Annotated in this window: 41 protein-coding genes and 2 rRNA genes (1 of these 43 only partly in view); 19 read left to right on the top strand and 24 right to left on the bottom strand. The window is 37.4% G+C overall.

From position 1 onward, the window contains the following. Positions 1-302: 302 nt before the first annotated feature. The 4 genes from rrf (Q4493_RS03890) (at position 303) to Q4493_RS03875 (ending at position 2134) form a co-directional block, all read left to right on the top strand. Positions 303-417 (top strand): 5S ribosomal RNA (rrf, locus tag Q4493_RS03890). Positions 418-515: 98 nt separating this feature from the next. Continuing rightward, positions 516-630, top strand: a 5S ribosomal RNA gene (gene rrf / locus Q4493_RS03885). A gap of 78 nt (positions 631-708) precedes the next feature. After that, on the top strand, positions 709-1683 hold the full coding sequence (gene epmA / locus Q4493_RS03880; RefSeq protein WP_303449555.1) for an elongation factor P--(R)-beta-lysine ligase: 975 nt from the start codon (positions 709-711) through the stop codon (positions 1681-1683). A gap of 70 nt (positions 1684-1753) precedes the next feature. Further along, the gene (locus Q4493_RS03875; RefSeq protein WP_303449553.1) at positions 1754-2134 is read left to right on the top strand and encodes a MerC domain-containing protein; all 381 of its coding nucleotides are present in this window, start codon (positions 1754-1756) and stop codon (positions 2132-2134) included. A gap of 10 nt (positions 2135-2144) precedes the next feature. Here the strand turns inward: Q4493_RS03875 and glnG are convergent, their stop codons facing one another. The 4 genes from glnG to glnA all read right to left on the bottom strand — a co-directional run bounded on the left by glnG (position 2145) and on the right by glnA (position 6753). Further along, positions 2145-3545, bottom strand: coding sequence for a nitrogen regulation protein NR(I) (gene glnG / locus Q4493_RS03870; protein ID WP_303449551.1), 1401 nt, complete (start codon positions 3543-3545; stop codon positions 2145-2147). After that, entirely contained in the window at positions 3542-4630 is a 1089-nt protein-coding gene (gene glnL / locus Q4493_RS03865; protein ID WP_303449550.1) for a nitrogen regulation protein NR(II), read from the bottom strand. Before glnL ends, glnG begins: the two co-directional genes overlap by 4 nt. A 77-nt stretch (positions 4631-4707) precedes the next feature. Continuing rightward, entirely contained in the window at positions 4708-5235 is a 528-nt protein-coding gene (locus Q4493_RS03860; RefSeq protein ID WP_303449549.1) for a DUF4124 domain-containing protein, read from the bottom strand. Between the two features lie 111 nt (positions 5236-5346). Next, positions 5347-6753, bottom strand: a complete 1407-nt coding sequence (glnA, locus tag Q4493_RS03855; protein ID WP_303449548.1) for a glutamate--ammonia ligase — start codon at positions 6751-6753, stop codon at positions 5347-5349. A 304-nt stretch (positions 6754-7057) separates the two neighbouring features. On the opposite strand from glnA, the gene typA reads away from it, so the two are divergent. Then, positions 7058-8875, top strand: coding sequence for a translational GTPase TypA (gene typA, locus Q4493_RS03850; RefSeq protein WP_303449547.1), 1818 nt, complete (start codon positions 7058-7060; stop codon positions 8873-8875). A gap of 596 nt (positions 8876-9471) precedes the next feature. After that, a complete protein-coding gene (locus Q4493_RS03845; RefSeq protein ID WP_303449546.1) occupies positions 9472-9648 on the top strand; it encodes a hypothetical protein in 177 nt (58 codons plus the stop codon). A gap of 6 nt (positions 9649-9654) precedes the next feature. Here the strand turns inward: Q4493_RS03845 and Q4493_RS03840 are convergent, their stop codons facing one another. Together Q4493_RS03840 and Q4493_RS03835 are read right to left on the bottom strand one after the other, a co-directional pair. Further along, a complete protein-coding gene (locus Q4493_RS03840) occupies positions 9655-10296 on the bottom strand; it encodes a DUF2959 domain-containing protein (protein WP_303449545.1) in 642 nt (213 codons plus the stop codon). A gap of 5 nt (positions 10297-10301) precedes the next feature. Continuing rightward, positions 10302-10526, bottom strand: coding sequence for a hypothetical protein (locus tag Q4493_RS03835; RefSeq protein ID WP_303449543.1), 225 nt, complete (start codon positions 10524-10526; stop codon positions 10302-10304). A 108-nt stretch (positions 10527-10634) separates the two neighbouring features. Between Q4493_RS03835 and Q4493_RS03830 the strand changes: the two genes are divergently transcribed. From Q4493_RS03830 to dtd, 3 genes are read left to right on the top strand one after another with little or no spacing between them, the layout of a single operon-like run. After that, on the top strand, positions 10635-11465 hold the full coding sequence (locus tag Q4493_RS03830) for a virulence factor BrkB family protein (RefSeq protein WP_303449542.1): 831 nt from the start codon (positions 10635-10637) through the stop codon (positions 11463-11465). A 3-nt stretch (positions 11466-11468) separates the two neighbouring features. After that, the gene (pip, locus tag Q4493_RS03825) at positions 11469-12437 is read left to right on the top strand and encodes a prolyl aminopeptidase (RefSeq protein ID WP_303449540.1); all 969 of its coding nucleotides are present in this window, start codon (positions 11469-11471) and stop codon (positions 12435-12437) included. Continuing rightward, positions 12434-12871 (top strand): D-aminoacyl-tRNA deacylase, encoded by a 438-nt coding sequence (gene dtd, locus Q4493_RS03820; protein ID WP_303449538.1) that lies wholly within the window; start codon positions 12434-12436, stop codon positions 12869-12871. Before pip ends, dtd begins: the two co-directional genes overlap by 4 nt. A 4-nt stretch (positions 12872-12875) precedes the next feature. Here the strand turns inward: dtd and Q4493_RS03815 are convergent, their stop codons facing one another. Beyond that, positions 12876-13622: a spermidine synthase gene (locus tag Q4493_RS03815; RefSeq protein WP_303449537.1), complete on the bottom strand. Its 747-nt coding sequence runs from the start codon at positions 13620-13622 to the stop codon at positions 12876-12878. 52 nt (positions 13623-13674) lie between these two features. Between Q4493_RS03815 and Q4493_RS03810 the strand changes: the two genes are divergently transcribed. From Q4493_RS03810 to Q4493_RS03800, 3 genes are read left to right on the top strand one after another with little or no spacing between them, the layout of a single operon-like run. Beyond that, positions 13675-14580, top strand: coding sequence for a bifunctional GNAT family N-acetyltransferase/hotdog fold thioesterase (locus Q4493_RS03810; RefSeq protein WP_303449535.1), 906 nt, complete (start codon positions 13675-13677; stop codon positions 14578-14580). Then, complete coding sequence (locus Q4493_RS03805; RefSeq protein WP_303449534.1) at positions 14574-15047, top strand: nuclear transport factor 2 family protein; 474 nt, start codon at positions 14574-14576, stop codon at positions 15045-15047. Before Q4493_RS03810 ends, Q4493_RS03805 begins: the two co-directional genes overlap by 7 nt. Positions 15048-15069: 22 nt before the next feature. Next, complete coding sequence (locus Q4493_RS03800) at positions 15070-15930, top strand: NAD(P)H-binding protein (RefSeq protein WP_303449533.1); 861 nt, start codon at positions 15070-15072, stop codon at positions 15928-15930. Positions 15931-16382: 452 nt separating this feature from the next. On the opposite strand, the gene Q4493_RS03795 is transcribed toward Q4493_RS03800, so the two are convergent. The 3 genes from Q4493_RS03795 to hutC are packed head-to-tail and all read right to left on the bottom strand — an operon-like array spanning position 16383 to position 20655. Then, complete coding sequence (locus tag Q4493_RS03795; RefSeq protein ID WP_303449532.1) at positions 16383-18395, bottom strand: urocanate hydratase; 2013 nt, start codon at positions 18393-18395, stop codon at positions 16383-16385. A 16-nt stretch (positions 18396-18411) separates the two neighbouring features. After that, complete coding sequence (gene hutH / locus Q4493_RS03790) at positions 18412-19929, bottom strand: histidine ammonia-lyase (protein WP_303449531.1); 1518 nt, start codon at positions 19927-19929, stop codon at positions 18412-18414. 15 nt (positions 19930-19944) lie between these two features. After that, positions 19945-20655 carry a histidine utilization repressor gene (gene hutC / locus Q4493_RS03785; protein ID WP_303449530.1) on the bottom strand — a complete coding sequence of 237 codons (711 nt, stop codon included), beginning with the start codon at positions 20653-20655 and terminating at the stop codon, positions 19945-19947. Positions 20656-20868: 213 nt separating this feature from the next. Here hutC and hutI point away from each other — a divergent pair, with 213 nt between their 5' ends. Beyond that, positions 20869-22113: an imidazolonepropionase gene (hutI, locus tag Q4493_RS03780; protein ID WP_303449528.1), complete on the top strand. Its 1245-nt coding sequence runs from the start codon at positions 20869-20871 to the stop codon at positions 22111-22113. Positions 22114-22209: 96 nt separating this feature from the next. Further along, complete coding sequence (locus tag Q4493_RS03775) at positions 22210-24318, top strand: EAL domain-containing protein (RefSeq protein WP_303449527.1); 2109 nt, start codon at positions 22210-22212, stop codon at positions 24316-24318. A 5-nt stretch (positions 24319-24323) separates the two neighbouring features. Here the strand turns inward: Q4493_RS03775 and rraA are convergent, their stop codons facing one another. Further along, positions 24324-24809, bottom strand: a complete 486-nt coding sequence (rraA, locus tag Q4493_RS03770; RefSeq protein WP_303449526.1) for a ribonuclease E activity regulator RraA — start codon at positions 24807-24809, stop codon at positions 24324-24326. 165 nt (positions 24810-24974) lie between these two features. On the opposite strand from rraA, the gene Q4493_RS03765 reads away from it, so the two are divergent. Further along, a complete protein-coding gene (locus Q4493_RS03765) occupies positions 24975-26981 on the top strand; it encodes a bifunctional diguanylate cyclase/phosphodiesterase (protein WP_303449524.1) in 2007 nt (668 codons plus the stop codon). Between the two features lie 125 nt (positions 26982-27106). Further along, positions 27107-28966, top strand: a complete 1860-nt coding sequence (locus tag Q4493_RS03760) for a methyl-accepting chemotaxis protein (RefSeq protein WP_303449521.1) — start codon at positions 27107-27109, stop codon at positions 28964-28966. 160 nt (positions 28967-29126) lie between these two features. On the opposite strand, the gene hslU is transcribed toward Q4493_RS03760, so the two are convergent. From hslU to priA, 4 genes are all read right to left on the bottom strand, one after another. Next, positions 29127-30455, bottom strand: a complete 1329-nt coding sequence (hslU, locus tag Q4493_RS03755) for an ATP-dependent protease ATPase subunit HslU (protein ID WP_303449519.1) — start codon at positions 30453-30455, stop codon at positions 29127-29129. 76 nt (positions 30456-30531) lie between these two features. Beyond that, positions 30532-31050: an ATP-dependent protease subunit HslV gene (hslV, locus tag Q4493_RS03750; protein WP_303449517.1), complete on the bottom strand. Its 519-nt coding sequence runs from the start codon at positions 31048-31050 to the stop codon at positions 30532-30534. A 97-nt stretch (positions 31051-31147) separates the two neighbouring features. Then, the gene (locus tag Q4493_RS03745) at positions 31148-31708 is read right to left on the bottom strand and encodes an SPOR domain-containing protein (RefSeq protein WP_303449515.1); all 561 of its coding nucleotides are present in this window, start codon (positions 31706-31708) and stop codon (positions 31148-31150) included. Positions 31709-31849: 141 nt separating this feature from the next. Next, the gene (gene priA, locus Q4493_RS03740) at positions 31850-34060 is read right to left on the bottom strand and encodes a primosomal protein N' (RefSeq protein WP_303449513.1); all 2211 of its coding nucleotides are present in this window, start codon (positions 34058-34060) and stop codon (positions 31850-31852) included. Positions 34061-34309: 249 nt separating this feature from the next. Here priA and rpmE point away from each other — a divergent pair, with 249 nt between their 5' ends. Further along, positions 34310-34522, top strand: a complete 213-nt coding sequence (gene rpmE, locus Q4493_RS03735) for a 50S ribosomal protein L31 (protein WP_303449511.1) — start codon at positions 34310-34312, stop codon at positions 34520-34522. A 91-nt stretch (positions 34523-34613) separates the two neighbouring features. Here the strand turns inward: rpmE and panC are convergent, their stop codons facing one another. The 7 genes from panC to sfsA form a co-directional block, all read right to left on the bottom strand. After that, positions 34614-35465 (bottom strand): pantoate--beta-alanine ligase, encoded by an 852-nt coding sequence (gene panC, locus Q4493_RS03730; RefSeq protein ID WP_303449509.1) that lies wholly within the window; start codon positions 35463-35465, stop codon positions 34614-34616. A gap of 63 nt (positions 35466-35528) precedes the next feature. Further along, on the bottom strand, positions 35529-36323 hold the full coding sequence (gene panB / locus Q4493_RS03725; protein ID WP_303449508.1) for a 3-methyl-2-oxobutanoate hydroxymethyltransferase: 795 nt from the start codon (positions 36321-36323) through the stop codon (positions 35529-35531). A gap of 58 nt (positions 36324-36381) precedes the next feature. Beyond that, positions 36382-36873 (bottom strand): 2-amino-4-hydroxy-6-hydroxymethyldihydropteridine diphosphokinase, encoded by a 492-nt coding sequence (gene folK / locus Q4493_RS03720; RefSeq protein ID WP_303449506.1) that lies wholly within the window; start codon positions 36871-36873, stop codon positions 36382-36384. Beyond that, positions 36873-38276 carry a polynucleotide adenylyltransferase PcnB gene (gene pcnB / locus Q4493_RS03715; protein ID WP_303449505.1) on the bottom strand — a complete coding sequence of 468 codons (1404 nt, stop codon included), beginning with the start codon at positions 38274-38276 and terminating at the stop codon, positions 36873-36875. The genes folK and pcnB overlap by 1 nt, the downstream gene beginning before the upstream one ends. Positions 38277-38389: 113 nt before the next feature. Further along, on the bottom strand, positions 38390-39349 hold the full coding sequence (gene gluQRS, locus Q4493_RS03710) for a tRNA glutamyl-Q(34) synthetase GluQRS (RefSeq protein ID WP_303449503.1): 960 nt from the start codon (positions 39347-39349) through the stop codon (positions 38390-38392). 12 nt (positions 39350-39361) lie between these two features. Further along, positions 39362-39805 (bottom strand): RNA polymerase-binding protein DksA, encoded by a 444-nt coding sequence (dksA, locus tag Q4493_RS03705; protein ID WP_303449501.1) that lies wholly within the window; start codon positions 39803-39805, stop codon positions 39362-39364. A 260-nt stretch (positions 39806-40065) separates the two neighbouring features. Continuing rightward, a complete protein-coding gene (sfsA, locus tag Q4493_RS03700; protein ID WP_303449499.1) occupies positions 40066-40773 on the bottom strand; it encodes a DNA/RNA nuclease SfsA in 708 nt (235 codons plus the stop codon). Between the two features lie 223 nt (positions 40774-40996). Between sfsA and Q4493_RS03695 the strand changes: the two genes are divergently transcribed. Both Q4493_RS03695 and pepB read left to right on the top strand, forming a co-directional pair. After that, positions 40997-41722, top strand: a complete 726-nt coding sequence (locus Q4493_RS03695; protein WP_303449497.1) for an ABC transporter substrate-binding protein — start codon at positions 40997-40999, stop codon at positions 41720-41722. Between the two features lie 138 nt (positions 41723-41860). Beyond that, positions 41861-43165, top strand: coding sequence for an aminopeptidase PepB (gene pepB, locus Q4493_RS03690; protein ID WP_303449495.1), 1305 nt, complete (start codon positions 41861-41863; stop codon positions 43163-43165). A 74-nt stretch (positions 43166-43239) separates the two neighbouring features. On the opposite strand, the gene Q4493_RS03685 is transcribed toward pepB, so the two are convergent. Further along, positions 43240-43653, bottom strand: a complete 414-nt coding sequence (locus Q4493_RS03685; protein ID WP_303449494.1) for a hypothetical protein — start codon at positions 43651-43653, stop codon at positions 43240-43242. Between the two features lie 220 nt (positions 43654-43873). Next, on the bottom strand, positions 43874-45272 hold the 3' portion of the coding sequence (locus Q4493_RS03680; RefSeq protein WP_303449493.1) for a choice-of-anchor I family protein. The gene runs 413 nt beyond the window's last position; the window shows 1399 of its 1812 coding nt (coding positions 414-1812); its start codon lies beyond the right edge, outside the window; the stop codon is at positions 43874-43876.

Genomic DNA, 45272 nt, shown 5'->3' with positions numbered 1-45272 from the left:
AGGGTTGTGAGGCCTTGAGCTAACTGATACTAATTGCCCGTGAGGCTTAACCATACAACACCCAAGTGGTTTTGTATTGACTGGTTAATATCACTTACTAACTTAGTAATAAAAACCTCGTGTAGAAAAGACTACACGTCAGTTTGAATTACGTCGTTATTAAGCGATTTACCTCAGTCAACGTTTGACAATGTTTCTGAAAAGAAATATCGCGTACACAACGTGTTGAATAAGAAACTAAGTAGATATATCAGATTTCCAAGATTGGTTAATTTGCAAAAGCGAATTAACAACAAGTTTTGTCTAGCGACAATAGCGACGTAGAACCACCTGATCCCATTCCGAACTCAGTAGTGAAATGCGTTAGCGCCGATGGTAGTGTGGGAGTTCCCATGTGAGAGTAGGACATTGCTAGGCTTCTAATAAAGAAAGCCCGTTACGAAAGTGACGGGTTTTTTGCTAAAACGTTATTAGTTAGTTTATTTACTAAGTGAGTTATTTAATGATGTTTTTTGTCTGGCGACAATAGCGACGTAGAACCACCTGATCCCATTCCGAACTCAGTAGTGAAATGCGTTAGCGCCGATGGTAGTGTGGGAGTTCCCATGTGAGAGTAGGACATTGCCAGACATCTTTTCTAAGCCCTTGTCTTTCGACGAGGGCTTTTTTCGTTTACATTAAATAAATTTTTAAGTGCTTGAGAAAATTATGACTTGGCAAAGTAATTTAAACTGGGATACGGCAGTACAACGTGCAGATGTCTTACGAAAAATTAGAGAGTTTTTTTACTCACGAAACATCATAGAAGTCGAAACTCCTTTGCTAAGTACGGGAACGGTTACAGATGTTCATTTAGATAGTTTTTCTTGTCAGTACGACTATAGCTCAACAGAGTCATCTCAACCAAAAGAATTATACTTACAAACATCGCCTGAATTTGCTATGAAAAGGCTACTGTCATCTGGCTATCATTCTATTTATCAGATATGTAAGGCTTTCAGGCATGAAGTACATGGTAAGCATCATAATCCTGAATTTTCAATGTTAGAATGGTATAGAGTCGGTTTTGATCATTTTCAATTAATGGACGAGGTTGGTGATTTACTTTCTTGTATTTTGAAATGTGGCTCAGCGCAGAGAATGAGCTACCAACAAGCTTTTTTAAAATATTTGGATATTGATCCCCTAACTTGCACTAATGCCGAGTTAAAACAACTATTAAGTGTTCAAGGAGTTTTAGGTGATTGGATCAGTAAAGAACAAGATACTGACCTATTATTACAAGTGTTATTTTCAGAATGTATTGAAAGAAAATTAGGCAGTCACGTGCCTTGCTTTATCTATAATTATCCTCGCAATCAATCGGCTTTAGCAAAAATATCAGTGCAAGACCCAAGAGTCTCTGAAAGATTTGAATGTTATTATAAAGGGATAGAACTCGCTAATGGTTTTAATGAGCTAACTGATGCAAACGAACAAATTAGTCGTTTTGAAGTGGATAATATCAACCGGCAATCTCTCGGGAAAATACAAAAACCACTCGATAAGTTATTTCTGGCTGCTTTAGAAAATGGTTTGCCAGCTTGTGCGGGGGTAGCTGTTGGTATTGATAGATTAATGATGTTAGCACTGGATAAAGCCGATATTGCTTCTACAATGACTTTTAATATTACCAATGCATAAATTATTTTGTGATAATGTATCAATTGTGATATTATATCAAAATTAGATTAACATTAAATGAGTGAATAACGTGCTAGATAGAATAGGTATTACAGCAACGTCTTTATGTGCCTTGCATTGCATATTGTTACCTGTAATTTTACCAGCATTACCTTTACTTGGCATAGGGTTCTTAGCCGATCATATGTGGGAGCATATTTTCTTAGTTGTAACTGCGATCCTTGGCTCAATTGCCATGTTTTCTGGCTTCAAGCGTTATCATAAAAAATTATATCCGTTTTATTTATTAATGTTAGGTGTGGTTGTTTATTGGCAAAAGCATGATTTTTCTGAAGCGCTACAACCGTTTTTTATAATGATTGGAGCAACGTTGATAGTGGCTGCTCATATCATCAATATTAAGTTATGCAATAGCTGTAAACAATGTTCCGAACATGAATGTAGCAAATAGCTCCTATTTGCTACATATTTAAGTCTTTTAGTTTACGAGTCAGAGTATTTCTACCCCAACCTAATTTCTTAGCAGCTTCTTGTTTATGTCCTTTAGTATTTGCTAATGCGCACTTGATCAATATTTCTTCAAAAATAGGTAATGCATGATCAATGATACCTTGATTTCCTGCATTTAATTGCTCATTTGCCCATTGTTGTAACAAACCTTGCCAATTATTTTGACTATCACTAATCGTAGGTGTAGTTTCTGAAAGTTCACTTGGTAAGTCATTTATATGAATTTCTTTACCACTTGCCATGACGGTTAGGAAACGGCAAATGTTTTCAAGTTGCCTAACATTACCGGGCCATTCACAATTTAATAAGTAATCAAGTGTTGATTTTTCTAATGTTTTTGGCTCAACACTCATTTCTTGTGCTGCTTGGACTAAAAAGTGATTGGCAAGTTGAGCTATATCTTCTTTTCTTTCCCTTAAACTAGGAATATGTATTCTAATGACGTTAAGTCTATGAAATAGATCTTCACGAAAATCGCCATTATTTACTCTGTCTTCGAGGTTTTGATGTGTTGCTGCGAGGATCCTAACATCCACTTTTATTGGTGAATGGCCACCGACCCGATAGAACTGACCGTCAGCTAATACCCTTAAAAGTCTCGTTTGAATATCGAGAGGCATATCGCCAATTTCATCTAAAAATAAAGTACCATTATGAGCTTGTTCAAAACGTCCGTGCCTTACGGTGTTTGCACCGGTGAACGCACCTTTTTCATGGCCAAACAACTCTGATTCAATTAAGTCTTTTGGTATAGCAGCCATATTTAAAGGGATAAAAGACTCTTTTGCACGAGGGCTATGTAAATGTAAGGCATGGGCAACGAGTTCTTTACCGGTACCAGATTCCCCATTAATTAACACGCTAATACTTGAACGAGAAAGTCGACCTATGGCTCTAAAAACCTCTTGCATCGCAGGTGCTTCGCCAATAATACCTACTGGTACTGAAGTGGTTTCTTGCGTGCGTGTCTTCGCCTTTAATTCTTGTGCGTGAGTTAATGCACGACGAGTAAGTGCAAGTGCTTCATCTATATCGAAGGGCTTAGGTAAGTATTCAAATGCACCACCTTGATAAGCATTAACCGCGCTATCAAGATCAGAATGTGCGGTCATAATGATCACGGGAATATTAGGAAAGCGATGATTTATATCACTTAATAACTCCATACCGTCAATGTTTGGCATTCTGATGTCGGAGATTATGACTTCAGGTTGTCCATGGTCAAGTGCAGTTAGCAAATTTTCAGCATTATCAAAGGGTGCTGAACTGATATTCGCATTTGAAAAGGCTTTTTCTAATACCCAACGGATTGAACTGTCATCGTCTACAATCCATACTTGTTCTGTGATCATGATTTTGTCGCTTCCGTGATTGGTAAAATGATAATAAACTCGGTGTGGCCTGGTTGGCTAATACAAGATAATTTTCCTTGATGCTGATTGATTAATGTTTGTGAAATAGATAAGCCTAATCCTGTCCCATTAGCGCGGCCGGATACCATAGGATAAAATAGTGTATTTTGAATTTTTTCTGGAATACCTGGCCCGTTATCAATAATACTAAGTTGCATAGCAAGTTTAATACGTTTGCCATTAATCGTTTTATTGCTAGTGGCGCGGGTTTTTAATGTGATGTTTCCATCAGGACCTATAACTTGAATAGCATTGTTAACGATGTTTAAGATTGCTTGCTGAAGCTTATCAGGGTCAAAAGTAATGTCGGGTATTGATGGGTCATAGTCTTTAATTATTGTGACATTTTCAGGCTTAATAAAATTTGTTAATTGTGCTACTTTTTCAAGTACAACATGAATGTTTTGTGCTGAAACATTTGGCAACTGATTAGGACCTAATAATCGATCTACTAAATTCGTTAAACGATCAGCTTGTTCGATGATCATTTCTGTATATTCTTGCTGATCGGTTTCTAGTTCTTTGTTAAGTAATTGAGCTGCGCCGCGCAATCCACCTAATGGGTTTTTAATTTCATGAGCTAAACCTTTAATAAGGTCACGGGCAGATTCCCATTGTTGTTGTTGAAACGCTTCTACACTAATTTGTTTTTGTTGATCAATTTGTTTGAATTCAAGGAGTATGTGTGGTGATTTGTCGAAATCTACTGAAGAAGCGGTTATTTCAACGGTAATTTTTCGTCTATCAAAAAACTCTAAAATCACATCACTGTCACTAAACTCTTGTCCTGATGTTAGTAATTGATTCAATCTAATTTCGTTTATTGGATTATTGAAAAATACAGTTTTTAGGGTTTTATCTGATAACTTGTTGAAGCTTTTAATTAATAATGCTTCAGCAGCAGGGTTTACGTACTGTATGCGTAATTTTTCATTTAACACAATGACAGCAGTTACCATTTGATTTGGTAAGTTTTGCTGATAATAAAGCTTGTTATTCTGATTAGTATTTTCTGAATTAACCATAACATCTCAACGCACTATTTTGGTGCGACTCTAATTAAGTGTAGTGCGTTAAAGTACTTAATGCACCCTTTTAATGCTTAATTAGCCCGAATTACTGAAGCTCTATGCATATAAAAGGTTATTGGTTCAGAAGATGCAATTATCTTGCCTTTATCGTTAATTAAATCCATTTTTAATTGATGTTCGCCACGTTCGATATTTCGTAAAACAAACATCGAGTGGGTTTGAGGTTTTTCATACGGTTGGTTATCAAGTTTTAATTGAATTTTTAACCCTTGCTTAAAGATAGGTTTAATACGACCGGATACATATACCGAGCCCGTGTTATCTCTGATAGTTGCATTATTGGCTGGCTGGGTGATTTCGACTTGATATTTTTCTTCGATGGTTTTGGGGTTAATATCTAAAATTGAAGTATCAATAGAGGAAGACATATTATTCGGTTCTTTAACTTCAACTTCTTCTGCGCCGGGTTTTGGGCTGTCAGAATATACTAAAACGCCGTCAGCATTGCGCCAAACATATATTTTAGTAGAAGTAGCTGCTATTGGTAACGAAATCACAATAGCTAATACCATGACAACGAATAATTTCAAATGAGTCAAATAAATCCCTTACTTAATCGATATACCTTTAATCTATCAAATTATATAATTTTCGCCACAAAAAAAGCTCACCTAAGTGAGCTTTTTAATTTTAATGACGGTAAAAAGTCATTAAACGCTGTAATACATTGAAAACTCAACAGGGTGAGTTGATGTATTTAATAACTCACAATCAGCACGCTTAAGTTCAATATAAGCATCAATCATGTCGTCATCCATTACACCACCGGCTGTTAAGAAATCTCTATCGGCTTCTAAAGCGTCTAATGCATCCGTCAATGATGTAGCAACTTGAGGGATAGAAGCTGCTTCTTCAGCAGGTAGATCATATAAATCTTTATCCATAGCATCACCTGGGTGAATTTTGTTTTTAATCCCGTCAAGGCCAGCCATTAATAAAGCAGAGAATGCTAAATAAGGGTTTGCCGCAGGATCTGGGAAGCGTACTTCAATACGTGCCGCTTTTGGAGAAGGTACCACTGGAATACGAATTGAAGCAGAACGGTTAGCTGCTGAGTAAGCTAACATGATTGGTGCTTCAAAGTGTGGAACTAAACGCTTGTACGAGTTAGTTGCAGGGTTAGTGAAAGCGTTAAGCGCTTTAGCGTGCTTAATAATACCACCAATGTAGTATAAAGCCATTTCTGATAACCCGCCGTACTTATCTCCAGAGAATAAGTTAACACCATCTTTAGCAAGAGATTGGTGAACGTGCATACCAGAACCGTTGTCACCAACTAAAGGTTTAGGCATGAAAGTCGCTGTTTTACCGTATGCGTGAGCAACGTTATGAACAACATACTTATAAATTTGAACTTCATCTGCTTTTAATACCATAGTATTAAAACGACATGCGATTTCGTTTTGACCACAAGTAGCAACTTCATGGTGATGTGCTTCTACTACTAAGCCCATTTCTTCCATAACGGTACACATTGCAGAACGAATATCTTGTGAAGAATCTACCGGAGAAACTGGGAAGTAACCACCTTTAAGGCCAGGACGGTGACCCATATTGCCTTCTTCATATTCAGTACCAGAATTCCATACCGCTTCTTTATCATCGACTTTGAAGAAAGAACCACTGATATCTGTATGGAAACGAACGTCATCAAATAAGAAGAATTCAGGCTCTGGACCAATTAAAACTGTATCTGCGATGCCTGTTGAACGTAAGTATTCTTCAGCACGTTTCGCAACAGAGCGAGGGTCACGGCTATAACCTTGCATTGTATCAGGTTCTACAACATCACAACGAATGTTTAAAGTTACAGCATCTGTGAAAGGGTCTAACACGGCAGAGTCTGGATCAGGCATTAAAACCATGTCAGATTTGTTGATACCTTTCCAGCCTTGAATTGAAGAACCGTCAAACATTTTACCGTCTTCGAAGAAATCTTCATCTACTTGATGATGAGGAACCGAAACGTGTTGTTCCTTACCTTTTGAGTCAGTAAAACGTAAATCAACAAATTTTACATCGTTTTCTTTGATTAAATCTAATACTGCTTGTGACATTGAGTGTCTCCAGTGAAGTTATCGTAAATAATTAAATGCAAGGCATTATGTTTATGTTTCGTAATAAGCGATATTCATGCCAAGCATTAAGTTAAGTAAAAACAATTAGTTAGTTATTTATGGATAAGTAGTAAGCACTAATGTGGTGCGTCGAATGTTCCGTGTTGGTGCAGTTGAGTGTAGTGGATCATATTGGTGTATTCTAGTTCATGTACTAAAAAGAATGGTAATATTTTATTTGTCGCTATAGTGGCAATAATCCTGTATAATCCGCGCCCAATTATAGCCCTATGAGCAAAAGCCCGTGTTAGAGAAATTACGTAATGTAGCGATTATCGCCCACGTTGACCATGGTAAAACGACCTTGGTTGATAAACTATTAGATCAATCAGGCACACTAAACGCAAGAAATGGTCTTGAAGAACGTGTAATGGATTCAAACGATATCGAAAAAGAACGTGGTATCACTATCCTTGCTAAAAACACCGCAATCAATTGGAACGATTACCGTGTAAATATCGTTGATACTCCTGGCCATGCCGATTTCGGCGGCGAAGTAGAGCGTGTTATGTCAATGGTTGATTCTGTTCTACTAATTGTTGATGCTCAAGAAGGCCCTATGCCGCAAACACGCTTTGTAACGAAAAAAGCATTTGCACAAGGGTTAAAACCAATTGTTGTTATTAACAAAATCGATAAGCCTGGTGCTCGTCCTGAATGGGTAATGGATCAAGTCTTTGATTTATTCGATAACTTAGGTGCTAGCGATGACCAATTAGACTTCCAAGTGGTTTATGCCTCAGCTATTAATGGTTGGGCTTCAATGGAAGAAGGTGAAGTTGGTACTGATATGACACCACTTTTTCAAACGATTGTTGATCAAGTTCCACCGCCAAATGCCGATCAAGATGGTGCGTTTCAAATGCAAATATCTCAACTTGATTACAGCTCATATTTAGGAGTTATTGGGGTTGGCCGTATTACCCGTGGTTCAGTAAAGCCTAATCAACAAGTAACTGTTGAAGGAGCAAATGGGAAGCTTCATAACGGTAAAGTAGGTAAAGTATTTGGTTATTTAGGTCTTGAACGCCATGAAACTGAGATTGCCCACGCGGGTGATATCATTGCTATTACAGGTTTAGGTGAATTAAAAATTTCAGATACGATTTGCTGTCCAAACGAAGTAGACGCTTTACCGCCGTTGTCGGTTGACGAACCTACCATTAACATGACGTTCCAAGTAAATACCTCACCATTTTCTGGTCAAGAAGGTAAATTTGTTACATCACGTAATATCAAAGACCGTTTAGATAAAGAGTTAGTACATAACGTGGCGTTACGTGTTCAGCAATTAGATGATCCTGATAAATTTAAAGTATCAGGTCGTGGTGAGCTTCATTTAGGTATTTTAATTGAAAACATGCGTCGTGAAGGTTATGAACTTGCTGTTTCTCGTCCTGAAGTTATCATGCGTGAAGTTAATGGTCAGCTTGAAGAACCATATGAAACAGTAACAATTGATGTAGAAGAACAGCATCAAGGCCCTATTATGGAAAAGATGGGGGTTCGTAAAGCTGAATTAACCGATATGGCACCTGATGGTAAAGGTCGTATTCGTATGGACTTTATCATGCCTAGCCGTGGTTTAATCGGTTTCCAAACTGAGTTCATGACATTAACTTCTGGCTCAGGGTTAATTTACCATACCTTCTTGCAGTATGGCCCACATAAAGGCGGAGATATTGGTCAACGTTTAAATGGTGTTATGATTGCAAATGCTACAGGTAAAGCATTAACCAATGCTATTTTTAACTTACAATCTCGTGGTCGTATGTTAATTGGTCATGGTTTAGATATTTACGAAGGTCAAATTATCGGTATTCATTCGCGTGATAACGACTTAACTGTAAATGCATTAAAAGGTAAGCAATTAACAAACGTACGTTCGTCTGGTACTGATGAAGCACAAACATTAACACCACCTATCATTATGTCTTTAGAGCAAGCTTTAGAGTTTATTGATAATGATGAACTAGTAGAAGTTACGCCAGAAAGTATTCGTATACGTAAAAAATTCTTAAAAGAATCTGATCGTAAACGTGAAGGTCGCGCAGCTAAATAAATCAAGCTTCCTGAACTTTTAAAACACCGTATTGTTCTTTGAATAATACGGTGTTTTTATTTGTATTAACCAATTTTTAACTTATCAGCAAATACGTAAGACTCTACATCTCATTTTGTAAGACATGTCTCAAACTACTGTCAGATTTAACACGTCCTTTTATCTTTAATTAGAATACTCTTAATGATAACTCACTGTTATTTATTGATTTTAATTTCTTATTTACAAATCTATAACTATTGATATTCATCTTTGAAGTAAATACCCCCCTAGCAGATACAGGGGTGTTTGCTACAATTTACCATGAGTTAAGAAAAGTATTGATATTAATGACTGTAATGGACTTGGCGCGTAAGCGGAGTAGAAGTGATGGAACAAAACAAATTAAATAGATTAAATTCTTTGTTTGAAAAAATGGTTGCTAACAGTGCAAATCTTATTGAAAAACGAGAACTAAAAAGTCTATATAATGAATTCATCAATGATGGACGAGATCAACCTCACCAGAAAAGTGCATATAATCACGCCAATAAAGTCGCAATAAATTCATAACCATAATAATAAAAATTTAAGTTTTTTTGCAAAAGGAATGTACGGTGTCTCCTGAACAATTAATTACGCTACAAAAATTAAGCCGGCTTTTTGAAGATGGAGTAGCCGGCCCTGATCAAATAAAACAACTTGCCGAGCTACTCGCAAAAGTTAATCAACTTATTGACCCGATTGATGAAGTGAACGCAGAGCAATTTTCTGGTAGAACACCTTTCAATTGATATTTATCAAGACTTTAACGTAGCAATAAATGCTTGTGAATCTTCGATAGATTTGTTCATCTGAATGATTAAACGGTTAATATCTTGTTTAATAACCTTATATTCCCCTTTTAAAGCGCCAATCGCTTTGGCATTGAGGTTATGTTTCAAGTAAAGCATATTGTCTTTAAGTGAAGCTAGAATGGGTGCCATTTTATCCTCTGCTTTATGCATCGCATTTATCACGGTTAAATAACGTTTTTCAGTTGTATTGAGTTGGCGCTCACTTTGTCTTTTTAGCGATTGATTACTATATTGTTCTATCTCATCACGCCATTCATCAAATAAAGCTTCAGCAACATCTTCGATCGCATCAATGTGAGCTGATACTTCTTCAGCAGCTTCATAACTTGATTCAAAACTTTCTTTACTTAATTCGTATTGAGTTTGTAATTCACCACCATCAAAAGCGATTAATTTAGAGAGTTGCTCAAGAGCACTGATAAACTCTTCTTTAGCTTCCTCTTGTGATGAAGTTGCTTCTTCAACGCGGTCAATAAGAATATCTCTTTTATGTGTGCCTACTTTCTCCATGGCTGAGTAATATGCTGATTGGCAACCAACAAGTAGAGAAATTAGTAATGCTGAAAAAATTGATTTATTTAACATAACTGCTATTCCGAAGATCTATAACGTGCAGCATCAATAATGCACCATAAATAGACAATAGGAACTAAAATCCAGCCAATTAATAACCAAACGAGTACCCATGAAACTGCCATGGCGATAAAGAAGAAAATTGCTGCAAGTATTCTTCCTTGTACTAATTGACCTAAACCGGGAATAAAAAAGCTACAAATAGCAGCTAACACGTTTCCACCTGAACCTTGACCTGACATAAAACACCTCTTTTCTTTAAAAATCATTATAGGATATATCTTGCTAATCATAATATACTGTAAATACAGGAATATTAACTATTAATGATTATGGAATTTATTAACAAATTGTTAAATTCAGTTCTTTGGACAAAAGCGGCTAAGTTTTTTTGGTTTTTTTTGCGTCGAATGAATGCCGAGCAAGTACATGTTACGGCGGGTTATTTGTCTTATGTTACGTTAATGTCATTGGTACCATTAATGGTGGTTATGCTATCGGTAATGACAGCATTCCCTATTTTTTCTGATATTAAAGATTTGATAGAAAGTTTTGTATACCATAATTTTTTACCCGCCACAGGGGATGTAGTAAGAGAATATATTACGGGTTTTGTTGCCAACGCTTCAAAAATGTCTGCAATTGCAATTACTTTCCTATTTCTTTTCGCCCTGATGTTGATATCTGCGATTGATAAAAGCCTCAATAAGTTATGGCGCATTGATAAAAAACGTAAAATTGTGACGTCATTTTCAATGTACTGGATGGTGCTAACCTTAGGTCCTGTGCTTGTCGGAAGTAGCATTGCGGCTACTTCTTATATTGTTTCATTGATGTCGTTGGGAGATTATGATGTTTTTGGTGTTGCTAATGTGTTATTACGCCTTTTACCGATAATCGCATCTATTTTTGCTTTTTTTATTTTATATATTGTTGTGCCAAATAAAGATGTTAGTTTTAAGTTTGCGCTTTCAGGCGCCATTTTAGCTGGCGTTTTGTTTGAAATTGCGAAAAAAGGTTTTGCTTTTTATGTTACTCAACTTCCTTCATATCAAGCGATATATGGGGCATTAGCGGGGATCCCTATTCTGTTTTTATGGGTGTATTTATCTTGGTTGGTTGTTTTGTTTGGTGCTTTGTTTACCGTATGTCTTGAAGACTTTTCACAGCAAAAGGATTAAATGATGTCTCGTGCTTTATATCCTAAGATTAAGCATTATCATCACGAATGGCTAGTGGTAGATGATGTTCATCAAATTTATCTAGAGCAATCAGGAAATCCTGATGGCATACCTGTTTTGTATTTGCATGGTGGGCCAGGCGGTGGTTCAAGTAATAATCATCGTCGATATTTTGATCCTGAAAAATACCGGATTATTATTTTTGATCAGCGTGGTTGTGGGCAATCAAAGCCATCACCATCAATAGAAAACAATACCACAGATTTTTTGATTGAAGATATTGAAAAAATTCGACAGCATTTGTCTATTGAAAAATGGTTAATTGCAGGTGGCTCATGGGGAACGACATTGGCCCTTATTTACGGTATTCGGTTTCCTCAAGTTGTGCTTGGTTTTATCTTACGGGGAATTTTTTTAGGGACGAAAAAAGAATATGACTGGTTGTATAAGTTAGATGGTGCTGAACGTTTTTTTCCTGAATATTATCAAGATTTTATCAAACCTTTAGAAGGTGATTTTCAAGATAATGTGCTTGAAGGATATAAGCAGATCTTTTCATCAGATAATGAAGTCGCTAAAATTGCGGCCTGTAAAGCATGGTATTTATGGGAGTTAAGGCTTTCAACCATTGAGCATCATCATATTGGGATGGCGCAAATAGAAGATAGTCACCAAGCTTTATGTATGTCGCAATTGTCTTTGCATTATTTTTATCACCACTGCTTTATCGAAGAAAATTATATCCTTGATAATATTGCTAAAATTAGCGATGTTCCTGCAATTATTGTTCATGGGCGTTATGACATGGTTTGCCCACTGATAAACGCGGCAACTTTGACCGAACATTGGTCAAATGCCAGTTTACAAATATTACCACAAGCAGGACATAGTGGTTTTGAGAGTCAAACAATCGATGCACTTTGTAAGGCTACTGATGTAATGGCAAATTTTTTACAAGAGACTAAGTTATGATTGCATTACTACAACGAGTAACAGAAGCGAGTGTTGAGGTTGATAAACAAATAATCGGTGAAATAAACCAGGGGCTGTTAGTGTTATTAGCGGTAGAACCAGATGATAACGAAAAAAAAGCCGCAAGACTTGCTGAGCGGGTTGCTGGATATCGAGTGTTTGAAGATGAACACGGTAAAATGAATCTCAATGTCAAACAGGTTCAAGGTGATATTTTAGTGGTGTCACAATTTACGCTTGCTGCCGATACTTCCAAAGGTATGAGACCAAGTTTTACTTCGGCTGCTGAACCCAAGTTTAGCGATAAACTTTATCAATATTTTTGTCAGCAACTTAGAGAGCAGGGTTTTAAAGTGCCAACGGGTCAATTTGGTGCCGACATGAAAGTACGCTTGTTAAATGATGGTCCGGTAACGTTTACTTTATCTATTTAATCTACTATCGGTTAATCATGCCATGTTGCCAATAACTAGCCCAGCGAGTTTTAGCGTAATGTGGTAGCACTGAATTCCTCTCACTTAATGCGGCATGTTTTGGTGTTAAGTGAATAATAATATTTTTGTAATGAGGAATATGAAAATAGCGCATAATGCGTGTGCTCTTAAGCGAAGATAAGTGTAATAAAGCGATATTCAAATCATGCTCGTCTAAATCAGGCAAATTTATCGAAAGCCAAGTATGGTCATCGGTTTTATTTATAATACGTTTTATTTGTTTAAGGAAATATTGAGGTTTTTCATTGGTTTGATAAATATCATAAATTAACCAATCACATTGTTGCTGTTTCTTTTTCTTGGCAAGCCATAACTCAAAAGATGTATGAACAATAGGTTGTTGTATGTTTTGTGGATTGAAAAAATTATAAAAACAATCAATAACATGTGAGTTATATTCTATGCTTAAAATCTCACTATGAGGTAATGTTTTAGTTAAGAAACGAACAAGGTTGCCCCCACCTAAGCCTAATTCAATGATTTTTTTGGGGGTGTGAAACAAGAGCGGTAACATCAGAATATATTGATGTGGAATGGTCAACTTACTAGGCACACGTTTTAACATAATGCTTTGCACGACATCATCAAATAAAACCCAGCGATAATGTTCGTTTTCTGCAACAGCTAAATTTTCACTGCCTTGATGCAAATAAAGTAACTTGCTTTGTTGTAATTGAGCGGCTAATTTCATTAAATATCAAATAATTATTAGATTGATAATACGATTACTATAAGCATAGACAATGATCACCTGCAGAGCACCTAAAACAAAGAAAGAGTTTGAACAATATTATTATTTACGTTGGTTGATATTACGTTCGCCATGGGGGAAAGAACGAGGTAGCGAATTAGATGAACTTGAAGATCAAGCAATTCATCGTTGTATATTTGACCCAAAAGGCAACGTAGTAGCGGTTGGCCGATTACATTTTACTCAGCAATACCACGCTCAAATACGCTATATGGCGGTTGCCGATACAGCACAAGGGCAAGGGATGGGTAAACGCTTGCTAGATACTTTAGAAGAGGAAGCGCAAAAGCGCGGTGCAATATCTGTTGAGCTCAATGCCCGAGAAATTGCTTTAGCGTTTTATCAAAAATCTGGTTATCTAAATATTGGTAAAGCACATTTACTTTATGGGGATATTCAACATTATGCTATGACAAAAAAGTTGAGTGTTCTACCCGCTCATTTTGTTAAACAAGCAGATAACTTGATGACTGTTTGGCATAACACCATTCCCTTAAGTAAAGCAATGAATATCAATATAGGCTATTACGATGGTTTAGCATTGTTCACGCATTGTGAGCCTGCGTTTAATAAAAACCTACATAACACCATGTTTGCTGGCAGCATTTATACCCTTGCTACTTTAACGGGGTGGGGCTGGATTTATTTGTATCTACAAAACAATCAATACCAAGGGGATATTGTTTTAGCTGAAGGCAACATTAAATATTTAGCTCCTATAACTGGTGTGTCTTGCGCCAAAACGGACCCGACTCTGGTAACAGGCAATGCAGATCAACTTGAAGAAAACGGTAAGGCGCGAATAACAATAACCGTAAATGTTTATAGTGGTGATAAGGTCGCAGCAATATTTATTGGCAAGTATGCCATCATCAACAAGGATAAAAACCAATGTTAAGAGTGCTATTGTGTTTTGGGATATTTATTGTTGCAACTTCGGCGTTTGCACAGCCGAATATAGAAAAAACTATAGTAAACCAAACCCTTGAGCGTTTTCATCAAGCTGCAGCAGAAGCTAATTATGTTAGATACTTTGATTTGTTTGCTGAGCAAGCGGTATTTTTAGGGACTGATGGCAATGAACGCTGGACAAAAGAAGCATTTAAACAGTTTGTTATGCCTCATTTTTCGAAAGGTAATGGCTGGTTGTACACAAAAATACAAAGGAATATTTCATTAGTTAAAGATAAGGATATCGCTTTTTTCGACGAGCTACTTTTTAATAAAAATTATGGTCAATGTCGAGGAACAGGTATTTTAATTAAGGAGAATAATACATGGAAAATTTTGCAGTATAATTTATCTATTCCTGTTCCTAATGAAATATCTGAGCAAATTGTCGGATTAATCCAAAAGGTAAGTTAACCTTAATAATGAGTTTATTTTGATGGAAGCTAAAACAAACGGTACAAAAAATGAGCAAATAAGCATTGGCATCATTGGCTGTGGTTGGTTAGGTAAAGCGCTAGTTAAAGCCTTGGTTCAAGAGCAATATCAAGTAGTTGCCACGACTCAGCACCAGGAAAAGCTGAAGTTGATTAATGAATTGGGTGCTCAAGCTGAAATACTTTCAATCCCCTTTGGCAATATTAATACCAAGACCTCGGCGATATTTAGTTGTCATACCTTGATTATTTGTATACCTCCAGGTTTTAGAAAAGGTAAAAAAGATTACCCTGATAACATTGCCGCTATTATTAAGCAGGCTGAACTTCGCCAAGTTAGCAAGGTAATTCTGATCAGTTCTACAGCCGTTTATGAAGGTATAATTGGTGATGTTAATGAGTTGACTAAATTAAAATATACGATTGAAAAAGTAAAATTGCTTACTCAAGCTGAACAGCATGTTCTAGAATTTTCTAATCAAGGTATTGTTATTAGAGCCGCTGGCTTGGTTGGTCCTAAAAGACATCCAGGTATTTTCTTTAAAAATAAGAAAGTACTCACATCCCCCAATGCATACGTTAACTTGGTTCATCAAGCTGATTTAGTTGCCCAAATTCTTTTGATGTTAAAGAGCAACACTATCAAAGGTGTTTTTAATGCCGTAAGCGATATGCAAGTAACGAAAAAACATTATTATACGATTGCGTCGAAAGCCTTAAATGTTGCCTTGCCAAAGTTTGATAAACATTCTGAAGTTGAATTAGGCAAGAAAGTATTGAGTGATAAATTACGCGATACCCTTGGCTATCATTATCAATATGATGATTTAGTTGCTTGGTTAATAAATGCTGAGCAACCTTAGAAAAATTGAATGACTTTTAGTTATTTTTAGGCTTGATAAATTTATGCATATTTTAAAAAATAAACTTTTTCTCTTAGCGCTTTATCTTTTTATCCATATTTTAATACTCAATTTGTTTTACGGCTCAAGTGAAGGATTGAGCATTTATTGGCAAGAAAACTTTAATGTTAAGGCTATTTGCATATATTTGCTGAGTATTTTAATAACGGTTGGTTTTTATCATGGCATCACACGAATAAGGTGTGCGTATCAGCGAAAACACTAATAACCTTTAATATGCTGATTTACTTCTTTGGCTAAATAGCTTTAAAAACTTTTTAGCGCTAATTGATCTCATTGGTCAAAGTAGCAGGTCACCAGTAAAGTAAATGAGTTAAAAAAGACGTTTAATTAAGATATAGCCGACAAATGTCGGCTATATCTTTAAAAGGTATGAATTTAGCGTAAACAACCTACAGTGATAAGTTATTTAAAATATCATCTTCCACTATGTTAGCTAAAGTCACTTTAAGTTTAGGGGTACGCGCCATTTCACGTTTAATCGCAAAGTTGGCTTCTTCGTTACGTGCCCAGCTTCGACGGGCAATGCCGTTGTTAACATCAAATAATAACATTGATTTTAATCGGCGTTCGGCTGCTTCAGTGCCGTCAAGTAACATACCAAAACCACCGTTAGTGACTTCCCCCCAACCAACACCGCCACCATTGTGGATAGAAACCCATGTCGCACCACGGAAACTATCACCAATCACATTGTGAATAGCCATATCAGCAGTGAAACGACTACCGTCATAAATGTTTGAAGTTTCTCTAAAGGGTGAATCAGTACCTGAAACATCATGGTGATCACGACCAAGCACTACAGGGCCAATTTCTCCCGCAGCAATGGCATCGTTAAACGCGTTCGCTATTTCCATACGGCCTTGAGCATCAGCATAAAGAATACGTGCTTGAGAACCTACTACTAACTTATTTTGCTTCGCATCTTCTATCCAAGTAATGTTATCTTGCATTTGTTGCTGAATTTCTTCGGGGGATTCTTGCATGATTTTTTTCAGCACTTGGGCTGCGATAGCATCGGTTTTATCTAAGTCTTCTGGTTTACCCGACGCGCAAACCCAGCGGAACGGACCAAAACCATAATCAAAACACATGGGACCTAAAATATCTTGTACGTATGATGGGTATTTAAAGTCAAGGCCATTTTCAGCCATCACATCGCCACCAGCGCGAGATGCTTCAAGTAAAAAGGCATTGCCGTAATCAAAGAAATAAGTACCACGAGCAGTGTGTTTATTCACGGCATCAGCATGGCGCTTCAAGGTTGCTTGTACCTTTTGTTTAAATACTTCTGGCTCTTCACGAATCAAACGGTTTGATTCTTCATAGCTAATATCTACTGGGTAGTAGCCGCCAGACCACGGGTTATGAAGTGAAGTTTGATCTGAGCCTAAGTGTACGTAAATGTCTTGCTCATAAAAGCTTTCCCAGACATTTACAATGTTACCTATATAGGCAATAGATACCACTTCACCATTGGCTTGCGCTTTTTTAACTCGGCTGATGAGCTCATCCATATTGTCAATTAATTCATCCACCCAACCTTGTTGATGGCGTTTAGTGGCAGCATTAGCATTCACTTCAGCACAAACCGTTATACAGTTAGCAATGTTACCCGCTTTAGGTTGTGCGCCACTCATGCCGCCTAAACCGGCAGTCAGGAAAATTTTACCTTGTGGTTTTTCACCTTTATTTAGGACTTTACGAAACGCGTTCATCACCGTGATGGTTGTGCCATGTACTATGCCTTGTGGACCAATGTACATAAATGAACCCGCAGTCATTTGACCGTATTGAGTAACCCCTAAAGCATTAAATTTTTCCCAGTCATCAGGTTGAGAGTAGTTAGGTATCATCATGCCATTGGTCACAACAACACGTGGTGCATCTTCACTGGATGGAAATAACCCCATAGGGTGACCAGAATAAATATGCAGTGTTTGATCGCTTTCCATTTCACTTAAATACTTCATCGCTAATAAGTATTGTGCCCAGTTTTGGAAAACAGCACCGTTACCACCATAGGTAATTAATTCTTCAGGATGCTGAGCAACGGCAGGATCTAAGTTGTTATCAACCATTAACATAATGGCTGCCGCTTGCTGACATTTAGCCGGATAATCTGTTACTGAGCGCGCTTGTAAATGATAGCTAGGCTTAAAGCGGTACATATAAATACGGCCAAAATCTTTTAATTCTTGCGCAAATTCAGTGGCTAATTCTTGATGCCATGCTTTTGGGAAGTAACGTAATGCATTTCGTACCGCTAACTGTTTTTCCTCAACCGTTAAAATGTCTTTACGTTTAGGTGCACGGTTCGCATTTACAGGGTAAGGCTTTGCTGGCGGTAAATCACTTGGGATACCTTGCTTAATTTCTTCTTTGAAAGTCATTGGATCAGTCATAGTCATATCCCCTTTATTATTGGTTAAAATTAACGATAAGTGCTTGAGATTTTACTAAGGTGATCATGGCATCAATATCTGGCTTTAACAGTCTATCTTCTTCTAGCTTACTCACTTTTTCTCGAATCAATTGGTGGTTCTGTTCAATAATGTCTGAACATTTATTCGGGCGTCTGAACTCAATAGCCTGTGCTGCATACATTAATTCGATGGCGAGAATTTTTTCTAAGTTGCCTAATATTTGATTGAGCTTTCTACCTGAAATACTGCCCATAGAAACATGGTCTTCTTGACCCATTGAAGTAGGCACACTATCGGCGGATGGTGGAAAACACAGTGACTTGTTTTCTGTCACTAAAGCAGCGGTTGCATATTGTGGGATCATCATTCCTGAGTTTAAACCGCCAGCAGTAGTTAATAACCTCGGTAAACCGTGTAAACCTTCTAATAATAAATAACAGCGACGATCAGAAATATTACCCAGCTCTGCAGCAGCAATAGAAACGTAATCAAGAACCATAGCAAGTGGTTGTCCGTGGAAACTACCACCTGAGATAGCTTCTTCACTACTAATAACTATTGGGTTATCAGTCACTGAGTTCATTTCAATTTCAACTAATTCTTCCAAATGATAATAGGCATTTCGAGATGCGCCATGCACTTGTGGAATACAACGTAGAGAGTATGGGTCTTGTACGCGATCACACTCTTCATGAGCAGACATGTTTTGCGAGTCTTTAAAAAAACTTCTCATACGGGCAGCAACTACTAAATTACCTTTAAATGCACGAGTTTGGTGAAGTTCATCTCTGAAGGGAGATTCGCTACCTTGCATACCTTCAATACTCATCGCACCTGTTAAATCGGCGAGATCTAATAAGTAACGCATTTTAGTTAAGGCCGTGATGCCATGCGATAAAATAAACTGAGTACCGTTAATTAACGCTAAGCCTTCTTTCGCATGTAATTCTATTGGCGCGAGTCCGTGCTCTTTTAATACTTGAGCTGCAGGAACTGTTTTACCAGTTTGTCCCGACTTATTATCCCAAAACTCACCTTCACCCAACAAAGGTAAAAATAAGTGAGATAAGGGCGCTAAATCTCCCGATGCACCTACGGAGCCTTGTTCAGGTACTACAGGTATTAAATCAAGTTCGATAAAAGCCAACATTCTTTCAACTGTCTCTAATCGAATGCCTGAAAAGCCTTGGCTTAATGCGTGTACTTTAGTAATTAACATTAACTTAGATATTTCTTTAGCTATTGGTTCGCCTACACCAACAGCATGAGTTATTAGTAAGTTTTTCTGTAATAAATTTGTGTCTTCAGGTGATATTTGCGTATCGCATAAAGGGCCAAATCCAGTGTTAATGCCATATACCGCTTTGTCTGAAGCGGCCATTTTTTCTACACGTTGTCTACTTGTGTTAATTTTATCTAATGCTTCTTGGCAAAGTTCAGCCTTGATATTGCCGTTAGCAATATCATTAACAATATCAAGATTTAAACGGTCTACACCATATTTAAACGTCATATTATTGCTCCAAAATTAAAAAACTAAATGGCTACCTAAACGGTATTTATCACCGGGTGCCGTTAATATTGCTAAACTGACAACACCTTTACTAGACCAGGTGCGACGCTTAACTTGTAAACAAGGGGTTGTTGAATCTATTAGCAAATGTGAACAGGTTTCATGATTTGCTAAAACGGCTTCAACTTCATTGGTTGCCTCGGTTAAAGGCGCTTCACTCGATAAATATTCATGAGGGGTAATGTCAGCAAAATTTTGCTGTAAATAATCAGGAACTAATTTAGGGTTAACGTAGCGTTGCTCTAGTTGAATCGGCTCATTATTTTCAAAGTGTAAAACTTCAGAATAATAAACATTCTCACCTTCTTTTAAACCTAACAAAATAGCTAATTCATGATTGACATCAACGGCGATTAATTCGATTTGTTGGGCGTGATGTTGATGACCTCGGTCTTGAATTTCATCAGCAATGTTGCGGATTTCTAATAATGATGATTGCGATTTAAAGGTAGCGACAAAGGTGCCAGCTCCTTGGGTTCGTACAAGTAAGCCTTGCTCAGTTAATTCTTGCAAGGCACGGCGAGCAGTCATTCTACTGACTGAAAATTGTTCAGCCAGTACATTTTCAGAAGGGACTTTACTGTGCTGAAGCCATTCACCTGATTCGATCATTTTGCAAATGTGATCTTTAATGATGGTAAATTTTGCTGTTTTTACTTGCGTCATCGATAAGATTTCCAATATTTAATATATAATGGTGATATTGCTGTATTCTTGTATATACAATCTCATGGTTGTTTCGTTATGTCAATAGTTGTATATACAACTATTGCGAATGTTTTCACTATCGAGTAAAGTGATACTCATTACATTAAAATTTACTGATTGTTCATAAAGCCTAGACCCTTTTTTCAACAATTAAACTTTGGATTATTTATCATGACTTCCCCTTTGTTCTCATCTGTAAACTGGCAAACCCTTTTTGTTAATGTGAATTTAGCCACTATGTCTGAAGGTTCTGCCGGTTACGGTGTTGTTGAAAACGCTGCTCTAGCGGTAAGTGATGGCAAAATTGCTTGGCTAGGAAAAGCAACTGATTTACCCCCTTATGATAAAGATTCTGTTGCGGTTATTGATGGCGATAATCAATGGTTAACGCCTGGTTTGGTCGATTGCCATACTCATTTAGTTTACGGTGGTGATCGTGCCAATGAATTTGAAATGCGCCTAGAAGGTAAAAGCTATGAAGAAATCGCTAATGCAGGCGGTGGCATAGTTTCAACGGTGTCTGCCACTCGAAAAGCCAGTGAGCAATCTTTATTTGAAACCGCGCTAAAACGTTTAACGGCACTTCATCAGCAAGGCGTTACCACGGTAGAAATTAAATCAGGCTATGGACTTGATGTAGATAACGAAATCAAAATGTTAAAAGTTGCAGGTATGCTTGGCAAAACATTACCCGTTACCATTAAACGTACCTTTTTAGGGGCTCATGCTCTACCATTAGAATATAAAGACAAACCTGACGAATACATTGATTTGGTTTGTAATGAAATGCTCCCTAAGGTTGCGCAAGAGCAATTAGCCGATGCTGTCGATATTTTTTGTGAAGGAATAGGATTTAATCTCGCTCAAACCGAACGAGTTTTTATGTGTGCGCAAGCGTTAGGCTTACCAGTAAAAATACATGCCGAGCAATTATCAAATTTAGGTGGCAGTGAATTAGCGGCCAAATATAACGCGCTTTCATCCGATCATATTGAGTTTATCGATGAAGTGGGGATATCTGCTATGAAACAGGCAGATATGACGGCCGTGCTATTACCGGGCGCCTTTTATTTTCTGAGAGAAACTCAATTACCACCCGTTGATTTATTAAGACAGCACCAAGTGCCTATGGCAATTGCCACAGATGCTAACCCTGGTTCGTCACCGATAAATAATTTGCAATTAATGTTAAATATGGCGTGTACTTTCTTTAGATTAACGCCGGTTGAAGCACTAGCGGGGGTTACTTGTCATGGCGCAAAAGCACTTGGTCTGTCTAGCGCTAAAGGACAATTAGCCGTGGGCTTTGATGCCGATATTGCTTGTTGGGATATAAAACAGCCCGCAGAACTATGTTATCAATTTGGCGTAAATCCTTTAGTAACTTTATTTAAAGCGGGTAAGAGAGTGCTTTAACTAACACTTGATTCATGCAGATCGCTGTACAAAAGTCTTCGTATTGATTAGTCTAAACACAGATAGTATTGCGGTATAAATGCTTTAAGGTTAATCATGCACAATAGTACATTTCGCTTTCGTGTTGTTTTAAAACAATTTTGGCTAGCTGTTTCTAGCTTTTTCTTTGTGCAACTTCCTGTGTCTGCATCGGCTCAAATTGAAAGTTTACCTACATATAGTTTTGCTGAGTTTAGTATTGCTTTTATTTTGGGGTTGAGCTTACCTTTATTGATTATTATGGCGTTATTAAAGCCTCTTTTGTTGGTAAAGTGGCGCTTACTTTCGCTACTTACCCTGGCTTTATTATTTCAATTTTATAGCTTTTCCTATTTAACCCAGTGGCAACATTCAGCGTTATTGATTTCTGCTGCTATTTTTGTGTTGTCGGCATTTTTATGGCTACAAACAAACCTTACTAAACATCGTTTAACACACCCATTAATTTGGTTGATGGTTGGCGTATGCTGCTCTTTTATTAGCGCAATTTTCTTCTTACGAGAGATAGATGTTTTTCAGTTGTGGTTAGTGTTTTTAGCGCTATTTACTGGTGCAACGGTAATGACTGCTTTAAAATCTCAAGCGAATAAAGCAAGTAAAATCCGAATTTCTGCTTTATGTATTGCGTTTGTTTGCTACGGAGTGGCATTATATTTCTGGCTGAATGTTCAAGCCTCTATTACCTTAGTGATCACCTTAAGTGTTTTAAGTTATCTTTTTGCGATTATAAATGGCTGCTGGGGGATAGTTGATGTTATACAAGGCAAATTAAACGACTTTACTCGTGATAATGAGCGCGAACATTCTAATGCTAATTTTTCGGCTATTACCCTTGATCCTATAACGAATTTACCGAGTTACCAGCAGAGTTTATTTTGTTTAAAGCGGGCGATTAGCAAAAAAACTGAGCGTAATTTTGTTGCCATTGTTTTTAAACCGCTCAATTTTTATCAAGTAAATAAAGTCCTTGGTCATCAAAATTCTGATATTTTGTTATTGCAATTGGCGTTTAATTTACAAAAATGTGTTAGCAATGAATCATTATTAATGAACTTCAATGATGATACCTCACCAGTACGTATTTCACGCTTACAAGGGCTGGATTTTCTTATTGTACTTGATGCCAGTTTATCGAACCATCCGGTAAAAATTGTCGTTGAAGATATTTGTCAAAAACTAGTGACAGCAGTACCTCAGGCTATGAGTTTTAAAAGTTTTTCTTTGAACTTTGAATTAGCTTTTGGTGTCGCTATTTCAGAGGGTAGTAAGCAAGATATTGAACAATTAATTGCTCAAGCAAGTGACGCGTTATTATCAAGCGAAAGTCAGCATGAAATGCTTAGCTATTTTAATCCGCAAACGGCTATTTATACTGAACGCCAATTGGCGAAAATGGAAAAGCTAAAACAAGATATTATTCATCAACGTATTACTTGGCGTGCTCAACCGCAAGTCTCCTTAATAACTAAACAATTAAAAGGTTTTGAGCTGTCGCTAGAATGGCAAGACAATAATGGCGTTCGTTTATCGCCTCATGAATTTAATGAAATAGCAGAATTTAGTGGCGAGATATATCAGCTGACTAAGCAAATGATAACGCAAGCCTTTCAATTGTTATCTACGATGCATCAAATGGGCATCAAAGAATCTGTGGCAATTAATTTGTCTAGTAAAGATCTGTTAGAAACCGAGCTAACCGATTTTATTGAACAATGTGCGAAAAAAGCGGCTATATCAGTAGAATATTTAATTATTGAATTAAGTGAACAAGTATTACTTGATTCAGCATTTAGAGCTCGAATGATGGTTGATCAATTAAAAGCGATAGGCGTTAAAATATCCATAGATAATTTTTCGGGTAGTTACGAGTCTTTAAGATATCTAAGAAGAACGTCAATTCAGCAAGTAAAAATTGATTGTGCTTTGTTAAATAATGAACAACACGCGCAATCGGAAAAAACGATAGTGAATGCCTTAATCAACTTAATTCGTAAAATGGATATACCTATTGTTGCCGTGGGTATTAATAATCGAGATATTGAAACATCATACCTAGGAATAGGTGGCGATATTGCGCAAGGGAATTCGATTCATCAAGGGCTTAATATTAATGATGTATCAACCTGGCTTGTAAAATGGCAAAGTAACGCTGACCAAACAGCTTAACATTTCTATTCAATATCTAACGGCTCAGGAGAAAGTATAATGCCGGTATTATCTGCGTATACATGATCATCAGGTAAGAAAGTAACGCCAGCAAAATTTACTGCTAAGTCGCTTTCACCATGATCTGTATCGGTTGCACCAACAGGAATAGACACTAACCCCTGAATACCAAGATCAATCTCTTCAAGTGCGTCAACATCCCTGACACTACCGTAGCAAATAATGCCTTCCCAATTATTGCTCGCTGCGGTTTCTGCTATGTTAACGTCGATTAAGGCACGTCGTGTTGAACCACCGCCGTCAATCACAAGTACTTTACCTGTTCCGTCAGTTTGCGCTAATTGCTCAATAATTCCGTTGCTTTCAAAACACTTAATGGTAACAACAGTACCACCAAATGAACTACGACCGCCATAGTTGCAAAAAATAGGTTCTAACACGTCAACTAAATCAGCGTAAATATTACATAACTCTGAAGTATTATATTCCATTGTAGTTTTCCTAATTTAATTGTTTTGCGAATTATTTTTCAATAAGAGTATACAACGCCTATAGTTAGGTACAAGAGCAAGCTGTGTTAATTTTAACCTTTGTACTTGTAATCTATAAAAAAAGACTATTAAATGTTGGTATCATCTTCATGGGAAACATAATTAATGGGTGTGGATAATAACTTTGCCTTAGGCTTCTTATTTTCTATTGAAACAGTAGTTTATAGCTTTCTTACCTATTTACTTTATTCGTTTTATCAAGGCTTCGGTCGCCGATATGTCAAATATTGGACGCTTAGTTTAGCTTGCTTAAGTGTGCAACACTTGGCTATTTCAATACAACATTTATTACCTCAATATGATGATTTATCACCGGGTCAAATTTTATTAACTTGTATTATTCAAGTGAATCAATACTTGTTTATTTGGTTGTTCTTTATTGGTTTGTATTACACCAATAAACACTTAAAATATTCAAATCGCTTTGTGAAAAAAACCATCTTTGTTCCTATTCTTCTGGGAATTTTTGTCTCATTACTTTTTGCTTTTGATGAGCAAGCGGTCTTTAATCGATTTTATCTGCGAGAAAGTTTAGCTGACTTTATCTTTGCAGGTATATTTATGTTTATTTTCTTCTTTGTTTTTAATCTTAAAAAGCTTCATTTCTCAGGCACTATTTTACTTTTCTATAGTGCTTTGATGTGTTTTCGATACTTATTGTTTTCATTCTTATCTGTTGGTTTCTTAACTGAGCCTTGGCTGCAAGAGTTTGCCGCTATATTGGTGTATTTTGATTTTGGTGCCAAAGTTACTTTAGGGTTTTTGTTGCTGGTCTGGATGCAAGGAGCAGAGAGAAGTGTGGCCGAAGTGGCAATAAATCGAGCCCAATACTTAGATAAACATGATTTACTAACGGGAGCGCTAAATCGCGAACAAGTCATTGAAAAACTGCCTCTTGCGATTGAACAAGCGGTTGCCAACAATCAAAAACTGGCTGTTTATCTTATTGATATAAAAAGATTTAAGTTCATCAATGATACCTACGGTTTAAAAGTAGGTGATTTAATTTTAGGACAAATTGCGGTTCGGTTATCTGAAAGTATTTTATTACCGCTAGTGGTTGGTCGACTAAGTGGAGATTCGTTTGTTTTTGCAATAGAAATTATTGATGATAGCCAGCAGGAAAAAGCTGCTCAGCACTTACATGATTTAATTTCCCGTCCTTATCTGGTGAATAATCAAGAGGTTCCTCTACAATGTAGTGTTGGTTATTGTTTATCACCACAAGACAGTAATGAAGCGGAAGACTTATTGAAAAAAGCTAACTCAGCGCTTTTTCATGCAGAAAGCCAAAAAATTCCAAGTGTTAAGTATGAAAGCGGCATGCAATCACATGGCCGTCATTTATTAGCGGTCGAAAAAGAAATTCGCAAAGGATTATTGAATCAAGAATTTATTTTGTATTATCAGCCCCAACTAAATTTATTAACTAACAGAATTGAAGGCGTTGAAGCGCTAGTTCGATGGCAGCATCCTGAAAAAGGATTTTTATCACCTGATAAATTTTTACCTGATTTTGATGCTTTAGGTTTAAATGGTGAGCTTGATAACTATGTATTAGATCTTGCCTGTAAAACCAATGCTCACTGGTATAAGAAATACAAACGTCGTGTTGCTATTGCGGTTAATATGACGGCAGTTGAATTTCAAGATCCTAAATTAGTCTCTAAAATTCAAATGCTTTTGTTTAAATACGATATTCCATCAAGCTATCTAGAGCTTGAAATCACTGAAAATGTTGTTATCACCGATATTAGTGTTGCAATGGATACCATTGTTGTTTTGCAAAATATGGGTATTAAAGTATCGATTGATGACTTTGGTACTGGTTATTCTTCTTTAGCGTATTTACGTCAATTACCTATCGATAAAATAAAGATTGATCGCAGTTTTATTACTGAATTTTCAACCAATGATTCTGATTTAACCATTGTTACTTCAATGATCAAGTTATCACATGGTTTAGGTAAGCGAGTGCTAGCAGAAGGGGTCGAAACTTTAGAGCAATTAAACCTTTTAAGGAAGCTTGGTTGTGACGCCGTACAAGGTTATTTTATTAACCCACCACTTCCAGCTGAAAAAATTGAAGATTACTTAACTCGAAAAAAGTAACCTCACTAAAATACTAACTAATAATTAATAACTTATAATACCTTATAAAGTTCCTTTATTTTTTAAAATGTGTCTATACTTTCTAAAGTCTGCATTATTTTTTATTTTTCGCTTGGAATCTATTTATGTTAATTAAACACAAACTTACTTTAAATACGTCGATATTGGTGGTTGCGATAGTCTTATTATTAATGATATTAAACTATTCTTCTGGATCACTACAAAAAGACTTGGATATTGCTCGTACCATTGGAGCAATTAATAGCGATGTATTAAACCTTAGGCGTTACGAGAAGGACTTTCTTGCGCGAAAAGAACTGAAATACGTAGAATCTTTTAAAAAGGAGGTGAGAGTATTAAAAACTGATTTAAACCATCTAGCAGATGTGTTTAAGAGTAATTCTTCAGATACTAGCCAAGTTAATAGCCTTTTAAAAGTGGTGAGTGACTATGAAACAAAGTTTCTTGAAATCGCTGATATACAAAAGGAAATAGGCTTAACTCCTACCGATGGTTTATATGGTAACTTAAGAAGTGCTGTTGCAGACGCTGAAGCACTAATTGGTAGTAGTGACTTTCAATTACTCAGTGATATGTTGCAATTACGTCGAAATGAAAAAGATTTTATGTTACGTCTCGATGAAAAGTACGTCACTCGATGGCAAAATAATGCGCAAGCTTTTATTAGTAATATAAACGCGAGTGACTTTGATGCTGCCACTAAAAATACCTTAATTGATAGTATCAATATTTACCAAAGTGCCTTTGAAGATTTAGTTACCGGTCAAGTCAAACTAGGCTTAACAGCATCTGAAGGCTTATTAGGAGAAATGAGGAATACCATTCATCAAGTAGATGATCTTACTACTCAGCTGGTTGCGAGAACGAAACAAGATGTGAAAGATCATATAGCTTATATCGATACTATTTCATACAGTACATCATTTATTATTCTAGTCTTAGCGATTAGTGCCGCAGTTTGGACGAGTAGAGATATTTTAAATAGCATCAATAAACTTAAAGATACTATGATCGACATCTCGAATAAGAAAGACTTATCGATTGCTATTTCAACGGAAGGAAATGATGAACTCGCAGAAATGGCAGGCGTGTTTAATCAGATGATTGGTAGTTTTAGAAACTTAATCGTACAAGTAAACCAATCGGTTGATACAGTAAATATTGCAACGCGTAACCTTTCAGAAAATATTCACAAGGCGAACGAAGGTGTTGATTCACAAATACAACAAACAGATTTAGTGGCTACTGCCGTGACTGAAATGGTCGCTACGGTGGATGAAATAGCGAGCAATACTCATGAGGCTGCAAATAAAGCTGAAACGACTCACCTTAATGCTGAAAAGGGTAAATCGGGTGTTGAAAGTACTATTTCTCAAATTGATCAGTTGTCGAATACTTTATTAGAATCAGAAAATATTGTCCAAGAATTAGCGAAAGACAGCGACACTATAGGCTCAGTCTTAGATGTTATTCGAGGTATTGCAGAACAAACAAACTTGCTGGCGCTCAACGCGGCTATTGAAGCGGCACGAGCCGGTGAACAAGGGCGAGGTTTTGCTGTTGTAGCTGATGAGGTAAGAACATTAGCCAGTAGAACACAAGATTCAACGCAAGAAATTGAAAGCATAATTAGTTCATTACAATCAAGAACGAAAGATATTGTCTCTCATATGGCTGCTTGCCGTACCCAAGGTCAAGAGAGTGCTGATCAAGCTAGTTCTGCGGGTGAAATGTTAGAAGAAATAACACAAGATGTTTCAACCATCATGGAAATGAATACTGCGATTGCCACAGCTATTCAAGAGCAAAGCACCGTAGCGTCTGAAGTGAATCAACATGTTGTAATGATTCGAGATGTAGCTGAAAGTTCAGGTGAATCAGCGGCTCAAAATGGTCAAATGAGTGAAGAGCTTTCACAGCAAGCTGATGTATTAAATAACGAAGTGAATCAGTTTAAAGTTTAAGTAAATCTAGCTATCTATTTTAGGCTATCTATTTGAGATAATTGTTAGCTTGTTTTTTTGATAAATTTTCAAGAAAAAAGGCGCTTAAAAGCGCCTTTTTTAAAAGTTTTTTGGCTAAACATGCATAGCTTGTATTCGCCAATAATTTTGAATAAGTCTATTAAAGAATAAAACGACTTAAGTCTTCGTTTTTCACAACATCATTGAGTGTATCTTGCACGTGTTTTTCATCAATGACAATCACCTCACCACTACGATCATTCGCAGTATAAGAGATTTCTTCGGTTAGCTTTTCCATCATAGTATGTAATCGACGAGCACCGATATTTTCGGTTGTTTCGTTGACTTGCCATGCAGCTTTTGCGATTGCTTTAATGCCATCTTCACTAAAAGAAATATCAACACCTTCTGTAGCCATCAAGGCAATATATTGTTCGGTTAACGATGCATTAGGTTCGGTAAGAATTCGAACAAAATCATCGCTCGTTAATGCTTGAAGTTCAACGCGAATCGGTAAACGTCCTTGCAACTCTGGAATTAAATCAGATGGTTTTGCCATTTGAAAGGCACCAGAAGCAATAAATAAAATATGATCCGTTTTTACCATACCGTGTTTTGTACTAACGGTTGAGCCTTCAACTAATGGCAATAAGTCACGTTGTACACCTTCACGAGAAACATCAGGTCCTGAGGTGTCACCGCGTTTACAAATTTTGTCTATTTCATCAACGAAAACAATGCCATTTTGTTCAACCGCTTCAAGCGCTTTCGCTTTTATGTCTTCTGGGTTGACAATTTTGGCAGCTTCTTCTTCTTGCAATGCTTTAAAGGCATCTTTTATTTTCAGTTTACGTTTATTGGTTTTTTCACTCGACATGCTTTGAAACATATTTTGCAATTGCGAGGTCATGTCTTCCATGCCAGGAGGCGCCATGATTTCTACGCCAACTTGTGGCGCGGCAAGGTCTAACTCAATTTCTTTATCATCTAATGTTCCTTCTCGTAATTTTTTACGGAAAATCTGACGTGTACTACTGTTATCTGAACTTTCTTCATTGCCAAAATTATCACGTGGATTAGGAATTAATACATCTAAAATACGTTCTTCAGCGGCTTCTTCAGCAAGATGTTTTACGCGAGCCATTTCTTGCTCTTTGGTCATTTTAAATGCCATATCTGCAAGGTCACGAATAATCGTTTCTACTTCTTTACCAACATAACCCACTTCGGTAAATTTAGTGGCTTCTACTTTGATAAACGGTGCGTTTGCCAGTTTTGCTAATCGACGAGCAATCTCTGTTTTACCGACACCAGTAGGGCCTATCATTAATATATTTTTCGGGGTAACTTCGCTGCGCAATTCTTCATTTAATTGCATGCGACGCCAGCGATTACGCAGTGCTATAGCAACAGCACGTTTTGCATCCGCTTGACCTACAATGTGGCTATCGAGTTCGTGAACAATTTCACGCGGTGTCATGTTCGACATATTTATTTCCTTACTGCTGGGAGTAATACTGTTGCTTTATCGTGTTGAAATTAAAGCAATAAAATATAATGTTTGGTTAAAGTTCATCGATTGTTTGAGAATGGTTGGTAAACACGCAAATGTCACCAGCAATTTTTAATGATTTTTCGACAATTTCTCTGGCGGAAAGCTCGGTGTTTTCTAATAATGCCGTAGCCGCGGATTGTGCGAAATTTCCGCCACTACCAATGGCGATTAAGTCGTGCTCTGGCTGAACTACGTCGCCATTACCGGTAATGATCAACGAAGCTGTCTCGTCAGCTACGGCTAATAAAGCTTCTAATTTTCGTAATGCGCGATCACTGCGCCAGTCTTTTGCTAATTCAACGGCGGCTTTGGTTAAATGTCCTTGATGTTGTTCAAGTTTACTTTCAAAGCGCTCAAAAAGGGTAAAAGCATCGGCGGTACCGCCAGCAAAACCCGCTAGTACTTTGTCGTTATATAAACGACGCACTTTTTTGGCATTACCTTTCATTACCGTGTTACCAAGGGAAACTTGGCCATCGCCACCAATAGCTACTTTGCCATTACGTCTTACAGATACAATAGTAGTCACAACAAACCTCAAAAATTTAGGCTGATACGGACGCATCAGCTATATCAATGTAAATTAAATAAGGGTCTGTCGTGAACTTTTCAAGGATGAGTGGAAATTATTTCCATAACCATATTTGGCAAGTGCTGATATTGTTGCTATTTAATTTGTGCTTATCTTTTTCCGCATTACGTTTTTTCTCATATGGGCCTAAAAATACTTTATGCCATGTACCGCTTGATCCTTTTGCAGCACTAATTTGCGCGGATAAACCTGAGAAAGCTATTTTAGCTTTCATCACTTCTGCTTGTTTTCGGGTTCGAAATGAACCACATTGCATTTTATACGGACCTTTTTCTTCAACCGCATATTCGCCTACTTCAACTTCTTTCGATTTAAGTTGCTCCATATATTGCCATTTTTCTTTTGGCGGCGTAGGTAATTGACTGGCGTTGCTTTCCTCTTTTGACTCTTGAATTTGTTGTTCAACGGTTGGTGTTTCAATATCTTTAATTGACCACAATAAATAGCCAAATGCCGATAATGCAATCAATAATACTAAAGCAATAAGTTTAGTTTTTAATGGAACACCTGCTGGAGTTTCTGCTTGTTTTTCTTTATAAGGATTACTCTTTTTTTTGGGAGTGCGCGGGCGCGATACGTAATCTTGATGAGCCATTAGTGCTTATTTATCTATGTGAATGCTAAAAACTTCGGTTATTTTAGCTAATTGTTTTGAAATTAACAGGGAATATTCGCCTTTATTCGTGAAAAGAGCATAACCGTCTTTAATATCTACATTTTCTTATTTTTTTATCGCTTACCAACTGAGATCTATTGGATCGATATCAATGGTCCAACGTACTTTATTAAGCCATTCGTTTTGTTGACTTTGCGCTATTATTTGACGAATTGCTGCGTGTAATTCCGGTCGAGATTTTGCTTGTAAAATCAAGTGATAACGATATTTTCCTGCTTTCTTTTCCATCGCTGCAGGCATAGGACCCGCTATTTCACAGGATGAAATTGGGGTTTGAGCGAGTTGACGTAAAAACTTTTCAGGGTAGGAAGGATAATTTGCTTCGGCTCTAAAAAGGGCTTGATAGCCAAAAGGGGGTAAATACGCCATTTTTCGTTCTGTTAAACTTTGTTGGGCAAAATGACGATAGCCATTATTCACTAAGTCTTGTAGTAAGGGGTGTTGTGGGTATTGAGTTTGTACAATCACTTTTCCAGGTTTACTGGCACGCCCAGCACGTCCAGCAACTTGTACTAATAATTGCGCCATGTGTTCACTGGCTCGATAATCAAAACTAAATAATGCGCCATCAATATCTAACATGGCAACTAAGGTGACATCAGGAAAATGATGGCCTTTGGCCAACATTTGTGTGCCAATTAAAATTTGATGCTCTTTATCGGTAATAGCTTGCAGGCGTTTTGCTAATTCTCCCTTTTTTCGGGTGCTGTCTCGGTCGATACGCACCGTACTGTATTGATTAAAGGTTTCTGCTAAGTATTCTTCTATTTGCTCGGTACCTTGGCCAACAGGCTTAATACGCACACTGCCACAATCTGGGCATTGATGTGGAATACGTTTTTGGCTAGTACAATGATGACAAATTAATAAACCTTGTGAGCGATGCAAGGTATAAGGTTTATTGCATCGATGACATTCTGCAACCCAGTGACATTCATTACAATTGATAGCCGGCGCAAACCCTCGGCGATTTAAAAACACCAACACTTGTTCACCTTTGTTAAGTGTGGTGCTAATTAATTGTTTAAGTGGTTTTGAAAGGCCAAATTCTAAGGGTTGATTTGCTACATCAATTAACGATATTTTCGCTTCAACACTTTTACCTGCACGTTTGGTTAATTGATGATAATGATATTTGTTAGTTAAAGCATTTTGTAAAGACTCAAAACTCGGAGTCGCACTACCTAAAACAATAGGAATGTTTAATTGCTTGGCACGTAAAATAGCGATGTCTCTGCCATGATAACGAAAGCTGTCTTGTTGTTTAAATGATCCGTCATGCTCTTCATCAACAATAATCAATCCTAGTTTTGCTAACGGACTAAAAACCGCTGAACGGGTACCAATAACAATTGCTGCGCAGTTTTGTAAGGCACTTTGCCACGTATCAAAGCGTTCTTTGTCATTTAAACCTGAATGGTGCAAAAAAATAGGCACATTAAAGCGTTGTTCAAATCGGTTTAATGTTTGTGGCGTTAAACCGATTTCAGGAACAAGCACGAGTACTTGCTGATTGTTGGCGAGTATTTTTTCCATGGCTTGCAGATACACTTCAGTTTTACCGCTGCCAGTTACGCCATCAACTAAATGACAACTGTATTGCTCAGTGGATTGATCAATAGCCGAAACAATGACTGCTTGTTCAGCAGATAAAGCCAGTTTGTCACTTTTATTTAAATATTCCTTTTGCCAATGATAAACCTCGATCGGTTTTTCTATTGTAGTGATAAATTCTTTTTCTTCTAAGCTGTTCAATTGCGCTTTGGTGTAACCTAACGTTCGAATTTCAGGCCAGGTCAATTTATGATGATTCTCAATTAGGAGCAGTAACTGAATTTGTTTTTTAGCGCGGCCCTGCTTAAATTTGTCTACTTGAGCTTGTTCGCACTTTTCATTGAACTGCCAATAATGACAAACGGGGGATTTCGGAGGTTCGGTTTTTCTCAGTAAAACTGGCAAAGCTTGCTGAAAGACATCACCAATTGGGTGGTGATAGTAGCGAGCTGCAAGGGTGAGTAATTTTAGTAAAGGCTCGGGTAAGTGAGTGTTAGAGTCGATGCGACTAATAATTGCCTTTAATTTTTCTTTTTCTAAGGGGGGATCTTCGTCAACTGAAATGACAATGCCAATTACCTGACGATGGCCAAAAGGCACAATAACACGCTCACCCACTAAGCTTTTTTCGTTGAGTAACGTTTTTGGCACAAGATAAGTGAATAACTGACGCATAGGGACGGGAATGGCAACTTGTATATAAATATCCTGCAGCAAAATATTCGTCTTCTTTCTGTCAATTACGTTGAGGTTATTTTGAATGTTTAGTACTGGCTTGCCAAGCAAAGAGTGTCGTTATCATCGATAATTAGCGAAAAATCAGACAATGGTTAATTTTTTATCAGTTTCTCTTGCAGTGGTTAAGGCGATCCTTTATTATTCGCCACCATTATTTTTAACTCGTATGGTGCTTAGCAGTCAATAAATACTGACTAAGTGGCGATACGGCCTATACAGAGGTTACCCATGAAAGAAGGCATCCACCCAAAATACGAAGAGTTCAAGGCAACTTGTTCTTGTGGACACGTTATTACTACTCGTTCTACAGTAGGTAAAGATTTACATTTAGATGTATGTTCAGAATGTCACCCATTCTACACTGGTAAGCAAAAAGCTGCTGAGACTGGTGGTCGTGTTGATAAATTCAATAAACGTTTTGGTGCATTGTCTAAGAAGTAATCTTAGTCAGTTAGCAAAATGTTTGAAAAAAGCGCCGACGGGCGCTTTTTTTATGTCTACTACTGTATGTTCAAAGCAAATTATCGCAGTCTTAACGAGTTAATGTGACTTGTAAATTATCAATTAACCTTGCTTTGCCGCAATGTGCCGCTGCCAATATCACTAATTCATGATCGTCTTCACTGGCAGGCTGTAGGGTGCGAGCATGGCAAATATGAATATAGTCAGTTTGTAAGCCGGCATTATCAATATAACTGGCTGCTTTTTTAGCTAAGCCGATAAAATCATTATTTTGCTTAATTTGCTCAGCTAACCATTGAATATTTTGACTTAATGCCGGTGCTACTTTTAGCTCTTCTTCCGTTAAATAACCATTTCGAGAACTCAAGGCAAGACCGCTCGCTTCACGCATAGTTTCCACCGGTACAATTTTTATCGGCATTGATAGGTCTTCTACCATGGTTTGAATCACTTGTACTTGTTGATAATCTTTTAAACCAAAACAAGCAACATCAGGCTGCACTAGATTAAATAATTTACAAACAATAGTGGCAACACCACGAAAATGTCCTGGTCTACTTTCACCACAATAACCTTCGGAGACATTAGGAACCTCAACATAGCTTTGCTTATCTAGCCCTTTCGGGTAAATAATCTCGGGAGTTGGCGTGAAAAGTAAATCGGTCTTTGCAGCAATCAGCTTTTGTTGATCGTCGGCCATTGTTCTTGGGTAACTATCAATATCTTCATTAGCACCAAACTGCATAGGATTAACAAAAATACTCGCAACGACTTTATCTGCATGTTTATGTGCTTCAGTGATAAGCGAAATATGGCCAGCATGGAGGTTGCCCATGGTAGGGACAAATGCGACGGTAAGGCCTTGTTGATGCCAGGCTTTGATGGTTTCGCGAAGTTCACTGATTTCACTGACTGTTTTCATAATGTATTACCTTTACGATTTAGCAGAATCGAAGTTGCTAGAAGTGGTGATTCAGACTGGTGTTTATTTAAAAACATGTTCGTCGCCAGGGAAGTTGCCTTTACTGACTTCTGAAATATAAAGTTCGATTGCCTTTTTAATATCGCCAGTATCGATTAAAAAATTACGTGAAAATTTAGGCATATAGCTACACGAGATGCCTAATGCATCATGCATAACAAGAATTTGACCGTCAGTATCTTTACCCGCACCAATACCAATGGTGGGAATTGATATCGCCTGTGAAATCGCTTTACCTAGACCTGCAGGAATACATTCAAGTACTAAGAGTTGTGCGCCGGCCGCTTCTAAAGCTTTAGCATGCTCGATCATTTCAAGTGCTTTATCTTCGTCACGACCTTGCACCTTAAAACCGCCAAATACATTCACTGATTGAGGCGTTAACCCTAAATGGGCACAAACAGGGATACCACGCTCAACTAAGCCTTGAATGGTTTCCGCTAACCATAAGCCACCTTCTATTTTTACCATGCTTGCGCCTGCTTGCATGAGCTTGGCAGCATTAATAAAAGCTTGCTCTTTAGTGGCATAGCTCATAAAAGGCATATCGCTAATAATAAGCGTTTCTTCGACACCGCGTTTAACACTCTGTGTATGATATGCCATATGCTCAATGTCAACAGGTAAGGTATCGTCTTGCCCTTGTAATACCATTCCTAAAGAATCGCCAATTAAAATGGCATGAATACCCGCTTGGTCAAATAATTTAGCGAAACTTGCATCATAAGCGGTAATGGTGGATATTTTTTCACCATTTTGCTTCATTTTCTGTAAGGTTGCTGTGGTAATTTTTGCCATGATATTTCCAGAGTTGTAAACGTTAGATTATGTTTAATTGAGTTTTATTTTAACGTATTTAGTCTAATTGGCTATGAATTTTTAAATCATTCGTGGCGATGTTTCTAGCAAGTGTTGAAATGCTAGTACCATCAGGCATGATTAGTGTTTCAGCAATTTCGGCCAAGGGAATAAGCACAAATTCACGTACCTTCATACCATAATGAGGAACTGTTAACCGTTCGTTATTGATAACTTCATTACCAAAAAGAAGAATATCAAGGTCTAAAATACGCGCGCCCCAACGGTTTTCTTTTCGAACTCGCCCAGCTTTATTTTCTATTGCTTGTAAATGATCTAGTAAGGCAAGAGCAGGCAAGTTGGTTTCTACTGCCATTACAGCATTCATATAATCGGGTTGATCTTGTGGTCCCATAGGACGACTAAAATACAATGAAGATATGCTGGTGCTACGAGTATTTGGGATCGCTTTTACTTGCTCAATTGCTTGATGAATTTGAGCTTTGGGATCAGATAAATTACTGCCAAGTCCAATGTACGCTAAAGTCATTATTCACTGCTTTTTGGCGCTTGGCTTTTAGGCTTACGACGTTTACGTGGCGTTCGTCGTTGTGTTGTGCCTGACTTTACAATACTTTTTATCATTAGCTGTTGCGTATCATGATTGTTTTGTTGAAAGTCAGTCCACCATTTAGCTAATTCAGCAAGGTGAGTATTTTCAGCGGTTGTTTCAATGTCACTGCGCAACAATAAGAAATCGTATCCTGCTCTAAATTTGGGGTGTTCGAAAGCTTTATAGGCTTGTTTACCGACTCGCTTATTGAGTTTATCTTGTAATATCCAAATGTCTTTCATCACCGCTTGAAAACGCTTAGGAATCGCAATACTACGTTGTTGCTCCGACATTATTTCACCTAAGGCATTAAAAAATGCATCTTGCGGCGTTAATTGCGTTTGTGCTCGTAGTTGAGAAATCTGTTTTTGTAAGGGATACCATAAAAAAACAGCAAATAAAAAAGCAGGAGTGACACGTTTATCATTATTAATTCGGTCATCAGTATTTTTTAAAGCTTGTTCAATAAATGGCAAGATATAAGGGTCATCATTATTATTAAGCGCTTGATCAACAATCGGGAAAAAATAACGAAAAAGTTGGTACTCACGTAATAAGTGAAAGTTACTCAATGCTTTGCCAGAAAGAAATAACTTTAAAAACTCTTCAAACATTCGCGCTGGCGGTATGTTTTCAAGTAATGGCGCCAGGGATTTTATAGGGCTGCGAGTTTCCTCGCTAATATCCATGTCAAGCTTGGTGGCAAAGCGAATCGCACGCAACATTCTTACCGGATCTTCACGGTAGCGTGTTTCTGGATCCCCAATTAGTCGAATTTTTTTAGCGTTTATATCACTGATCCCGTCAGCAAAATCGTAAATTTTGAAGTCGGCTGATGAATAATACAATGCGTTGATAGTGAAATCTCGGCGTTCAGCATCTTCATCGATAGAACCATAAATATTGTCACGCAACAACATGCCATGTTCGCTTTGTTTAGAGGTTTTTTGGCAATTTTGTTGTTTTTGAGGAGCGCTTTCATGGTGTCCTCTAAAAGTGGCAACTTCGATTATCTCTCGGCCAAATACAATATGCGCTAAACGAAAACGTCGACCAATTAAACGACAGTTTCTGAACAAGGCTTTTATTTGCTCAGGTGTGGCATTGGTTGCGATATCAAAATCTTTTGGGGCTAACCCCAGTAAAATGTCTCGTACGCCACCACCAACAAGGTAAGCTTCGTATCCGCTTTTGTTTAAACGGTGTAAAACCTTTAAGGCGCTGGCGCTGATCAAACTACGAGAAACGGGGTGTTGATCTCGAGTATAAATTTGTGGGGAGTGGTTGATATTTTTAGGTGATTTTTTATTTTTTTTCTTGCCTAAAACTTTTTTGCACAAATTGATCACGCTTTTAATGGTAACTGCCTATAGAAATGAAGAATAACGGCGCAATAATATAACAGTGTAGCTAAAAAGAGAATGAAAAAACGGCATCTTAGCCATTTTATTACTTAAGTTAATTGGATTTCTTGCTTTTTGGGGACGGATTCGAGTTGCCAATGAGCAATTGCCCATTGGATGATTTCGTCGACATTTAAATGTTTCAAATCGATAGGGGGTTGTTGACCTAAAAATTGTAGCGCAGCAAAAAGGGCTGGTTGTGGTTTTTGAATATCAATTGCTGGCGCTTTATTTTGTTTACTGAGTTTATAACCTTGCTCTGTAATCGCCAATGGGATATGACCGAAAACTGGCGCTTGTAAATGCTTACTAACGTGACTTTCATCTTGGGCAGACCATAAAACATGACGAAATGCTTTATCGCTTAATAGTTGATAAAAGCTTAATTGGCGAGTTGTCGGTTCAAGCAGGTCACAACCGCGAATGACGTGACTAATATTTTGGTAAATATCATCGGCGACTACTGCCAGTTGATAAGCAAATAAACCATCTTTCCTTCGGATAATAAAGTCTTCTCTTGCTAGAGCTTTATCACACTGTATTTTTCCCTGGATGAGATCTGAATACTGATCAATTTGAATCTGATTGATAACTCTAATTGCACTGTGGTTTTTATCTAGGTTTAAATGACGACAGTGTCCTTGATAAATACCGCCAATCGCTTTGATTTGTGCACGAGTACATTGACAATAATAACAATACTGCTCTTTAAAAAGCTGCTCAATAATGTGCTGGTAATAATCTGTTTGTTTGCTTTGATACAGGATGTTTTCATCCCAATGTAAACCGAAAGCTGCTAATGTTTTTAATATATGCGCACTGGCGCCTTTTTTTTCTCTTGGCGGATCTATATCTTCAAGGCGAACGAGCCAAGTGCCATTATTTTTTTTGGCATCTAAAAAACTCGCAAGAGCAGTAATTAACGAACCAAAATGAAGGTAACCAGAAGGGGAAGGAGCAAAGCGACCACGATAAGTAGACTGTGGTCGCATTATGTCACTAGCAGTCATCAATAATGATGATTAGCCAGCTAACTGACGTTCTTTAATTTCAGCTAAGGTTTTACATTCAATACATAAGTCTGCTGTTGGTCTTGCTTCTAAACGGCGGATACCTATTTCAATACCGCACGTTTTACAAAAACCAAAATCATCTTCTTCGATTAACTGTAACGTTTTTTCAATTTTCTTGATGAGTTTACGCTCACGGTCTCGTGTACGTAGTTCAAGACTGAACTCTTCTTCTTGTGCAGCGCGATCAACGGGATCGGGGAAATTTGCTGCTTCGTCTTGCATATGAGTTACAGTACGATCAACTTCCTCACGAAGTTGTACACGCCAAGCATCAAGTATTTTCTTAAAATGCTCTGATTGCTCAGCGTTCATGTATTCTTCATCAGCTTTTTCTACGTAAGGCTCTACACCTGCTAAAGCTAATATGCCTAATGCTTTTTTGTTGTTTGGCATGCTTATTCTCCTAATGCTGCGTACATCAAATAACGCGTAAATTCTATTATCTGATTGCATGTGCCAATTATAATAGATCTTAATTATCAGAACTATATTGTGTTGCGGTGTTTAAAATTCAAGAAAAAATTAAAAAATAAATATTAATTAAATTAAATCAAAGAGTTAGCCTGTACGCTTATCCTGTGATTATGTCTACCTTACCCGCAAGCCCACTTTTTTATCAAGTTTTGCTATACCGCGTCAATGTTTTACTGAGATTATTTCACGCTTAAAGGGTTTTCAAGCGTTATATATATGCTATCTAGCTTCTTTTCAAAGTTTGCTTGGTAAGCGATAACTTCTACGCCTTTTTCTTTGGCTAAGGATAATAATGTTGCATACTTACTATCGATATGTGCCGCTGCTTTCACAGAGTTTATACCGGAATGTAAAACGGCAAATAATAATACGGCTCGCTTACCTTGCTCGACTACTTCCATTAATTCTCGTAAATGCTTTTGTCCACGTTCGGTTTTTGCGTCAGGAAAATAACCTTGTTGCTCTTCAAGTAGTGTGACACTTTTTACTTCAATAAAAGTTTCGTTGTTTTGCTCATCAATTAAATAAAAATCTACCTTACTGCCTTCATTGCCATATGTAACCTCACGTTTTAAAGCCGTATAATTTTGCAACTCGATAATTTTTTGATTATTCAGTGCTTCTTCAACGAGTTGATTAGCTCTAATGGTATTGACGCAAATCCAATGTTGTTCAGCGGTTTGTGATACTTCCCAACTAAACGGGTATTTCCTTTTTTTATTCTCAGAAATACTATAAAAAACGGTGTCATTAGGAGTAGCACAACCGCTCATTGCCCCTGTGTTAGCAACATGAATGGTAGTCGTTGTGCCATTTTCTACTATGACATCAGCAAGAAAGCGTTTGTAGCGTTTGATAAGTGTTGCTTGCTGTACGTTTATTTTCATTTTGGAAGGTTATATGTTTTTGTTGCCATTTTATGCGATATAAAAGGGTAGCTTCAATATATTAATGATTATAAAGAAGGAAGAGTAAAATTTTATCTGATTTAAAAACATAAATGAGCTAAAGTTTTAATCACCCTTGTTAAAAATCGAAGTTACTGTAATGAGATTCGCGCATAGCATATTAATACTTATCCTTTTTATTATTTCTGTTACCGCGAATACTATGCCTTTTTCAGATTCTCCCATTAATCAAGACAAAACAATACTAACTGTTGCAATTGAAAAGGTAGGTTATTCTCCGTTTTATTCTATCGAAGATGAAAAAACTAAAGGTTTTTCTATTGATGTGTTGAATTATATCGAAGCAAACTCACACTATGACTTTGAATATATTATTCTACCATGGCCAAGAGCTTTACATTTTGTCGAAGAAGGCAAAATCGATCTTATTTTGACTCTTTTTAAGACTAACGCGCGAGAACAAGCGTATTATTTTGTTGAACCTGCCTATGGAGATGAAATAAATCAGTTGTTTACTCTTGCAAATAATACTATTGAATTTGATGGCAAGTTAGCCTCGTTAATTTCATATTCCATTGGTACCGTTAGGGAATATTCCTATGGACAATACTTCGATCAAGCAAGTTATTTAAATAAGTTACCAGCTTTAACCGAAGATGTTTTACTGAAATTATTATTGGGCAAACGAATTGATTTGTTAATCAGTAATCCATTGGTTTTTAAAGAAATATTAGTAAGGGAAAGTGTCAGTGAATTAGTAAAGCCATTAGAGCCTCATATATCGATAACACCTGTATATATGGCCATAACAAACAAAAGAGCTGATTCAAAGGAAATAAAAGACAAACTTGGTGCCCTTACCAAACAATTAAAAAATACCCCTTACTACCAAGAGTTATTAAAAAAATATCAGATTAATTTTAAATAAACGCTATAAATAGCCGAATATTACTAATTTCGTCAGAAAAATCTTTTGTTTTCAATTACAAGAACATTGAATTGGTTAATTATAGTTGGGCTATTTGGTGTAGAATTAAGTGAAGCCTAATTAAGAGAAATTAAAGTTATGAATTCAACTTGTCAGATATCACTCATTAATCAACCGATACTTGCAGATTGGCAACGTGAAAAATTAGTCCAAATGGACGAGGGGAATTTTTATATTTATGTTCATTTAGCCGATTCTTTTCCATTACAAAGCATTCAAAAAGCTGCTCGTAGTATTGAAAAAATGGGCGTGAAGTTTGCGAAATTAACCGGTGATATGTGGAGCGATGAAGCTCAATGGGCATTTGCATTAGGTTTTACATGCGTTGAAAAATTAACCTCGGTTGAATTTACCGGTGAGAAATCGTCTGTTGATTCTTTAAATGATAAATTGGCTGTCTTTGCTTGGGCGCGTGATTTAACCAACCAAACTCCAACGCAACTCCCCCCAGAAGGTCTAGCGCAATCGGCAATAGATTATATTACCGCGCAAGCTCCTGATAGCATTACTGCCAAGGTGATAGCAGGAGAAGCATTAGAAAAAGCAGGGTGGGTTGGTATTTATAATGTCGGTAAGGGGAGTGTCCATCCACCTTGTTTGCTTGAATTAGACTTTAATCCTAGTCAGGATGGAAATACTCCTGTTTCAACTTGTTTAGTGGGTAAAGGCATTACCTTTGATAGTGGTGGCTACAGCATAAAGTCGAATGCGGGCATGTTTAATATGAAAGCGGATATGGGCGGTGCTGCGGTTGTTGCTGGTGCTTTGGCGTTAGCGATTCGTCAAGGGCTTAACCAACGAGTGAAATTAATTTTGTGCTGTGCGGAAAATATGATTTCAAGCCACGCTTATAAATTAAGTGATATTTTAACCTATAAAAATGGCGTAACGTGTGAAGTGGCTAACACCGACGCCGAAGGCCGAATAGTTTTAGCCGATGGTTTATTACTCGCGTCTGAGAGTGAGCCAAACATGATTATTGATGCCGCAACTTTGACTGGTGCATCTGTAATGGCAACAGGTGGTGATTATTCTGCGCTATTTTCACTCGACCAAAATTTAGCTGAGCAAGCCAAACTTACGGCAAAATCGGTGAATGAACCTTTATGGCAATTGCCATTAGAGCCTTGGCATCAAGAAAAGTGTCCATCAGAATTCGCAGATACCGCTAATAGTCGACCTATTCCAGGCGGTGGACCAGGTGGTGCAAGTAATGCTGCAGGGTTTTTATCGCGTTTTGTCCCTAATGAAGGGAAAGGTTGGTTACACTTTGATTTATCAGCTGCCTATAACGGCAACAGCAATGGACTTTGGGCAGCTGGTGCTACCGGATTAGGTATTGCGACAATAGCTAAATTATTAACCGCTGCGCCGTTGGAATAAGCGTTCGTTATCTCAACCAAAAAAGAGCGCGTATTGCGCTCTTTTTTGGGTTTAAATTATTATTGTTCTGGTGTTTACATTGCATTTGATTGTTTCACAACAAAGCTTTCTAACCAATTGCGGGCACTGTATACATCACTAAAAACATGAAACGTGAGATTACATCCTTGGTATATGCGACGTAATTGCATTTGTTGAAGATCGGCAGAACTACTTTCTAAAATAACGGTTGCGTTTGCAATCATGCCTTTTTTCATTCGATATTTTGTAACTTCAATTAAGGCTTGTTCTGCTTCGGGCGAGAAAACACTATTACCATAAAAAGTTACTAATAACCCCCAAGTTTTTCCTGAAAATTTTTCACATGCATCGTACATATCTTGAATGTATAGATCAGCAGTTAGCTCATTGAAAGGTCCATGGGCATCAACTACTAATATGTTACCTTGAGGATGAATGGTGTAGTTGCCATGTTCTGCAAATTGCATGTGATATCTCCTGCCGTTTCGTTTAAGGGATAACATTGAAGCAATTTTTTTAAGGCCTGCCAAGTAAGCAGATTTATCAAAAGAAGCAAGTTTTTAAACTGTTTATAATCAAGTGGTTATTTTTGTACTATCGAACAAAAATTTTGGTGGTTAGCAAGATTGAAAAGCAAAAAGGCTTCAATACATGAAGCCTTGGTGGTTGAGTACACTTGCTTAATTATTATGGTTGGCTTATTTCCCATACACTGACGGAGCCAGAAATTTCATTACCAACAATTAGCATCGCACTTGACGTTGCCGTAGCGGGAATAAAAGCCATGCCTTCTGGGGCTAAATCGCCAGTAATATCGGCATCTTCAGTGGTGCCTCGGTTGATAAAGTAATCAACAAAACTTACGTTAAATGGGTTGGTGATGTCATAAATCATGATGCCTGACATTCTTTCTAAACCGATAAATGCGTAGGTGTTTTCTCCAATTTTTCCTACGGTTAGCGCTTCAGGCTCAGCACCTTTGGCATCTGAACGTGTATCGCCTTCGTTAGTATCTTCATCATTATTAAAGGCTTGACCATGAATAGCTGCCGTTATTTTGCCAACGTCATCGCCAGAATCAAAAATGATATTGCCATTTTGATCCCAAATAGAAAAAGAGCGGGCTCCGTATGTGTACAGCTGGTCATAATCACCATCGCCGTCAATATCACCTTTTACTTTTGATACTTTAAGTCTACCAATATCATTGTCGTCATTATTCACTTGAGCAAAAGCAGCAGGGTCTAAAGGTAAATCTTCCACGCGGCTCTCATCGATATACGCTAGACAGCCATCATCTTCATCATAATCTAAGCCACCTTTCGACATACAATCAGTTTCAGAACTGGCGTCAAAGAAATATTCTCTGCCATCTCCTTCATTGGCACTGATAATAAAATTAGCATTTTGCCATGTAAAGGTTGCAATGGTGTCTGGTTGATACATGCCATATAAGTTTTGGTAAGTTTGGAAATTGATGCCATCATCTTTATCAGAGGCATCAATCTGATAGTTTGACCAATCTTTAAAACCTAAGCCTTTTACTTCTACCAAAGTATTGGTGGCTAAATTTACCACTGCCATCGCATTGTTTTCTTGAATAGAAACAAACGCTGTTTGATTATCTGATGAAATAGCGACGTATTCCGGTTCAAGATCCATCGCGACGGTAGTATTGATTAAGTTGCCATTGATTGTTCGACCTGAAGGGTTAGCAAACATTACCCCTTGTGCCATTAATTCAGTTTTTTTGTCGTTTAATGCAGTGAAGTCAAGATTGATCGCAGTGTCTGAAATAACACCAGCATTAATATCGATAATCGAAATACTACCTTCAGGATCAATTGAATAATCGCCATTCGGCTCACCTTCATTGGCAACCACAACTTTAGTGCCATCTTTTGAAATTGCTACCATATCTGGTAAATAACCTACTTGTACATTTTTGATAAAGCTTGGTGATGGACCAGAAATATCATAAAAGGCAATAAAACCTCGTTCACCAGTATTATTTGCCGCCATTGCAACGGCTAAAATATTTAAAGTATTTGAAACACTTACACTGTTTGCATCTCCGGCGGTATTC

The sequence above is a fragment of the Colwellia sp. 1_MG-2023 genome, from assembly GCF_030546755.1.
GTDB lineage: Bacteria > Pseudomonadota > Gammaproteobacteria > Enterobacterales > Alteromonadaceae > Thalassotalea_H.
Note: the sequence above shows the minus strand (reverse complement) of the source record. Positions and strands in the feature narration are given on the sequence as shown.

What these genes read in the sequence shown, in the direction of transcription:
- epmA (WP_303449555.1), top strand. Translation starts at nt 709, where the DNA reads ATGACTTGGCAAAGTAATTTAAACTGGGATACGGCAGTACAACGTGCA.
- glnG (WP_303449551.1), bottom strand. Translation starts at nt 3,545, where the DNA reads ATGATCACAGAACAAGTATGGATTGTAGACGATGACAGTTCAATCCGT.
- glnL (WP_303449550.1), bottom strand. Translation starts at nt 4,630, where the DNA reads ATGGTTAATTCAGAAAATACTAATCAGAATAACAAGCTTTATTATCAG.
- glnA (WP_303449548.1), bottom strand. Translation starts at nt 6,753, where the DNA reads ATGTCACAAGCAGTATTAGATTTAATCAAAGAAAACGATGTAAAATTT.
- Q4493_RS03840 (WP_303449545.1), bottom strand. Translation starts at nt 10,296, where the DNA reads ATGTTAAATAAATCAATTTTTTCAGCATTACTAATTTCTCTACTTGTT.
- Q4493_RS03835 (WP_303449543.1), bottom strand. Translation starts at nt 10,526, where the DNA reads ATGTCAGGTCAAGGTTCAGGTGGAAACGTGTTAGCTGCTATTTGTAGC.
- pip (WP_303449540.1), top strand. Translation starts at nt 11,469, where the DNA reads ATGTCTCGTGCTTTATATCCTAAGATTAAGCATTATCATCACGAATGG.
- dtd (WP_303449538.1), top strand. Translation starts at nt 12,434, where the DNA reads ATGATTGCATTACTACAACGAGTAACAGAAGCGAGTGTTGAGGTTGAT.
- Q4493_RS03815 (WP_303449537.1), bottom strand. Translation starts at nt 13,622, where the DNA reads ATGAAATTAGCCGCTCAATTACAACAAAGCAAGTTACTTTATTTGCAT.
- Q4493_RS03810 (WP_303449535.1), top strand. Translation starts at nt 13,675, where the DNA reads ATGATCACCTGCAGAGCACCTAAAACAAAGAAAGAGTTTGAACAATAT.
- Q4493_RS03805 (WP_303449534.1), top strand. Translation starts at nt 14,574, where the DNA reads ATGTTAAGAGTGCTATTGTGTTTTGGGATATTTATTGTTGCAACTTCG.
- Q4493_RS03800 (WP_303449533.1), top strand. Translation starts at nt 15,070, where the DNA reads ATGGAAGCTAAAACAAACGGTACAAAAAATGAGCAAATAAGCATTGGC.
- Q4493_RS03795 (WP_303449532.1), bottom strand. Translation starts at nt 18,395, where the DNA reads ATGACTGATCCAATGACTTTCAAAGAAGAAATTAAGCAAGGTATCCCA.
- hutH (WP_303449531.1), bottom strand. Translation starts at nt 19,929, where the DNA reads ATGACGTTTAAATATGGTGTAGACCGTTTAAATCTTGATATTGTTAAT.
- hutC (WP_303449530.1), bottom strand. Translation starts at nt 20,655, where the DNA reads ATGACGCAAGTAAAAACAGCAAAATTTACCATCATTAAAGATCACATT.
- hutI (WP_303449528.1), top strand. Translation starts at nt 20,869, where the DNA reads ATGACTTCCCCTTTGTTCTCATCTGTAAACTGGCAAACCCTTTTTGTT.
- Q4493_RS03775 (WP_303449527.1), top strand. Translation starts at nt 22,210, where the DNA reads ATGCACAATAGTACATTTCGCTTTCGTGTTGTTTTAAAACAATTTTGG.
- rraA (WP_303449526.1), bottom strand. Translation starts at nt 24,809, where the DNA reads ATGGAATATAATACTTCAGAGTTATGTAATATTTACGCTGATTTAGTT.
- Q4493_RS03765 (WP_303449524.1), top strand. Translation starts at nt 24,975, where the DNA reads ATGGGTGTGGATAATAACTTTGCCTTAGGCTTCTTATTTTCTATTGAA.
- Q4493_RS03760 (WP_303449521.1), top strand. Translation starts at nt 27,107, where the DNA reads ATGTTAATTAAACACAAACTTACTTTAAATACGTCGATATTGGTGGTT.
- hslU (WP_303449519.1), bottom strand. Translation starts at nt 30,455, where the DNA reads ATGTCGAACATGACACCGCGTGAAATTGTTCACGAACTCGATAGCCAC.
- Q4493_RS03745 (WP_303449515.1), bottom strand. Translation starts at nt 31,708, where the DNA reads ATGGCTCATCAAGATTACGTATCGCGCCCGCGCACTCCCAAAAAAAAG.
- rpmE (WP_303449511.1), top strand. Translation starts at nt 34,310, where the DNA reads ATGAAAGAAGGCATCCACCCAAAATACGAAGAGTTCAAGGCAACTTGT.
- panC (WP_303449509.1), bottom strand. Translation starts at nt 35,465, where the DNA reads ATGAAAACAGTCAGTGAAATCAGTGAACTTCGCGAAACCATCAAAGCC.
- panB (WP_303449508.1), bottom strand. Translation starts at nt 36,323, where the DNA reads ATGGCAAAAATTACCACAGCAACCTTACAGAAAATGAAGCAAAATGGT.
- folK (WP_303449506.1), bottom strand. Translation starts at nt 36,873, where the DNA reads ATGACTTTAGCGTACATTGGACTTGGCAGTAATTTATCTGATCCCAAA.
- gluQRS (WP_303449503.1), bottom strand. Translation starts at nt 39,349, where the DNA reads ATGACTGCTAGTGACATAATGCGACCACAGTCTACTTATCGTGGTCGC.
- dksA (WP_303449501.1), bottom strand. Translation starts at nt 39,805, where the DNA reads ATGCCAAACAACAAAAAAGCATTAGGCATATTAGCTTTAGCAGGTGTA.
- sfsA (WP_303449499.1), bottom strand. Translation starts at nt 40,773, where the DNA reads ATGAAAATAAACGTACAGCAAGCAACACTTATCAAACGCTACAAACGC.
- Q4493_RS03695 (WP_303449497.1), top strand. Translation starts at nt 40,997, where the DNA reads ATGCCTTTTTCAGATTCTCCCATTAATCAAGACAAAACAATACTAACT.
- pepB (WP_303449495.1), top strand. Translation starts at nt 41,861, where the DNA reads ATGAATTCAACTTGTCAGATATCACTCATTAATCAACCGATACTTGCA.
- Q4493_RS03685 (WP_303449494.1), bottom strand. Translation starts at nt 43,653, where the DNA reads ATGCAATTTGCAGAACATGGCAACTACACCATTCATCCTCAAGGTAAC.